This window comes from Paracoccus sp. SSJ, from assembly GCF_030234105.1.
In the GTDB taxonomy this organism is placed as follows: domain Bacteria; phylum Pseudomonadota; class Alphaproteobacteria; order Rhodobacterales; family Rhodobacteraceae; genus Paracoccus; species Paracoccus denitrificans.
In genome coordinates this window covers 111,436-152,582 of record NZ_JASSPE010000010.1, presented here as the reverse complement: position 1 = coordinate 152,582, position 41,147 = coordinate 111,436, and the positions used below count along the sequence as shown (strand labels likewise).

General features: G+C 67.9%; 44 protein-coding genes and 2 tRNA genes (1 of these 46 running past the window's edge). 23 read left to right on the top strand and 23 right to left on the bottom strand.

Annotated features, from left to right (window positions below; translation table 11 throughout):
- The first annotated feature begins 337 nt into the window (after positions 1-337).
- Positions 338-676 (top strand): hypothetical protein, encoded by a 339-nt coding sequence (locus tag QPR87_RS13155; protein WP_285049819.1) that lies wholly within the window; start codon positions 338-340, stop codon positions 674-676.
- Between the two features lie 27 nt (positions 677-703).
- Positions 704-1,753, top strand: a complete 1,050-nt coding sequence (locus QPR87_RS13150; protein WP_011747250.1) for a linear amide C-N hydrolase — start codon at positions 704-706, stop codon at positions 1,751-1,753.
- Between the two features lie 265 nt (positions 1,754-2,018).
- On the opposite strand, the gene QPR87_RS13145 is transcribed toward QPR87_RS13150, so the two are convergent.
- From QPR87_RS13145 to QPR87_RS13125, 5 genes are all read right to left on the bottom strand, one after another.
- Positions 2,019-2,095: transfer RNA gene (locus QPR87_RS13145), tRNA-Met, on the bottom strand.
- A gap of 208 nt (positions 2,096-2,303) precedes the next feature.
- Complete coding sequence (locus QPR87_RS13140; protein WP_285049818.1) at positions 2,304-3,146, bottom strand: ATP-binding protein; 843 nt, start codon at positions 3,144-3,146, stop codon at positions 2,304-2,306.
- Positions 3,139-3,984 (bottom strand): twin-arginine translocase subunit TatC, encoded by an 846-nt coding sequence (gene tatC, locus QPR87_RS13135; RefSeq protein ID WP_104491374.1) that lies wholly within the window; start codon positions 3,982-3,984, stop codon positions 3,139-3,141. The genes QPR87_RS13140 and tatC overlap by 8 nt, the downstream gene beginning before the upstream one ends.
- Entirely contained in the window at positions 3,985-4,488 is a 504-nt protein-coding gene (gene tatB, locus QPR87_RS13130; protein ID WP_285049817.1) for a Sec-independent protein translocase protein TatB, read from the bottom strand.
- 18 nt (positions 4,489-4,506) lie between these two features.
- On the bottom strand, positions 4,507-4,785 hold the full coding sequence (locus QPR87_RS13125) for a twin-arginine translocase TatA/TatE family subunit (RefSeq protein WP_011747246.1): 279 nt from the start codon (positions 4,783-4,785) through the stop codon (positions 4,507-4,509).
- Between the two features lie 166 nt (positions 4,786-4,951).
- Between QPR87_RS13125 and QPR87_RS13120 the strand changes: the two genes are divergently transcribed.
- Both QPR87_RS13120 and QPR87_RS13115 read left to right on the top strand, forming a co-directional pair.
- Positions 4,952-5,563, top strand: a complete 612-nt coding sequence (locus tag QPR87_RS13120; protein ID WP_011747245.1) for a MarC family protein — start codon at positions 4,952-4,954, stop codon at positions 5,561-5,563.
- A complete protein-coding gene (locus QPR87_RS13115; RefSeq protein ID WP_011747244.1) occupies positions 5,563-6,138 on the top strand; it encodes a retropepsin-like aspartic protease family protein in 576 nt (191 codons plus the stop codon). The genes QPR87_RS13120 and QPR87_RS13115 overlap by 1 nt, the downstream gene beginning before the upstream one ends.
- 53 nt (positions 6,139-6,191) lie before the next feature.
- Here QPR87_RS13115 and QPR87_RS13110 read toward each other — a convergent pair whose 3' ends face one another.
- Positions 6,192-6,641: a DNA polymerase III subunit chi gene (locus tag QPR87_RS13110; RefSeq protein WP_285049816.1), complete on the bottom strand. Its 450-nt coding sequence runs from the start codon at positions 6,639-6,641 to the stop codon at positions 6,192-6,194.
- Positions 6,641-8,242, bottom strand: a complete 1,602-nt coding sequence (locus tag QPR87_RS13105) for a leucyl aminopeptidase (RefSeq protein WP_285049815.1) — start codon at positions 8,240-8,242, stop codon at positions 6,641-6,643. Before QPR87_RS13105 ends, QPR87_RS13110 begins: the two co-directional genes overlap by 1 nt.
- A gap of 129 nt (positions 8,243-8,371) precedes the next feature.
- On the opposite strand from QPR87_RS13105, the gene lptF reads away from it, so the two are divergent.
- The 6 genes from lptF to rsmA all read left to right on the top strand — a co-directional run bounded on the left by lptF (position 8,372) and on the right by rsmA (position 16,236).
- Positions 8,372-9,520, top strand: a complete 1,149-nt coding sequence (lptF, locus tag QPR87_RS13100) for an LPS export ABC transporter permease LptF (RefSeq protein WP_285049814.1) — start codon at positions 8,372-8,374, stop codon at positions 9,518-9,520.
- Positions 9,517-10,638 carry an LPS export ABC transporter permease LptG gene (lptG, locus tag QPR87_RS13095; RefSeq protein WP_011747240.1) on the top strand — a complete coding sequence of 374 codons (1,122 nt, stop codon included), beginning with the start codon at positions 9,517-9,519 and terminating at the stop codon, positions 10,636-10,638. The genes lptF and lptG overlap by 4 nt, the downstream gene beginning before the upstream one ends.
- A complete protein-coding gene (locus QPR87_RS13090) occupies positions 10,638-13,052 on the top strand; it encodes an LPS-assembly protein LptD (protein ID WP_285049813.1) in 2,415 nt (804 codons plus the stop codon). The genes lptG and QPR87_RS13090 overlap by 1 nt, the downstream gene beginning before the upstream one ends.
- Positions 12,997-14,355: a peptidylprolyl isomerase gene (locus QPR87_RS13085; RefSeq protein WP_285049812.1), complete on the top strand. Its 1,359-nt coding sequence runs from the start codon at positions 12,997-12,999 to the stop codon at positions 14,353-14,355. Before QPR87_RS13090 ends, QPR87_RS13085 begins: the two co-directional genes overlap by 56 nt.
- Positions 14,356-14,422: 67 nt before the next feature.
- A complete protein-coding gene (pdxA, locus tag QPR87_RS13080) occupies positions 14,423-15,391 on the top strand; it encodes a 4-hydroxythreonine-4-phosphate dehydrogenase PdxA (protein ID WP_285049811.1) in 969 nt (322 codons plus the stop codon).
- Positions 15,388-16,236 (top strand): 16S rRNA (adenine(1518)-N(6)/adenine(1519)-N(6))-dimethyltransferase RsmA, encoded by an 849-nt coding sequence (gene rsmA / locus QPR87_RS13075; RefSeq protein WP_285049810.1) that lies wholly within the window; start codon positions 15,388-15,390, stop codon positions 16,234-16,236. Before pdxA ends, rsmA begins: the two co-directional genes overlap by 4 nt.
- Positions 16,237-16,239: 3 nt before the next feature.
- On the opposite strand, the gene QPR87_RS13070 is transcribed toward rsmA, so the two are convergent.
- The 3 genes from QPR87_RS13070 to prfA all read right to left on the bottom strand — a co-directional run bounded on the left by QPR87_RS13070 (position 16,240) and on the right by prfA (position 19,151).
- Entirely contained in the window at positions 16,240-17,016 is a 777-nt protein-coding gene (locus tag QPR87_RS13070) for a DUF4167 domain-containing protein (RefSeq protein ID WP_104491367.1), read from the bottom strand.
- Positions 17,017-17,263: 247 nt separating this feature from the next.
- On the bottom strand, positions 17,264-18,091 hold the full coding sequence (gene prmC / locus QPR87_RS13065) for a peptide chain release factor N(5)-glutamine methyltransferase (RefSeq protein WP_285049809.1): 828 nt from the start codon (positions 18,089-18,091) through the stop codon (positions 17,264-17,266).
- A 4-nt stretch (positions 18,092-18,095) separates the two neighbouring features.
- A complete protein-coding gene (gene prfA, locus QPR87_RS13060; RefSeq protein ID WP_285049822.1) occupies positions 18,096-19,151 on the bottom strand; it encodes a peptide chain release factor 1 in 1,056 nt (351 codons plus the stop codon).
- 192 nt (positions 19,152-19,343) lie between these two features.
- Between prfA and QPR87_RS13055 the strand changes: the two genes are divergently transcribed.
- On the top strand, positions 19,344-20,366 hold the full coding sequence (locus QPR87_RS13055; protein WP_011747232.1) for a cytochrome-c peroxidase: 1,023 nt from the start codon (positions 19,344-19,346) through the stop codon (positions 20,364-20,366).
- 72 nt (positions 20,367-20,438) lie between these two features.
- Here the strand turns inward: QPR87_RS13055 and QPR87_RS13050 are convergent, their stop codons facing one another.
- On the bottom strand, positions 20,439-21,020 hold the full coding sequence (locus tag QPR87_RS13050; RefSeq protein ID WP_011747231.1) for a YceI family protein: 582 nt from the start codon (positions 21,018-21,020) through the stop codon (positions 20,439-20,441).
- A 288-nt stretch (positions 21,021-21,308) separates the two neighbouring features.
- On the opposite strand from QPR87_RS13050, the gene rpsF reads away from it, so the two are divergent.
- From rpsF to QPR87_RS13030, 4 genes are all read left to right on the top strand, one after another.
- Positions 21,309-21,704, top strand: a complete 396-nt coding sequence (rpsF, locus tag QPR87_RS13045; RefSeq protein WP_011747230.1) for a 30S ribosomal protein S6 — start codon at positions 21,309-21,311, stop codon at positions 21,702-21,704.
- 18 nt (positions 21,705-21,722) lie between these two features.
- On the top strand, positions 21,723-21,950 hold the full coding sequence (rpsR, locus tag QPR87_RS13040; protein WP_011747229.1) for a 30S ribosomal protein S18: 228 nt from the start codon (positions 21,723-21,725) through the stop codon (positions 21,948-21,950).
- A 12-nt stretch (positions 21,951-21,962) separates the two neighbouring features.
- Positions 21,963-22,547, top strand: a complete 585-nt coding sequence (gene rplI, locus QPR87_RS13035) for a 50S ribosomal protein L9 (protein ID WP_011747228.1) — start codon at positions 21,963-21,965, stop codon at positions 22,545-22,547.
- 160 nt (positions 22,548-22,707) lie between these two features.
- Complete coding sequence (locus QPR87_RS13030) at positions 22,708-23,502, top strand: hypothetical protein (protein ID WP_285049808.1); 795 nt, start codon at positions 22,708-22,710, stop codon at positions 23,500-23,502.
- Between the two features lie 202 nt (positions 23,503-23,704).
- Here QPR87_RS13030 and tig read toward each other — a convergent pair whose 3' ends face one another.
- The gene (tig, locus tag QPR87_RS13025) at positions 23,705-25,039 is read right to left on the bottom strand and encodes a trigger factor (protein WP_041529783.1); all 1,335 of its coding nucleotides are present in this window, start codon (positions 25,037-25,039) and stop codon (positions 23,705-23,707) included.
- Between the two features lie 766 nt (positions 25,040-25,805).
- Positions 25,806-27,131: a glutamate--tRNA ligase gene (gene gltX, locus QPR87_RS13020; RefSeq protein WP_011747223.1), complete on the bottom strand. Its 1,326-nt coding sequence runs from the start codon at positions 27,129-27,131 to the stop codon at positions 25,806-25,808.
- Between the two features lie 78 nt (positions 27,132-27,209).
- Here gltX and QPR87_RS13015 point away from each other — a divergent pair, with 78 nt between their 5' ends.
- Both QPR87_RS13015 and QPR87_RS13010 read left to right on the top strand, forming a co-directional pair.
- The gene (locus QPR87_RS13015) at positions 27,210-27,617 is read left to right on the top strand and encodes a metallopeptidase family protein (RefSeq protein WP_104491365.1); all 408 of its coding nucleotides are present in this window, start codon (positions 27,210-27,212) and stop codon (positions 27,615-27,617) included.
- A complete protein-coding gene (locus QPR87_RS13010) occupies positions 27,617-28,576 on the top strand; it encodes a 1-phosphofructokinase family hexose kinase (protein ID WP_011747221.1) in 960 nt (319 codons plus the stop codon). The genes QPR87_RS13015 and QPR87_RS13010 overlap by 1 nt, the downstream gene beginning before the upstream one ends.
- On the opposite strand, the gene QPR87_RS13005 is transcribed toward QPR87_RS13010, so the two are convergent.
- The 10 genes from QPR87_RS13005 to rpmH form a co-directional block, all read right to left on the bottom strand.
- Positions 28,573-29,091, bottom strand: coding sequence for a SixA phosphatase family protein (locus QPR87_RS13005; RefSeq protein WP_011747220.1), 519 nt, complete (start codon positions 29,089-29,091; stop codon positions 28,573-28,575). The genes QPR87_RS13010 and QPR87_RS13005 overlap by 4 nt on opposite strands.
- 108 nt (positions 29,092-29,199) lie before the next feature.
- A complete protein-coding gene (gene argB / locus QPR87_RS13000; protein ID WP_041530094.1) occupies positions 29,200-30,099 on the bottom strand; it encodes an acetylglutamate kinase in 900 nt (299 codons plus the stop codon).
- A gap of 92 nt (positions 30,100-30,191) precedes the next feature.
- The gene (yihA, locus tag QPR87_RS12995; protein ID WP_285049807.1) at positions 30,192-30,842 is read right to left on the bottom strand and encodes a ribosome biogenesis GTP-binding protein YihA/YsxC; all 651 of its coding nucleotides are present in this window, start codon (positions 30,840-30,842) and stop codon (positions 30,192-30,194) included.
- Positions 30,839-31,597 (bottom strand): MOSC domain-containing protein, encoded by a 759-nt coding sequence (locus QPR87_RS12990; RefSeq protein ID WP_285049806.1) that lies wholly within the window; start codon positions 31,595-31,597, stop codon positions 30,839-30,841. Before QPR87_RS12990 ends, yihA begins: the two co-directional genes overlap by 4 nt.
- Positions 31,594-33,501 (bottom strand): membrane protein insertase YidC, encoded by a 1,908-nt coding sequence (yidC, locus tag QPR87_RS12985; protein ID WP_230998707.1) that lies wholly within the window; start codon positions 33,499-33,501, stop codon positions 31,594-31,596. The genes QPR87_RS12990 and yidC overlap by 4 nt, the downstream gene beginning before the upstream one ends.
- A gap of 222 nt (positions 33,502-33,723) precedes the next feature.
- The gene (locus tag QPR87_RS12980; RefSeq protein WP_285049805.1) at positions 33,724-34,995 is read right to left on the bottom strand and encodes an EAL domain-containing protein; all 1,272 of its coding nucleotides are present in this window, start codon (positions 34,993-34,995) and stop codon (positions 33,724-33,726) included.
- Between the two features lie 60 nt (positions 34,996-35,055).
- Positions 35,056-35,949, bottom strand: a complete 894-nt coding sequence (gene ttcA / locus QPR87_RS12975) for a tRNA 2-thiocytidine(32) synthetase TtcA (protein WP_104491360.1) — start codon at positions 35,947-35,949, stop codon at positions 35,056-35,058.
- A 51-nt stretch (positions 35,950-36,000) separates the two neighbouring features.
- Positions 36,001-36,243, bottom strand: coding sequence for a membrane protein insertion efficiency factor YidD (gene yidD / locus QPR87_RS12970; protein ID WP_011747213.1), 243 nt, complete (start codon positions 36,241-36,243; stop codon positions 36,001-36,003).
- The gene (gene rnpA / locus QPR87_RS12965) at positions 36,240-36,686 is read right to left on the bottom strand and encodes a ribonuclease P protein component (protein WP_041529782.1); all 447 of its coding nucleotides are present in this window, start codon (positions 36,684-36,686) and stop codon (positions 36,240-36,242) included. Before rnpA ends, yidD begins: the two co-directional genes overlap by 4 nt.
- Before the next feature lie 32 nt (positions 36,687-36,718).
- Complete coding sequence (gene rpmH, locus QPR87_RS12960; protein ID WP_011747211.1) at positions 36,719-36,856, bottom strand: 50S ribosomal protein L34; 138 nt, start codon at positions 36,854-36,856, stop codon at positions 36,719-36,721.
- Between the two features lie 238 nt (positions 36,857-37,094).
- Here rpmH and QPR87_RS12955 point away from each other — a divergent pair, with 238 nt between their 5' ends.
- From QPR87_RS12955 to QPR87_RS12930, 6 genes are all read left to right on the top strand, one after another.
- Positions 37,095-38,531, top strand: coding sequence for an ATP-binding protein (locus QPR87_RS12955; protein ID WP_011747210.1), 1,437 nt, complete (start codon positions 37,095-37,097; stop codon positions 38,529-38,531).
- Positions 38,532-38,615: 84 nt separating this feature from the next.
- Positions 38,616-38,692 (top strand) — tRNA-Arg (locus tag QPR87_RS12950).
- A gap of 555 nt (positions 38,693-39,247) precedes the next feature.
- Positions 39,248-39,763: a DUF2478 domain-containing protein gene (locus QPR87_RS12945; protein WP_230998704.1), complete on the top strand. Its 516-nt coding sequence runs from the start codon at positions 39,248-39,250 to the stop codon at positions 39,761-39,763.
- A gap of 24 nt (positions 39,764-39,787) precedes the next feature.
- Complete coding sequence (locus QPR87_RS12940; protein WP_285049800.1) at positions 39,788-39,922, top strand: hypothetical protein; 135 nt, start codon at positions 39,788-39,790, stop codon at positions 39,920-39,922.
- Positions 39,915-40,376, top strand: a complete 462-nt coding sequence (gene tsaA / locus QPR87_RS12935) for a tRNA (N6-threonylcarbamoyladenosine(37)-N6)-methyltransferase TrmO (protein ID WP_285049798.1) — start codon at positions 39,915-39,917, stop codon at positions 40,374-40,376. Before QPR87_RS12940 ends, tsaA begins: the two co-directional genes overlap by 8 nt.
- Positions 40,373-41,147 carry the 5' portion of an iron ABC transporter substrate-binding protein gene (locus QPR87_RS12930; RefSeq protein ID WP_285049796.1) on the top strand. 257 nt of this gene lie beyond the right edge of the window, so only the first 775 of its 1,032 coding nucleotides appear in the window; the start codon lies at positions 40,373-40,375; its stop codon lies beyond the right edge, outside the window. Before tsaA ends, QPR87_RS12930 begins: the two co-directional genes overlap by 4 nt.

Sequence of the window (41,147 nt, the reverse complement as noted above, 5' to 3'; positions counted from 1 at the left end):
GGCGTCAAGTGAGGCCCCAAGGTCGAAGGCCGAGGGCCGAGAGCCGAGAGCCGGGGATATTTGCACAAGAAAGAAGGAGGCCGGATGTGGCTCTATTGCGGTCCTGGCTCGAAAGCGCCAATCAGGCCAGCAGCATCCAGCCGCCCAGAGAGCATCGGACGCCGGGAGCACGGCACGGCCCACGAAACCAGGCCCGGCATTACCACCTGCCGGGTCGTCAACGGTGGAGCCCACGAACCTGAAGCCGATCTCGCCTGACTTGCCGGCAGCGATGATCCATAGTCACCCATGAAAGGCCGCCTGACCAGGAAGAACGACCCAGGTCGGGGGATATGGCATGAGACGAAATCCACTCGTCATCTCCACAGCGCTTGTCCCGGACCGACTGCGCTGCCTGCCTCTGCCGAAAACCGCTGGAACGGACGGACCGCCCCCATGTCTGGCCCGCCGGATCGGGCGAGGATATGGCCCCATTCAACGCGCGCCCACGGTTTCCTTCGACAAGTCCCTTTCCGATGTCCTCGACGACCTGGACAACCCGCTTTTCCTGTCGGGACATGCCCGCAAGGATCGCCTCGTCTTGCTGGGCGACATCGGCTATTCGTCAATGGACGTGGACTATGAAAGCGGCGGCACACGACTCGACGTGACCATGGCCGAACCGCTTTCGGCATGACCTGGCGTTTCTGAGCGGAGATGGACGATGTTTCGAAAACTGGCCGCAGCCTTTGCGCTGACCGCGACCCTGACGGCCCCCGTGGCCGAGGCCTGCACCCGCGTGACCTATCTCGGCCCGGAGGGGCGCGTCCTGACCGGCCGCTCCATGGACTGGAGCATGCCGATGGTGAGCAATCTCTGGCTGTTTCCCAAGGGCATGAAACGCGACGGTGCGGCCGGGCCGCGTTCGGTCGAGTGGGTCTCGAAATACGGCAGCGTCGTCGTGTCGGGCTATGACATCTCGACCGTGGACGGCATGAACGAGGAGGGGCTGGTGGCGAACATGCTGTGGCTGCTTCAGTCGCGATACCCCGAGGATGACGGGCAGACGCCGCGCATGTCGCTGGCCGTCTGGGCGCAGTTCTTCCTGGACAATTTCGCGACCGTGGACGAGGCGGTGCAATATCTGCGCGCGCATCCCTTCGACACGGTGACCAAGGACGTTCCCGCCCAGCCCGGCAAGCTGACCACGGTGCATCTGTCGCTGTCGGATGCGACGGGCGACAGCGCGATCCTGGAATGGATCGACGGCGAATTGCAGATCCATCACGGCCGCCAGTATCGCGTCATGACGAACGACCCGCCCTATGACCAGCAACTGGCGATCACCGATTACTGGAAGGGGATGAACCCGCGCGAGACCCTCCCCGGGACCACCCGCGCCGCCGACCGCTTCGTGCGCGCCAGCACCTATGTCGACATGGTCGCGCAAAGCGACGATCCGCGCATTGCCGCCTCCGCGGTGTTCAGCGTGGTGCGCAATGCCTCGGTCCCCTACGGCGTCAGCATTCCCGACGCGCCCAACCTGTCCACCACGCGCTGGCGGGTCGTGGCCGATCAGAAAAGCCGCCTCTATTACGTCGAATCGGCGATCTCGCCCAATACCTTCTGGGTCGACCTGAAGGAGCTGGATTTTTCCGAAGGCGCGCCCGTGCGCAAACTGGACCTGGGCGTGGACATGGCGACGATCCATGCGGGCGAGAGTTCGGACGCCTTCGCCGATGCGGAGCCCTTCCCCTTCGAGCCGGCGGATTAGGCCGCGCCAAGGCCCCCGACGAGGATCGCCGTTCCCGGCCGGCCGCAGAGCGCCGCCGCCGCATACCCGGTGCGTCACCGGCTTTTCAGCAAAGGCGGCGGCAGGCTGCGCCAAGATGGATTGGCAGGGGGCTGCACAGAAGGCCCCTCTGGACCTGTTCACCGGATCGGACGAGCCTGCGTGAAACCGAAAGGTGCTCGATTCCCACAGACATTCCTGCCACCCCCGAACGGGGCGCCAGGGATCCATCTGCAAGGGGGGGAAGTGGTAGCGGAGGAGGGATTTGAACCCCCGACACAAGGATTATGATTCCTCTGCTCTAACCAGCTGAGCTACTCCGCCACGGGTGCGTGCGATTTACGGTGCGCGGCGGGGAGCGTCAAGGGGCCGAAAGCAGCTTTGTCAAAGTTTTTGACCAACCTGCCGCGCAGTCGGCCCCGTTCGCCACGACAGCCGCCGGCCAGCTTCTTCGTTCCCCAAAATACTCAAAAAAAACACGCGCGGCGGCGCGGCCAAAACCGCCGCCACCCGCGTGGAAAAGCCCGTGCAATCAGACCGAAATCCCGCTGCGTCCCGCCAAGTCGGTAAAGAACTGCCAGGCCACCCGGCCCGAGCGCGAGCCGCGGGTCGCCTGCCATTCGATGGCCTCGGCACGCAGCCGATCCTCGGGGATCTGCAGGTCGTAGGCGTCGCAATAGCCGCGCACCATGGCGAGGTATTCGTCCTGCGAACAGGGATGGAAACCCAGCCACAGCCCGAAACGGTCCGAGAGCGAGACCTTTTCCTCCACCGCCTCGCCGGGATGGATCGCGGTCGAACGCTCGTTGTCGATCATGTCGCGCGGCATCAGATGGCGCCGGTTCGAGGTGGCGTAAAGGATCACGTTGGCCGGCCGGCCCGAGATGCCGCCGTCCAGCACCGCCTTGAGCGACTTGTATTGGGTGTCGTCATGGCTGAAGGACACGTCGTCCGAGAACAGCACGAAGCGGCGGTCGCTCGCCCGGCCCAGGATCGCCAGCAGCCGCCCGACCGAGCCCAGATCCTCGCGCGCGATCTCGACCAGAACCAGGGGCAGGCCCTGGCGCACCGCCTCGGCATGCACCGCCTTGACCAGCGAGCTTTTTCCCATCCCGCGCGAACCCCAGAGCAGCGCATTGTTCGCCGCATGGCCGCGGGCGAATTGCAACGTATTCGCCAGGAGCGTGTCGCGCGCCCGGTCGATGCCGATCAACTGCACCAGATCGACGCGGTTGACCTCGGCGACGGGCTCCAGCCGGTCGGGATCGGGTTGCCAGACATAGGCGGTCGCCTCGGTGAAACTCGGCTCGGCCGCGGGCGGCGGCGACATGCGTTCCAGCGCCGCGGCGATGCGCGACAGGGCTTCTTCAGACATCGGCTTCCCGTTCTTCCAGTTCGCGTTTCTTCTCGATCCGGCGCACGAGGAAGATCGACACCTCGTAAAGCCCGTAGATCACAGTAAACAGCACGATCTGGCTGATGACGTCGGGCGGGGTGACGATGGCGGCCAGTATCAGGATCACCACGATGGCATAGCGGCGCACGCTGCCCAGCCCCTCGGAAGACACCAGCCCCGCCTTGCCCATCAGCGTAAGCGCCACGGGCAACTGGAAGGACAGGCCGAAGGCCAGGATGAACTTGGTGGTCAGCGTCAGGTATTCGCTGACCGAGCCCTGGAAGACGATCCCGGCCAGATGCGGATTCTGCTCGGCCGCCGCCGCCGGATCGTCGGGCAAGGCCAGCGGGCCCTGCTGGAAGCCCAGGAAGAAATCATAGGCCATGGGCAGGATGATGTAATAGGCGAAGGCCGCGCCGATCATGAACATCACCGGCGAAGCGACCAGGAACGGCAGGAAAGCCGCCTTTTCGCTGCGATACAGGCCCGGCGCGACAAAGCGCCAAAGCTGGTAGGCGATGATCGGGAAAGCCAGCACGAAGCCGCCCAGGAAAGAAATCTGGATGGCGACGAAGAAGCCTTCCTGAAGCTTCAGCAGGATCAGTCCGCATTCCTGCCCACGCGTCTCGAGTGCGTGACAGATCGGCCGGGTCAGGAAGTTGTAGATCGGGTTCCAGACCGTATAGCACAAAACCATCGCCACGACGAAGGCCAGGACCGACCAGATCAGCCGGGTCCGCAACTCAGCCAGATGCTCGATCAGCGGGGCCGAGCTGTCGTCGATGCTGTCGGGGTTCTTGTCGGATTTCGCGGACACTCAGCGATCTTTCGTATCGGAGCGGCGCACCGCATGCAGGCGGCGCTGGCCGGGTATGTGATCGTCGGCCGCGATCGACGCCGCCGGCGCGGCCTCCGGCCCGGACCCGGATGCGGCAGGGCTGTCGGAGGGGCTGCCGGCCGGGCTCGGGCCGTCGCCGGGCTCGGGTCCGGTCGCGCCCGGATCCGGCACGACCTGCGTGCTGCGCGAGGGGGCCTTGGGTTCCCATTTCTCGAACCGATCGGCCGCGCGCTCCAAGGCATCCAGCCCCAGCGCCTTCTTCGACGTCAGCGACTTGACGTCGCGCAAGGCATTGCCGGCCTCGTCCAGGCCGGCACTCTTGGCGGCATCTTCCATAGCGCTGGAAAACTCTCGCGCCATCGAGCGGGCGCGGGCCGTGATCCGTCCCAGCGAATGGAACAGATGCGGCAGATCCTTCGGCCCGATCACGATCAGCGCGACGATGCCGATCAGCAGCAGCTCGCTCCAGCCGATATCCAGCATTGCGATGTCCCGCGCCGGTTACGAACGGTCGGTGCCGTGCGGCGTGACGTCGCGCATGGCCTCGTTGGTCTGGGCCTGGGCGCGGGTCGCGTCCTCGGCCGGGCTCTGGCCGATGGGCTTCTTGGCGTCCTCGGCGGCGCGGTCATATTCCTCGGCGCCGTCCTTGACGCCCTTCTTGAATGCGGTGATGCCCTTGCCCACCTCGCCCATCAGGGACGAGACCTTGCCGCGCCCGAAAAGCACCAGCACCACCACCGCGATGAGCAAAAGCCCCGGAAGGCCGATGTTGTTCAGCATGTCGTTTCCACTCCTTGCCGGCAGTGCCGGCGTTGACGGGCCATATGTAGTCCTCGACCATTGCAATGCAAAGCCCAAACGAGCCCTTGTCTTCCCAACCATGGCAGCCCGGCGGAAAATCCGCCATGCTTTCCATCGCATGAAATCCGGGGAATAAAGTAACGATATGGAGATAACCCAGATCATCAGCGCCTTCGTCACGCTGTTCGTCGTGATCGACCCGGTGGGGCTTGCGCCGCTGTTCATCGCGCTGACCCGTGGCATGACGCCTCAGCGGCGGCGGCGAATCGGCTGGCGGGCATTGGCCATCGCGGCGGGGCTGATGACGCTTTTCGGCCTTGCGGGCGAGGCGATCCTGACCGGCATCGGCATCTCGCTTTCCGCCTTTCGCATCGCCGGCGGGCTGCTTTTGTTCCTGACCGCGCTCGACATGCTTTTCGAACGCCGCACCGAGCGGCGCGAGGGCCAGGCCAGGGACGATGACGACGACCCTTCGGTCTTTCCGCTGGCGACGCCGCTGCTGGCCGGCCCGGGGGCCTTGGCCACGATGATCCTGCTGGTCGGCCATGATGCGAGCGCCGCCCACACGCTGATGATCCATGGGGTCATGCTGGCGGTGCTGGGAATCGCCGCGGCGCTGTTCGCCGTCGCCGGGCCGATCGCCCATGTGCTGGGCCGCACCGGCACCATGGTCGTCACCCGGCTTTTCGGCATGCTGCTGGCGGCACTGTCGATCCAGTTCGTGATCGACGGGCTCAAGGGCTCGGGGCTGGTCTGATGGGCGAGGAGTTCGGCCGCTTCGCCTATCTCGCGCTGCTGCTGGTCGCGGTCGGGGGCTTCCTGCTGGTCGAGCTGCGCAGCCGGCCGGGCCAGGCGCTGCGGCAGGCGGCGGCCTGGGCGCTGATCTTCCTGGGCGTCGTGGCGCTGGCCGGGCTGTGGGACGATATCCGCGGCACGGTCTCGCCCCAGGCGCGCATGCTGGAAGGCGGCCGGATCGAGGTGCCCATCGGCAATGACGGCCATTACCACCTGACGGCGGAGGTGAACGGCACGCCGGTGCGCTTTGTCATCGACACCGGCGCCAGCACCATTGCGCTTGGGCCCAGGGATGCGGCCCGGGTCGGCATCGACCCCGACGGCCTTGCCTATGCCGGGCAGGCGCGCACCGCGAACGGCATCGTCCAGACCGCGACCGTTCTGCTCGATTCGGTCGCCATCGGCGATATCCGCGACACCCGCGTCCCGGCCGTGGTGCTGCGCGCCGATCTCAGCCAGTCGCTGATGGGCATGTCCTACCTGTCGCGCTTTGCCCGCGTCAGCATCGAGGGCAACCGGCTCATCCTCGAACGCTGATCCGCCCCGTCCTGCCCGGATAGGGGCCGGGGCAGGCTCGCGAAGACCCGCGCCTACTGCTTGCGCTCCCAGCGCCCGCCGGCTTCGGACCAGTACTCCGCCGCCACGTCCTCGGCCTTCAGCGCCCGCCATTGCGCGCGGGCACGCTCCAGCGCCTCGGGGTCGTTGCCGTCGAAGATGAGGCAGGCCCGTTCCAGCGCCAGGCATTCCGCGCCGGAAACCTCGGCCCCGTCCAGCGCGATCAGGCAGCGCGCCGCATTCGCCGCCGCCTGGCCCTCGACGGTCAGCAGCACCGGCTGGCGCGCGTCGTGCGGCCCGCCGGCCAGGCCATGCGGCAGGAAACCCTCGCGCAGCCACAGCACCTCGTCCAGCGCCACCTGCCGCGCCCGGTCCCTGCCCCGCAGCTCGACCCGCCAGCCCGCCTGCAGGCTCTTGCCGATCAGCATCGGCAAGAGCTGCGCCGGACCCGAGCGGGTCAGGTGATAGAACAGGGCCGAACCCATCAGCCCTGCTTCTCGAAGCGGTCGCGCACCAGCCGGTCCAGCGTCATCACGCCCCAGCCCGAGGCGCCCTTGGGGGCCAGCGCGGTTTCGGCGGGCGGCAAGGCGACCCCGGCGATGTCCAGATGCACCCAGGGCACGTCCTCGCGCACGAAGCGCTGCAGGAACTGCGCGGCGGTGATCGAACCCGCCGGGCGGCCGCCGGTGTTCTTGATGTCGGCCAGGCGCGAATCGATCAGCTTGTCGTAGCCCGCTCCCAGCGGCAGGCGCCAGGCGCCCTCGCCCTCGGCCTTCGCGGCGTTCAGCACCGCCGCGGCGAAGGCATCGTCATTCGAGAACACCCCGGCATGCTCGTGCCCCAGCGCGATGATGACGGCTCCGGTCAGCGTCGCCAGATCGACCATGGCGGCAGGCTTGAAGCGTTCCTGCGCATACCAGAGCACATCGGCCAGCACGAGCCGGCCCTCGGCATCGGTATTGATGACCTCGATCGTGTCGCCCTTCATCGAGCGCACGATGTCGCCCGGGCGCTGCGCGCGGCCGTCGGGCATGTTCTCGACCAGGCCGACCAGGCCGACGACATTGGCTCGCGCCCGGCGCAGCGCCAGGGCGCGCATGACGCCGGCCACCACGCCCGCGCCGCCCATGTCCATGGTCATCTCTTCCATGCCGGCGGCGGGCTTGATCGAGATGCCGCCGGTGTCGAAGACCACGCCCTTGCCGACCAGCGCCAGCGGCGCAGCCTCGCCGCCGCCGTTCCAGCGCATGACCACGACCTTGGACGGGCTCTCGGACCCCTGCCCCACGGCCAGCAGCGCGCGCATTCCCTGCCTGGCCAGTTCGTCCTCTTCCAGCACCTCGACCTCCAGGCCCAGCTCGCGCATGGCCAGCAGGCGGTCGGCGAAGTCGCTGGTGGTCAGCACGTTCGCGGGCTCGTTCACCAGATCGCGGGTGAAGAACACGCCCTCGGCCAGCGCGGCACCGTCGGCCGCCGCGCGCGCCAGCGCCTCGGGGTCCTTGTGCATGAAGATCACCCGGCCGCGCGGCGTGGCGCCCGAGCCCGCGTCAGGGGCCGGCTCGGTCCCGCCGGCCGCGTCGGACAGGCGCGCATCCTCGGGTGCGCCGGTGCGGCTGGTGGTCGCGGCAGGCTCGGCCGGCGCCTCGCCCCCGGCAGCAGCACCGTTGTCGGATTTCTTCGTCTTGTAGGCCGAGAAGTCATAGGCCCGCAGCGCCAGCCCCAGCGCCACCTCGGCCGCACGGCCATGATTGCCGGCCAGGACCAGCGTCTCGGCCTTGCCCAGTTTCGCGCCGATGCTCGCACCCGCGGCGCGCGCCGTCGCCACATCGGCATCGGCGGGCAACAGGACGAGTTGCAGCGCCTCGGCCTTCAGCCCGGCGGGAAAGGCCAGCTCCAGCGCCTTGCCGGGCTTGACCGCCTTCCACGCCTCCGACTCGACGGCCCGCGCCAGCGCCTCGCGCGTCGCGCGCGGCAGACCGGCGGGAAGCCGCCCGGCCTTCGGCACCAGGATGGCGATGCGGCCGGCCCGCCCGGCCAGCCCCGCGACATCCGTCGCCGTAAAGGAAATTTCGACCGGATGAGTCATGTTCCTGCCCTTCGCGTTGCTCCATCTTGGCGGAAACTAGTCACGCCCGCGCGGCTTGACCAGAGCCGGGGCTTTCCCAACGGTCGCGCAGCGGCTAATCAGTCGGGGTCCGAGCCCGCGAAAGCCCCCATGCCCCGCATCGACCGCTACATCCTGTCGCAATTCATGACCCTGTTCGGGTTCTTTGCGCTGGTGCTGGTCTCGGTCTACTGGATCAACCGCGCCGTCTCGCTGTTCGAGCAGCTGATCTCGGACGGGCAGACGGCACTGGTGGTGCTGGAATTCACCGCATTGACGTTGCCGCTGGTGATTTCGGTCGTGCTGCCCATCGCGGCCTTCGCGGCCAGCGCCTATGGCACCAACCGGCTGTCCTCGGAATCCGAGCTGGTGGCGATGCAGGCGACCGGCATGTCGCCCTGGCGGATGGCACGGCCGGTGCTGGTCTTCGGCGTGCTGGTCGCGCTGATGGTGGCGCTGCTGGTCCATGCCGTCGTGCCCATGGCGCGCGGACGGCTGGCCGACCGCCAGGCCGAGATCGCGCAGAACGTCACCGCGCAATTCCTGCGCGCCGGCGCGTTCCAGTATCCGGTCCGGGGGGTGACGCTTTACATCCGCGACATCGCGGCGGACGGGCGGCTGGTGGATTTCTTCCTGGAGGACGCCCGCAACCCCGACAGCCAGACCACCTATACCTCGACCGAGGCGCTGCTGGTCAGGACCGACGAGGGGCCGCGGCTGGTGATGATGCAGGGCATGGTGCAGAACCTGCGCCATGCGGGCAACCGCCAAAGCCTGTCGGTGACGCGGTTTTCCGAACTGGCCTACGACCTCGGAACGCTGATCGACACCGGAGAGAGCCGCAAGCGCGACCTGCGCGCCTATTCGACCCTGCGGCTGCTGAACCCCGATCCCGAATTGCTGGCCGCGACCGGCGCCACCCGCGACCGCGCCCTGGCCGAGGCGCATGAGCGGCTGGCCAAGCCCTTCCAGGCGCCGGTGGCGGCGCTGCTGGGCTTTGGCATGCTGCTTCTGGGCGGCTTCAGCCGCTTCGGGGTCTGGCGGCAGGTGGTCTGGGCGGTGGTCGCGCTGATCGTGGTGCAGTTCCTGAGCACGGCGGCCGAGAACCAGGTCGCCGGCAACGCCTCGCGCTGGCCGCTGATCTATGTCTCGCCGCTGGTCGGGGCGGCGATCTGCTGCGCCGTGCTGTGGCTTGCCGCACGACCGCGGCGACTGCGCAACCCGTCAAGCACGCCGGCGGCGAAAGGAGGGGCGGCATGATCCTTTCGACCTATGTCGCGCGGCGCTTCCTGCGCATGCTGGTGATGATCGCGGCGATCTTCGGCGCCATCCTGTTCCTGATCGACATCGTCGAGCAGATCCGCCGCTTCTCGGACGAGAATATCGGGCTTTCGGGCGCGGCGGGGCTGTCGCTCCTGAACATCACCGCCAGTTTCTATTCCATCCTGCCGCTGATCACCGTGCTGGCGGGGATCGCGCTGTTTCTGAACCTGTCGCGCAGTTCGGAACTGGTGGCGATCCGCGCCTCGGGGCGCTCGGGCATCCGGGTGCTGGCGGCACCGGCCGTGACCGCGGCGCTGGCCGGGATGCTGGCGGTGGCGGTGCTGAACCCGGTGGTGGCGGCGACCACGAAACGCTATGACGACGCGGTCGCGCAGATGCGCAGCGGCGGCGGCCAGACCGTCAGCGTCGGCGACAATGCGGTCTGGCTGCGCCAGGCGCTGCCGACGCGCAACGGGAACGGGGACGAGACCTCGGGCCAGGTCGTGATCCGGGCAAGCCGCGCAAGCCCCGACGCCACCACGCTTTACGATGCGACCTTCATGGTATTCGCGCCCGATACCGGCCCGACCCGGCGCATCGACGCGGCCACGGCCCGGCTGACGCAGGGTGCGTGGGAACTGACCGACATCAAGGAATGGCCGCTGACCCAACCCAATCCCGAGACCATGGCCCGCACCGCGCCGCGGCTGGAACTGCCCACCGACCTGACCGCCGCCCGCATCCGCGACAGTTTCGGCCGGCCCGAGGCGATCCCGGTCTGGCAACTGCCTGCCTTCATCAAGGGGCTGGAGCGGGCGGGCTTCTCGGCCCAGCGCCACAAGGTCTGGTTCCAGATGGAGCTGGCCCGGCCGCTGCTGCTGGCGGCCATGATCGCCATTGCGGCCGTGTTCACCATGCGCCACATGCGCGGGCGCAGGATGGGGTTGCTGGTCCTGGGCGCCTTTGGTTGCGGCATCGGGCTGTTCTTCCTGCGCAACCTGGCGCAGGTGCTGGGCGACAATGGCGGCATCCCGCCGGCCCTGGCCGGCTGGGCGCCGCCCATCGTGGCGCTGCTTTTCGCCCTTGGGGCGCTCTTGCGGCTGGAGGACGGCTGATGGCACGCAGGCACAAGGGACGACACGGACGCCAGGCGGCCGGAACGGCGGCACGCGCCGCGCTGCTGGCGGCATTCCTGCCGGGCCTGGCGCTGGGGCAAAGCCTGACGCCCGAGGGCCAGACCCTGCCGATCTATGGCCAGTCCGAAGAGGCGACGCAGGCCCCGGCCGGCCCGGCCCTGGCCCCGACCGAGGATCTGGACAGCAATGCCCGCTATGCCGACGGCACCGAGGCGTCGCATACGCCGCGCATCGCCGCACGGCCCGGCGCGGTACGTATCACTGGCAGCGAAGACGAGGGCGAAGGCAGCCCGGCCACGCTGCTGGCCGATCAGGTCACGCTGGGCGCGGACAACAGGCTGACCGCCTCGGGCGGGGTGGTGATCTGGTATCGCGGTGCGCGGCTGATCGCCTCGCGCGTGATCTACGACAACGAAACCGGCGCGGCGGTGATCGAGGGGCCGATCCACCTGACCGAACCCGCACGGGCGGGCACGCCCCAGGAAACCATCCTGGTCGCCGACAGCGCCCAGCTGGACCCGAACATGCAGGACGGAATCCTGCGCGGCGCCCGGCTGGTGCTGGCGCGCGAGATGCAGATGGCCGCGCGCGAGATGCGCCGCAGCGAAAACGGCGCCGTCACCCGGCTGGACAACGTCGTCGCCTCCAGCTGCCAGATCTGCGCCGAGGACCCGATCCCGCTATGGGAGATCCGCGCCCGCGCCATCACCCATGACGCGCGCACGAACACGCTGCATTTCGACCGCCCGCAGTTCCGCGCGCTCGGCATGCCCATCGCGAGCCTGCCCCGGCTGACGGCGCCCGATCCCACCGTCGAGCGGATGACCGGCTTTCTGCGGCCGCAGTTCCGCACCACCTCGGGGCTGGGTTTCGGCATCAAGCTGCCCTATTTCATCACGCTGGGCGAACATGCCGACATCACGCTGACGCCCTATGTGGCCACCTCGCGCACCCGCACGCTGGAGCTGCGCTATCGCCAGGCCTTCAGCAACGGCGCGATGGAATGGAACGGCGCCATCTCGCGCGACGACATCGAGGAGGGCGAGACCCGCGGCTATCTGTTCGGTGGCGCGCGCTTCGAACTGCCGCGCGGCTACATGCTGGGCCTGCAGATCCAGATGGCCAGCAACCGCGCCTATCTGCTGGATTACGACATCTCCAGCGCCGACCGGCTGTGGAGCGGGCTGACGCTGGACCGGGTGCGCCGCGACCGCATGGTCATGGCGCGGATCGGCAATTACGAATCGCTGCGCGACGACGAAGCCGAGGAATTCGCCCCCTCGGTGGTCGCCGACGCACTGTGGAAGCGGCGCTGGACCCCTGGCCGGATCGGCGGCATCGCCAGCCTGGAATGGTCGCTGCACGCCCATCGCCGTTCGTCCAGCCAGGATCGCGACGGGCGCGACATGGCGCGCGGCTCGGTCATGCTGGGCTGGCAACGCAGCGAGATCCTGCCGGGCGGCCTGGTCGGCGCCGCCCAGGCTCAGGTGAATGCCGATTTCTACCGCATCACCCAGGACAGCGAGTACGACGACTGGGTGATGCGGGCCGATCCGACGCTGGCGGTCGAGCTGCGCTGGCCGCTGGCGCGCCATTCAGGCAGCGTGACCCATATCATCGAGCCGGTGGCGCAGCTCGTCTGGTCGCCCGAACGCGAAGCCGAGGACGACGTCCCGAACGAGGACAGCCGGCTGATCGAGTTCGACGAGGGCAACCTTTTCTCGCTCAACCGCTTTCCCGGCTGGGACGCGCGCGAATCCGGCCTCCGCGCCAATCTGGGCGTCGGCTGGACGCGGATCGATCCGGCAGGCTGGTCCATCGGCCTGACCGCGGGCCGCGTCTTTCGCACCGAACCCGACCCCGCCTTTGCCTTCACCGGCCCGGACGGCCCGGACTTCACCGGCCCGCAGGGCAAGAAACGCTCGGACTGGCTGCTGGCGGCGCATTATTCCGGCGCGAACGGGCTGGCGATCGCGAACCGGGCGCTGTTCGACGACAGCTTCTCGATCAGCCGCAACGAATTGCGTCTGGGCTGGTTCCAGCCGGGACTGCAGGTCTCGGCCGGGTATCTCTGGCTCGATTCGGATGAAAGCGAAAATCGCGAAAGCGACGTTTCCGAACTGACCATGGCCGGGGGCTGGCAGCTGGCGCAGGGCTGGTGGGCCACGACCGAGACACGCTACGACTTTACCGCCGACCGCGCGCAGAAGGCGCAGCTGGGGCTGGAATATCGCAACGAATGCATAACCGTGGAAATGTCGGTCGAGCGGCGCTTTACCTCGCTGGGCGAGGTGCGGCCGGACACCCGCTTCGATCTGGGCATCCGGCTGGGCGGCTTTGGCCAGCAAAAGCCCGGTCCGGGAACGGTGGCGCGCCGCGCCTGCCTGCGCTAATGTCCGGCGAAACCATGCGGCGAGGGAGCTGATGCGGCGAATTCTTCTGGGGGCGGCCATGGCCGCGATGCTGGCAGCAGGCGGGGTTGCCCCGGCCTTTGCACAGGGCAATCCGTTCCAGCCGCTGGTCTATGTCAACGATTCGGTCGTCACCCGATACGAGCTGGACCAGCGCATGCGCTTCCTGCAGATCCTGCGCGCGCCCGATGGCGACCGCGCCTCGGCCGAGCAGGCGCTGATCGACGACCGCTTGCGCCTCTTTGCCGCGCGCCAGATGGGCATTGCCGCCAGCGACGCCCAGATCGATGCCGGCCTGGCCGAATTCGCCGGCCGCGCCAACATGGATGTCGAGGAATTTACCCGTGCGCTGGCCCAGGCCGGGGTCGAGCAGCAGACCTTCCGCGACTTCATCGCCGCCGGCGTGGTCTGGCGCGAACTGGTGCGCCAGCGCCTCGTGCCGCAGGTCCAGGTCAGCGACGCCGAACTGGACCAGGAGATGCAGCGGGTGATCGAGACGCCGCGCATCACCCATGTCGCCCTGTCCGAACTGATCATTCCCGCCCCGCCCGGCCAGGAGGCGCAGGCCATGCGCCTTGCGGAATCGCTGGTGCAGAGCGTACGTTCCGAGGCGGATTTCGCGGCAGCGGCGCGGCAGCATTCGGCGACTCCCTCGGCCGAGAACGGCGGCCGCCTGCCCTGGGCGCCGCTTGAGAACCTGCCGCCCTCGCTGCGGCCGATCATCCTGTCGATGCAGAACGGCCAGATCAGCCAGCCCCTGACGGTCGAGGGCGCAGTGGTGCTGTTTTACCTGCGCGACAGCCGCGGCACGCTGCGGCCGGGCGCCAAGGAGCAGGTGCTCGACTATGTGCGCTTTCGCCTGGCCAGCACCGCCGAGGCGAACCAGATCGCCGCACTTTCTGACACATGCGCCGATCTTTTCGTGCATGCCCGCAACCTGCCGCCCGAGCAGATCCAGCGCCAGACCCTGTCGCAGGGCCAGATCCCGACCGCCGAGGCGATCCGGCTGGCGGTGCTGGACGACAACGAATCGACCATCGTCAGCCAGGGCGGCTCGGCCGAGATCCTGATGCTGTGCAAGCGCCAGTCCGCACTGCTGGCAGGCAATGCGCAAGAGGCGCCGGTGCCGGTGACCGCCGAAGGCGAAGAGGGTGCTGCGCCCGATCCCGATGCGCTGCCCGACCGCGAGCAGATGCGCGGCCAGATCTTCAGCGGCAAGGTCGGGCAGGCGGCCGACAACTACCTGGCCGAGTTGCGCGCCAATGCGATCATCCGCCGGCCGTAAGCCCGGTTGAGACGCCGGGGGCGCTTCGCCCCCCGGACCCCCAGAGAGTATTTTGGAAACGGAGAAGATGACTGAAGCCCGGCCCATCATTCTGACCTGCGGCGAGCCGGCGGGCGTCGGGCCGGAGCTTGCGCCCAAGGCGCTGGCCTCGGGCGTGCCCTTCGTGTTTCTGGGCGATCCCCGCCACCTGCCCGAAGGGACCGCCTGGGCCGAAGTGACGGCACCCGGCGAGCCGGTGGCCGATGGCGTGCTGGCGGTGCTGCGGCACGACTTTCCGGCCCCCGCCCGACCCGGCCAGCCCGATCCCGCCAACGCCCCCGCCGTGGTCGAGATCATCGCCCGCGCGGTCGATCTGGCCATGTCGGGCGCAGCCGGCGGCATCTGCACCCTGCCGATCAACAAGGAAGCGCTGAAGCGCGGCGCCGGTTTCGGCTTTCCCGGCCATACCGAATATCTGGCGCATCTGGCCGGCGACGTGCCGGTGGTGATGATGCTGGCCTCGACCACCGTCCAGCCGCCCTGCCGGGTGGTGCCGGTGACGATCCACATCCCGCTCTCCGAGGTGCCCCTGGCGCTGACGCCCTTGCGGCTGGAGCAGGCGATCCGCATCACCGATGCCGCGATGCGGCGCGACTTCGGCCTCGCGCAGCCGCGGCTGGCGATCGCCGGGCTCAACCCGCATGCCGGCGAGAACGGCGTCATGGGCGACGAGGAGGCGCGCTGGATGGCGCCGCTGATCGAGCGGCTGCGCCGAGAAGGGTTCGACCTGCGCGGGCCGCTGCCGGCCGATACCATGTTCCACCCGGCGGCACGGGCGCGTTACGACGCGGCGCTTTGCGCCTATCACGACCAGGCGCTGATCCCGATCAAGACGCTGGATTTCGCCGGTGGGGTGAACATCACGCTGGGCCTGCCCTTCGTGCGCACTTCGCCCGATCACGGCACCGCCTTCGACATCGCCGGCCAGGGCATCGCCGACGCGGAGAGCGTCATCGCGGCGCTGCGCATGGCACATGAGATGGCGGCGCGGCGATGAGCGCCATCGACGGGCTGCCGCCGCTGCGCGAGGTGATCGCGCGCCACGACCTGCGCGCCAAGAAGCAATTGGGGCAGAACTTTCTGCTGGACCTGAACCTGACCGCCAAGATCGCCCGTGCCGCCGGCGACCTGACGGGCTGCGACGTGATCGAGGTCGGGCCGGGTCCGGGCGGCTTGACCCGCGGGTTGCTGGCCGAGGGCGCGCGCCATGTGCTGGCCATCGAAAAGGATGCCCGCGCCCTGCCCGCCTTGGCCGAGATCGCCACGGCCTATCCCGGCCGGCTGGAGGTGATCCATGGCGACGCGCTGGAGATCGACCCGCTGGCGCATCTGACGCCGCCGATCCGCATCGTGGCGAACCTGCCCTACAATGTCGGCACCGAGTTGCTGATCCGTTGGCTGACCCCTGCCGCCTGGCCGCCCTTTTGGCAATCGCTGACGCTGATGTTCCAGAAGGAAGTGGCCGAGCGCATCGTGGCCCAGCCGGGCGGCAAGGCCTATGGCCGGCTCGCCGTGCTGGCGCAGTGGCGCACCGAGGCGCGGATCGTCATGACCCTGCCGCCCGAAGCCTTCGTGCCGGCGCCCAAGGTGCATTCGGCGGTGGTGCATCTGACCGCCCTGCCCGGGCCGCGCTATCCGGCCGATCCGGCGGTCTTGAATCGCGTCGTGGCAGCGGGGTTCAACCAGCGCCGCAAGATGCTGCGCGCCTCGCTGAAGGGCCTGCACCCGGAGATCGAGGCGCTGCTGGTCCAGGCCGGCATCGCCCCCACCGCCCGGGCCGAGGAAATCGGGCTGGAGCAGTTCTGCGCGCTGGCGCGGGGCCTAGCCGCCGCGCCGCGCTGACATTCACTCGCCCGAGGCGTTTTCCTGCTGGGCCTTTGCGGCCTTGGCACCCTGCCCGCGCGCGGATTTTACCGCAGGCTTTGCGCCGTCCTCGGCCGGTTTCTTGCGGCTGCGCGGTGCGGCCGCGGTCGTGGTGCGGCTGCGACGGCGCGGTGCCGGCTCGGCAGCGGCGGGTTCTTCCGCAGGGGCAGCGGCCGGCTCGGCGGGTCCTTCGACGGCGCTTTCCGGGGTTTCGACCGGGCCGGCGGCATCCTCGTCCGAGGAGATCACCGGCGGCAACCCGGCATCGGCGGGCGCAGCAGCCGGCTCGGCACGCTCTTCCGTGCGAGGGGCGGGCTGGCGTTCTTCCCGGCGATCCTCGCGACGTTCCTCTCGGCGGTCATCGCGACGCTCGTCGCGGCGATCGTCGCGCCGGTCCTGACGCTCCTGCCGGTGGCCGTGATGGCCATTGCCGTTCTCGGATGCGGCCTGGCCGTTGCCGTCGTGCAGATCGTCGTCGCGATTCTGATGCTGCTGGCTCTGACGCTCGGCCTGTTCGCGCTGCGCCTCACCCAGAAGCCGGGTGTAATGTTCCGCGTGTTGCAGAAAGCTCTGCTCGGCCACCCGGTCGTTGGAAAGCTGGGCGTCGCGGGCAAGCGTCAGGTATTTCTCGATGATCTGCTGGGGCGTGCCGCGCACCTTGCCCTCGGGACCCGAGGAATCAAAGACGCGGTTGACGATATTGCCCAGCGAACGCTGTCGGTTCGACTTGTTACGCGAACGGGATTTGGATGATCTCATCAGCTGTTTGTCAGTTTATGACCGGCAAGGGCCGGCTAAGGTTGGGGTCATTCCTAGGGCGGGTGTCAGCGCAGGTGCGGAACTTGGTCCGGCTCCCGCGTCACCAGTGAAAAGCTGGGTTATCTGAGTATGACTGACCCGTGCGTGGGCAGCGCGCCCCCGTCACAACTGCGAATAAACATGCTGGCGCGTCGCTTACAAGCGAAAATTTCGCCAAAACCGGCGAAAGATGCGGATCCTTGCCGGATCAAAGCGGGTTGCGGGCGCTGACGACGCGGTCGCGGCCGTCCAGATCGGGCAGGATCCGCGGCTCGGCCAGGCCGGCGGCGCGCATCAGCGCTGCCACGGCAGCGCCTTGCGTGGGACCGATCTCGACCATCAGCCGACCGCCGGGCAGCAGATGCGCGGGCGCCCCGGCCGCGATGGCGCGATAGGCGGAAAGCCCGTCCGCCTCGTCGGTCAGGGCCGCGCGCGGCTCCCATTCCCGCACCTCTGGCGAAAGCCCGGCCATCTCCTCCAGCGCGATATAGGGCGGGTTCGAGACGATCAGATCGAACTGTCCCGCAACCGAGGCAAACCAGTTCGATTCAAGGAAATCCGCGCAAACCCCGATCCGCGTGGCATTTTCCCGCGCCACCTCCAACGCTGCGGGCGAAATGTCGGTACCCAGCCCGCGCGCGGCCGGCCGCTCGGCCAGGAGCGAGATCAGGATCGCCCCCGTGCCGGTGCCCAGGTCCAGCACCGAGGCGAAGGGCTCGGTCAGCGCCGCCTCGACCAGCGTTTCGGTCTCGGGACGTGGGTCGAGCGTGTCGCGGGTCACGCGGAACTCGTGCTTCCAGAAGGCGCGCCGGCCGAGGATCTGGCTGACCGGCTGGCGCGCGGCCCGGGCGGCAAGGGATGCGTCGAAACGTCGCAGCGCCTCGGGCGGCAGGGGCACGGCCAGCGCGGCGGTCAGGTGATGGCGCGGCAGGTCCAGGGCATGGGCCAGCAACTGCCGGGCGTCCTCGGCCGCGCCGGGCACCCCGGCCTCGGCAAGCAGGGCCGCGCCGCGGCGCAGCGCCTCGGCGCCGGTCATGGAATCACTCACCCTGCGCGGCCAGTCGCGCGGCTTGGTCATGCGCGGCCAGCGCCTCGACGATCTCGCCGATCTCGCCCTGCATGATGCGGTCCAGCGCATAGAGCGTCAGGCCGATGCGGTGATCGGTCATGCGGCCCTGCGGGAAATTATAGGTGCGGATGCGCTCGGAACGGTCGCCCGAGCCGACCTGGCTCTTGCGGTCGGCGGCACGTTCGGCATCGGCGCGCGACCGCTCCATGTCGTAGAGCCGGGCGCGCAGCACGGCCATGGCGTTGGCGCGGTTCTGATGCTGCGACTTTTCCGAACTGGTCACGACGATGCCGGTCGGCAGGTGGGTGATGCGCACCGCCGAATCGGTGGTGTTGACGTGCTGGCCGCCGGCCCCGCTGGCGCGCATGGTATCGATGCGGATATCGGGGGCGGGGATGTCGACATCGACCTCCTCGGCCTCGGGCAGCACGGCGACGGTGGCGGCGCTGGTGTGGATGCGGCCGCCCGATTCCGTCTCGGGGACACGCTGCACCCGGTGCACGCCCGATTCGTATTTCAGCCGTGCGAAGACCCCCTCGCCCTCGATCCGCGCCATCGCCTCGCGCACGCCGCCGAGGTCGGACCGGACCAGCTCCAGCATCTGGAACTGCCAGCCCTGCGATTCGGCAAAGCGGCGATACATGTCGAGCAGGTCGCCCGCGAACAGCGCCGCCTCTTCGCCGCCGGTGCCGGGGCGGATCTCCAGGATCGCCGGCCGGGCGTCGGCGGCGTCGCGCGGCAACAGCGCGACGCGCAGCGCATGTTCCAGGGCGGGCAGGCCGGCGCGCAGGCGCGACAATTCGTCCTGCGCCAGTTCGCGCATCTCGTGATCGGCCAGCATGGCCTGGGCCTGGCGGATGTCCTCCTGCACCGAGCGCCATTGGGCGATCTGCGCGACGACGGGCTTCAACTCGGCGTATTCCCGGCTGATCGCGGCGATTTCCTCGGCCGCAGGCCCGGCATTCAGCCGCGCCTCGAGATATTCGAAGCGCTCGACGATCTGGATAAGGCGGTCTTCCGGCAGCATTCGTTGCAATTAGCCGCTGCTTCAACGGCCGGCAAGGCAGAACCTCGAAAACATCTGACCCAGATCAAAGCGCGACGGACCGTCATGGTGCAGGTTTCCGCGAGACGCGCCCACCAAGCCAAAGGAGGCACCCAAGTGAAACTCGTCCCCTTTCTGACAGCGACGAGTCTTGCCCTGTCCGCTCTGCCGGTCATGGCACAGACCGAAGCCATCGACGACAGCGCCCTGCGCGAGGAAGCCAAGGGGGTGTTCGAGGCGCTTCCCGAGAAGATGACGGCGATCAAGCAGACCGAGGAAAACCCCGAGGGCATCGCGCTGACCGCCGAAAAGATCGAGCTGGGCAAGATGCTGTTCTTCGACCCGCGCATGTCCAGTTCCGGCCTGATTTCATGCCAGACCTGCCACAACGTCGGCCTGGGCGGCGTGGACGGCCTGCCGACTTCGATCGGGCACGGCTGGCAGCGGGGGCCGCGCAACGCCCCCACCATGCTGAACGCGATCTTCAACGCCGCGCAGTTCTGGGACGGGCGCGCGGGCGATCTGGCGGAACAGGCGAAAGGTCCGGTCCAGGCCGGCGTCGAGATGAGCAACACCCCCGATCAGGTGGTCCAGACCATCAATTCGATGCCGGAATATGTCGACGCCTTCAAGGCCGCCTTCCCGGATGAGGCAGAGCCGGTCAGCTTCGACAACTTCGCCGTCGCGATCGAGCAGTTCGAGGCCACGCTGATCACGCCGAACAGCGCCTTCGACCGCTTCCTGGCCGGCGACGATGCGGCGATGTCCGACCAGCAGAAGCGCGGCCTGCAAGCCTTTATCGAGACCGGCTGCACCGCCTGCCACTACGGCATCAACCTGGGCGGGCAGGACTATCACCCCTTCGGCCTGATCGCCAGGCCCGGCGCCGAGGTGCTGCCCGCAGGCGACAAGGGCCGCTACGAGATCAGCCAGACCGCGGATGACGAATACGTCTTCCGGGCCGCGCCGCTGCGCAACGTGGCGCTGACCGCACCCTATTTCCATTCGGGCGTGGTCTGGGATCTGGCGGAAGCGGTGCAGATCATGTCCTCGGCCCAGATCGGCACCGAACTGACCGATCAGCAGGCCAACGACATCACCGCCTTCCTGGGCGCATTGACGGGCGAGCAGCCGGTGATCGACCACCCGATCCTGCCGGTGCGCACCGACACGACGCCGCTGCCCACGCCGATGTAAGGCACGCACAGGCGGAAATGACAAAGGGGCCCTCTCGGGGGCCCCTTTTTCGCTTGCGATCCGTGCGGCGGATCAGTCGGCCTTGACGGCTTCGACGGTGATCTTGATCTCGACCTCGTCCTCGACGGCCGGGGCGAACTTGCCCAGGTTGAACTCCGAACGCTTGATCTCGGCCTCGGCATCGAAGCCGGCGGCCTCCTTGCCGGTCATCGGGTGGGCGGCGATCTGGTTCAGGTCGACATCCAGCACGACCTGCTTGGTCACCCCGTTCAGCGTCAGATCGCCCGTCACCTTCGCTTCCTTGTCGTCCTCGGGCTCGACCTTGGTCGACTTGAAGGTCGCGACCGCGCCGCTGGCATCGGTGTTGAAGAAATCCGGCCCGAACAGGTGCTTGTCCAGTTCCTCGGACACGGTGCGAAGCCCCGACAGCGGGATGGTCGCCTCGACGCTGGAATTGGCGGGGTTCTCGGCATCCAGCGTCAGCTTGCCGGTGACACCGTTGATGATGCCCGTGCTGGTCGAAAAGCCCATGTGGTTGTATTCGAAGACGACTTGGCTGTGCGAGGGATCGAAGTCGTAGACGACCGGCTCGGCCATGGCGGCGGTGGCGCCGAACAGGGTGATCGCGGCGACGGGGGCAAGGATGGGTTTCATTCTGGACTCCGGATTGAAAATGTCATGCACGGTTCTGCCAGAAAATGCCCAAGCATCAACAAGGGTTTCCGACAAAGCCCCTGACATTTTCGTGTTTCGCCGCAGCGCGGAAACTGTTTCGCCGCAGCGGCGATCTTGCGGCACTTTCCAGGGTTTTGCCTTGCATTCCCCAGCGTGATCGCTATAAGGCCGCATCCTTCCGCAAATGCGAAACCGGCGCAGCCTCTCGTGGCGGGGCGCGGAAGGGTTGTCCCGCCGTTGAAGTGCGCCCCGATGAAAGGTGCAGACATGCCGCTTTACGAGCATGTGCTGATCGCTCGCCAGGACCTGTCGAACGCGCAGGCCGAAGGGCTGATCGAACATTTCTCGACCGTGATCGCCGACAACGGCGGCAAGGTCGTGGACAACGAATACTGGGGCGTGCGCACGCTCGCCTACAAGATCAACAAGAACCGCAAGGGCCACTACGCCTACCTGCGTTCGGACGCCCCCTCGGCCGCCGTGCAGGAGATGGAGCGCCTTGCCCGCCTGCATGACGACGTCATGCGCGTGCTGACCGTCCGCGTGGACGAGCACAAGGACGGCCCCTCGGTCCAGATGCAGAAGCGCGACGAGCGCGAGCGCGGTGATCGTGGCGACCGCGGCGAACGCCGCGAGCGTCGTGACCGCGACGACCGGAACTAAGGGAAAGGAACCAGGATCATGGCCAACAAACCCTTCTTCCGCCGCCGGAAAGTCTGCCCCTTCTCGGGCGACAACGCCCCCGCCATCGACTACAAGGACACGCGCCTGCTTCAGCGTTACATCAGTGAACGCGGCAAGATCGTGCCCTCGCGCATCACCGCCGTCTCGGCCAAGAAGCAGCGCGAACTGGCGCGCGCCATCAAGCGCGCCCGCTTCCTCGCCCTGCTGCCCTATGCCGTGAAGTAAGGAGAGACGATCATGCAAGTCATCCTGCTGGAACGCGTGGCCAAGCTGGGCCAGATGGGCGAAGTGGTCAAAGTCAAGGACGGCTTTGCCCGCAACTTCCTTCTGCCGCAGGGCAAGGCGCTGCGCGCCTCGGACGCCAATATCCAGGCCTTCGAAGCCCGCAAGGCCGAACTCGCCTCGCGCAACGACGAGACCCGCGCCGAAGCCGAGAAGATCGCCGAGAAGCTCGACGGCCAGACCTTCGTCATCATCCGCTCCGCCTCGGATGCCGGCGCGCTCTACGGCTCGGTCACCCCGCGTGACGCCGCCGATGTCGCCATTGCCGAAGGCTTTGCGGTCGAGCGTCGTCAGGTCGTCCTGACCGCCCCGATCAAGGAGCTGGGCCTGCACGAGGTCCGCGTGCACCTGCACCCGGAAGTCGATGTGACGATCAAGCTGAACGTCGCCCGCTCGGCCGAAGAGGCCGAACTCCAGGCGTCGGGCAAGTCGATCCAGGAACTGGCCGCCGAAGAGGAAGCCGCCGCGGAATTCGAGATCGCGGAACTGTTCGACGACATCGGCTCGGCCGGCCGCGACGAGGACGAAGCCGCGAACTGATCGCGCCTTCATCGGAAAACGGAAGAACGCGCCGCAACCTCGGCGCGTTTTTTCATGCCCGGACGGCAGCGCCCCTTGCCCACGACGCGCGGGCGGCGGAACATTCACCGGATTTCGGGGTTGAGGCACAAAGCGCCCCTTCGCCAGAGGATTTGCCGGAATGCGCCACCAGGACGACCTGCCGCCGATCACCCGCACCGAGGCCGACGAAACCAGCCAGACCCGCTTCGGCCCCCGCCCGGTGCCCAAGGGCCATCGCCACCCGCCGGGGCCGGTGGAATCGCGCCGCATCCCCCCGCATGGCAATGTCTCGCCCGATGGCAGCCGGCCTTGGCCCCGCCCCTCTCGCGGGGCGAAATGGCTGGTGCTGGGCGGCACCGGGGTGGCTGCGGCGGCGCTGACCGCCGGCGGCGTCATCGCCGCGCGGCACCTGCTGGGCCTCGCCTCCCCAAACACGCCCCCGCAACGCCGCCACGACAGCTTCGCGCCGCAGCATGTCGCGCCCGATCCGGCCGCTCGCAAGCCTGCAGCGCCGCCCCCGCCTCGGCAGCACGAGGCCCGCCGCACGGCAAGGCCCGAAGCGGAACCCAAGCACCCCCGCCCCGGCCGCCGCCCACCGCGGCAGGGCCTGCTGCAAGAGGTCGAGGCCAACACCGCCAGCCTGACCAACGGCGTCGAGAACGTGATGCGGGCGCTGACGGCTGCCGTGGCCGGCTTCCGCACCGTCGCCGGACAAGCCAGCACCATCGTGCAGGAATTCGGCGATGCCGCGGCAATGGTGCGCGACATCATCGACCGCAAGCCCAGCCCGCCGCAGCCCCGCGCTTCGTCGCAAGACAAACGCCACGGCGCGCATATGCCGGACCTGCGCGACGACCCGTTGCTGCACGACCCGATGGAGGGGCCCGACCCCGGCGGGCCCGCCGACCACAATCCTCGCGTGCACCGACTCTGACGCCAAACGGTCCGTTCCCCAATACCTAGTCAGCCTTTCCGTGCCGCCAGCGCGGCATCGCCCCGCGGTCCGGCCAAGACTTCTTCGTTCCAAAAATACTCACCTGCGCAGCCGTGCCACGATCCCGCCCGCGCCACCTTGATACGACAACGAAAAAGGCCGCCCCAACGGGCGGCCTCTCTCATTGCGATCAAAACGCGGATCAGACCTGATCCAGCGCCTCGATGGCCTTTTCCAGCTCGTCCTTGGTCACGGGCTTTTCCGAAACCTTGGCGCCCTCGACGATATGGTCCACGACCTTGTCCTCGAAGATCGGCGCGCGCAACTGCTGCTGCGCCTGCGGGTTCTGCTGGATGAACTCGAAGAAGGCGCGCTCCTGGCCCGGGAACTGACGGGCCTGGCGCAGCACGGCCTGGGTCATCTCCTGATCCGAGACGGTGATCTCGGCCTTCTGGCCGATCTCGGCCAGCAGCAGGCCCAGGCGGACGCGGCGCTCGGCCAGCTTCTTGTGCTCGTCCGTCGGCTCGATCTCGCCATGGTTATGGCCGTGCTCCTCCGGATGCTCCTCGTGCCAGAGCTGATGCGCGATCTGGTGCGCCTCGGCCTCGACCAGCGATTCGGGCAGGTCGAACTTGACCATCTCGTCCAGCCGATCCAGCAGCGTGCGCTTGAGTACCTGGCGCGAGGCGCCCTTGTATTCGGCCTCCAGCCGCTCGCGGATCTGGCCCTTCAGCGCGTCCAGGCTCTCGGCGCCGAACTTCTTGGCCAGTTCGTCGTCGATCTCGGCCGCCTTCGGCGCCTTCACCGCCTTGACGGTGGTCTCGAAGACCGCGTCCTTGCCGGCCAAAGCCGGGTGGCCGTAATCCTCGGGGAATTTCACCTCGACCTTGACTTCGTCGCCGGCCTTGGCGCCGACCAGCTGTTCCTCGAAGCCGGGAATGAAGCTCTTGGAGCCCAGCACCAGGGGATAGTCCTCGGCCGAACCGCCCTCGAAGGCTTCGCCATCGACCATGCCCTTGAAGTCGATCACGATCTGATCGCCGTCCTTGGCCTTGGTGCCCTTCTTGCGATCCTCGAAGCTCTGGGCGTTCTTGGCCAGGTTCTCCAGCGCCTCGGTCACCTGCTCCTCGCTGGCCTCGACCACCAGCCGCTCCAGCTCGACGCCCGAGAGGTCGGCTTCCGGAATGGCCGGCAGAGCCTCATAGGCGACGGTGACGACGACGTCGTCGCCCTCTTTCCAGGTCTCGCCGTTGACCATCTCGATCTTGGGCTGAAGGGCGGGACGGTCGCCCGATTTCTCCAGATGGTCGCGCAGCGCCTTGTCGATGGCCTCTTGCATGGCATCGCCCATGATACGCTGGCCGAACTGCTTCTTCAGCAGCGCCATCGGCACCTTGCCCTTGCGGAAGCCCTTCATCTCGACCTCGGGCTGGGCCTCTTTCAGCTTCGCATCCACCTGCGCCGCCAGGTCGGCCGCCGGCAGGGTGAATTCATAGCCCCGCTTCAGCCCTTCGTTCTGGGTTTCCTTGACCTGCATTTGTCTTCCTTCATCCACGAACCATCGCGCGGGTCCCAGAGGCATTACGACCTCACCGGCGCCAGGACCTGCCGTCCCGCGCCCCCGCCTGTTTCAGCGCGCTAGCTATGGGATTTTGCCCCGCATAGCAAGGACGAAGGCGGGATTCGCGGTGCCTGCGCCGGGTTTCGGACTGCACGCCCCAAGAGGCAATGCAGGAAAATACCCGACCCCGATGCGACCCAGGGGCGAAAGGACGGATCACCCGGCAGTCCTTGGTTGAATTGGGCATTATGGCTTCATCGCGGATCGACTGCCCGTCGGGATTCGATTGACGCGAGGTCAGTTAGGGCAAGCGATCTTTCGCTTGCCGACGCGATCTACAGCCAGAAGTTGCAGCCCCCGGGAAATCAACGAGCTGCCGTTATTAGGTCAGCAAACGTAACCTAACTTATGGATATATTCCCTTCTTCCTGCCGGCAGTGCATACAGGCATCGTTCCGTAAGCGGTTGTTTGTTAACCTTGGTAAGCGGTTCTTTTGTTGTTTGTTCAAACCTGACCGGGCGGGTGCATGTCTGCCCCCGCCCGGTTGTGAAACGGCAGGGAACTGCCGGATTCCCCCAGTCACGATTGCATGTTTATCAGGCAGGATCTGCCCCGACTCGCTCATGGCGATTGTGTGCCATGGCAAACAAAACGATCAAATCAGAGACTTGAGACAACAGTTCTCGAAATGGCAAAGGCCGCCTTCCCAGGCGGCCTTTTCGCATTGCACCGGGGCTGAAATCAGCCGCGCGCGCGCACGACCTGCAACAGCGGCATGACCTCGGACATGTCCGGCCCATGCGCCTGGCCGGTCAGCGCCTTGCGCAGCGGCATGAACAGGCCCTTGCCCTTGCGGCCGGTCGCCTGTTTCACCGCATTGGTGAACTCGCCCCAGGTCGCATCGGTATAGGGCGGCGGCGGCAGCAGCTTCATCGCCTCGGCGATGAAATCGGCATCCTCGGGATCGATCTGCGGCTCGGCCCCCGTCGAGAAGATCTGCCACCAGCCGGCCAGATCGTCCAGCTTGGTGATGTTCTGCGAGGCGACGCGCCAGAACCGCTCGACCAGTTCGTCGGGCACGCCAAGCGCGGCAATGCGGTCCCGGACCTCGGCGAGGGGGCGCGACTGGTTCGCCTCGCGGGTCAGCGGCCACAGATCCTCGGCATCGAACTTGGTGGGCGAGGCGCCGAACTGGCCCAGATCGAACCCTTCGGCCAGTTCGTCCAGCGACATCTTCAGCTCGACCGGCTGCGACGAGCCCAGCCGCGCCATCAGCGACAAGAGCGCCTCGGGCGCCACGCCGCTTTCGCGCAGGTCGCGGATCGACAGCGTGCCCAGCCGCTTGGACAGCTCCTCGCCCTGCGCGCCGGTCAGCAGGCTGTGATGGGCAAAGGCCGGCGGCTCGGACCCCAGGGCGCGGATGATCTGGATCTGCGTCGCGGTATTGGTGACATGGTCGGCGCCGCGCACGATATGGGTCACGCCCATCTCGGCATCGTCGACCGAGCTGGCAAAGGTATAAAGCACCTGCCCGTCGGCGCGGATCAGCACCGGGTCCGAGACGCTGGCCGCATCGATGGAAATATCGCCCAGGATGCCGTCGGCCCACTCGATCCGCTCCTGATCCAGCAGAAAGCGCCAATAGCCGGCACGGCCCTCGGCGCGCAGCCTGTCCTTGTCCTCGGCCGAAAGCTTCAGGCCGGCGCGATCATAGACCGGCGGCTTGCCCATGTTGAGCTGCTTCTTGCGCTTCAGGTCCAGTTCGGTCGGGGTCTCGAACACCTCGTAGAGCCGCCCGGCGGCGCGCAGCCCCTCGGCGGCCTCGGCATAGCGGTCCAGCCGGTCCGACTGCCGCTCGATCCGGTCCCAGGTCAGGCCCAGCCATTCCAGGTCGCGCTGGATGCCGTCGGCATATTCCTGCTTGGACCGCTCGCGGTCGGTATCGTCCAGCCGCAGGATGAAGGTGCCGCCCGCCTTGCGCGCGATCAGATAGTTCATCAGCGCCGTGCGCAGGTTGCCGACATGGATATGGCCGGTGGGCGAAGGGGCGAAACGGGTGGTGGTCATGGGAGGTCTCCTGTCCGCTTCGCTCTTTCACAAACGGCGGTTTTTGTCCATATCGGGACCAAAGACAGAGGTTAGCCGATGCTTGACTGGAAGAATGCCGAGGCCCCCGACGCGGCCATGATCGAGGAACTGGCGCGCGAGGCGATCGCCGGGCTGCCGCCGGAATTCGCCGGTCCCGCGGCGCAGGTCGTGCTGCGCATCGAGGATTTCGCCAGCGAAGAGTTCCTGGACGAGCTGGAGATCGACGATCCGCTGGAGCTGACCGGGCTTTACGACGGCGTGCCGATGACCGAGAAATCGGCGACCGATCCCCAGCATTTCCCCGATACGGTCTGGCTGTTCCGCCGCGCCATCCTGGACGAATGGGCCTCGCGCGGGGACGTGACGCTGGGCCAGTTGGTCGCGCATGTCGTGGTCCATGAATTCGCCCATCATTTCGGCTGGTCCGACGACGACATCGCCACCATCGACCGCTGGTGGGAATGATGGATCAGGCACCGATCCTGACCATCACGCTGAACCCGGCGCTGGACGTCACCACCGCCGCGCGGCAGGTGGTGCCCGACATCAAGCTGCGCTGCGAGGCGCCGCGCTTCGACCCGGGCGGCGGCGGCATCAATGTCAGCCGGGCGATCCGCGCCATGGGTGGCGACAGCACCGCGCTGGTGGCGCTTGGCGGCGCGACCGGGCAACGCATCGCCGGGCTGCTGGAGGAAACCGGCATCCCGCTCATGACCCTGCCCGCGCCGGGCGAGACGCGGCAGTCCCTGACCGTGGACGACCGCACCATCCGCCAGCAATACCGTTTCGTCATGCCCGGCCCGGAATGGTCCGCGGCCGATGTCGAGGCCGCGCTGGACACCGCCGCCGGGGCAGCCGCGCCCGGTGCGCTGGTGGTGCTGTCGGGCTCGAACCCGCCGGGGGTGCCGGTGCGCTTTGCCGCCATGCTGGCCGAGCGGCTGCGCGGCACCGGCGCGCGGCTGATCGTCGACACCTCGGGCAAGGCGCTGGCCGAGGTCGCATCCGCCACCGACCGCCGGGTCGAGATCCTGCGCATGGACGACGAAGAGGCCCAGGGGCTGGCCGGCCGGCCCCTGCCCTATCGCGCCGACACGGCCGCCTTCGCGGCGGGGCTCGTCGCCTCGGGTGCGGCGCATGGGGTGATCGTGGCACGCGGTCGCGACGGCAATATCATCGCCACCGACCAGGGCATCTGGCATGCCGAGGCCGCGCGGGTGCAGGTGGTCAGCAAGGTCGGCGCCGGCGACAGTTTCCTGGCCGGCTTCACGCTGGGCCATGCCCGCGGCTGGCCGGTCTGCGATGCGCTGGGGCTGGCGGCGGCCGCCGCCTCGGCGACAGTGCAGACCCCCGCGACCGAGCTGTGCCGGGGCGAGGATGTCGAGCGGCTGTTCGCCGCCCGCATGGTCACGCGGATGGGCGCCTAGCCGCGCCCGTCCATGCGCACGAAATCCAGCACGCTGCCCTGCGCCGGGCGCAGTTCGGACCAGGCGCCGATCTGGAAGTCGACCACCAGGGTCGCCGCCGTCGGATAGCGACGGAAATCCGGGTCCAGCGGCGCCCGCGCCGGCAACATGGCGGCGAATTCCGCGATGCCGGGATTGTGGCCGATCATCATCACCGTGGGCGCCGAGGCGCTGCGCAGGATCTCCAGCATCTTCTCGGGCGTGGCGTGGTAAAGGCCCGGCTCGTAACGGATATGCGGCCGCACCTCCAGCGGCGCCATGGCGATGCCGGCCCAGGTCTCGCGCGTGCGCTCGGCGGTCGAGCACAGCACTTCCTCGGGCTCATAGCCGCGGCTGGCCAGCCAATCGCCCAATTCACGGGCCGAGCGGCGGCCGCGCGCGTTCAGCGGCCGGTCGTGATCCGGTTGCGCCGGATCGTCCCAGGACGATTTGGCATGACGGGTCAGGATCAGGCGGCAGTGTCCGAGTGGAGTCATCGAATTGCCTTTTCGGTCATGCGGTTAAGGTTGGGCAGCGGGACCGAGCCTGCCATAGCTTCCGCCGCGCGGGCAAGCCCTGTCTTCACCCCTCGCGCGCGCCCGGGCTCACAGCCCGCTGTCGCCCTGACGCAAGCCGCGCGGCTTGACCCGCGGCTCGGTCGAGCGGATCAGCGAACCCGCGCCATGCTCGGTGAACAATTCCAGCAGGCAAGCGTTCGGCACCCGCCCGTCCAGGATCACCACCGCGCGCACGCCCTCGTCCAGCGCCTTCAGCGCCGTCTCGGTCTTGGGGATCATGCCGCCGGCGATGGTGCCGTCGGCGATCATCGCCCGCACCTGGTCGGGATGCATCGCGGTCAACACCTCGCCCGAGGCATCCTTGACGCCCGCGACATCCGTCAGAAGCAGCAGCCGGTCGGCCCTGAGCGCGCCGGCTATCGCCCCCGCCGCCGTGTCGCCGTTGACGTTGAAGGTCTCGTTATCCTCCATCCCCGTCGCCACCGGGGCGATGACCGGGATCAGCCCGGCATTGTAGAGGTCGCGGATGATCTGCACGTTCATCTCGACCGGGCGGCCGACAAAGCCCAGCTCCGGGTCGTCCGGCTCGCAGACCATCAGGTCGTCGTCCTTGCCGGAAATGCCGACCGCGCGGCCGCCGGCATCGTTGATCGCCTGCACGATGCGCTTGTTCACAAGGCCCGACAGCACCATCTCGACCACCTCGACCGTCTCGCGGGTGGTGACGCGCTTGCCGCGCACGAAGCGGCTTTCGATGCCCAGCTTGCCCAGCAGGTCGTTGATCATCGGGCCGCCGCCGTGGCAGACGACCGGATGGATGCCGACCTGCTTCATCAGCACGATGTCGCGGGCGAATTCGGCCATGGCCTCGTCGTCGCCCATGGCATTGCCGCCGAACTTCACCACCACCACGGCGCCCGAATAGCGCTGCATATACGGCAGGGCCTCGGACAGAGTGCGGGCGGTGGCGATCCAGTCACGGTTCATCTTCTGCTTTCTCATCGAAGGCCCCTGTTCGTCGCAACCGACCCTAGGACGCGGGCGCCGATCAGTCCAGAGCGCCGCGGCCAGGATTCGGCTCAGTCAAGACTGGCGATGATGGCGCGCAGCGTGGCGATGCCCTGCCCCTTCTCCGAGCTTGTGATCACAAGTTCAGGATAGGCGGCGGGATGCTTTTGCAACGCCTCCTGCACCTGCGCGACGGTGGCCTCCATGGCCTGCGCGCCGATCTTGTCGGCCTTGGTCAGCACGACCTGGAAGGGCACGGCCGAACGGTCCAGCAGCTTCATGATCTCGTGATCGACATCCTTCACGCCATGGCGCGAATCGATCAGCGTGAAGGCCCGGCGCAGGGTCGGCCGGCCGGCCAGGTAATTCTTCAGCAGCGCCTGCCATTTCGCCACCACCGCGACCGGGGCCTTGGCGAAGCCATAGCCCGGCAGGTCCACCAGATAGGCCCGCTCGCCCAGGGTGAAATAGTTGATCTCCTGCGTGCGGCCCGGCGTGTTCGAGGCGCGCGCCAGCGACTTGCGCCCCGTCAGCGCGTTGATGAGGCTGGACTTTCCGGCATTCGAGCGGCCGGCAAAGCAGACCTCGGGACGGTCCGCGGGCGGCAGCCCGTCCATGGCGACCACGCCCTTCAGGAAATCCACCGGGCCGGCAAAGAGCAGGCGCGCGGCCTCGGCCGACTCGGCGTCGGGCTCGGGGGCGATGGGGAAGGCGACCTTCATGCTTGCACCTCGTTACCCAGGGCGATGTCGCCGCCGGTCACCACCTCGGCATAGATGCCGAAATCGCGATGGCCGAATTGCGCCTCCAGCGCCGCGGGCATGTCGATGTCGATGCGGCCCGTGGCAGGATCGGCACTGGTCGCCGGACAGCGGCCGATGGTTTCGGTCACGCGCAGCTCGACCGTGCCCACGGTCAGCACATGGCCGATCAGGTCACGCTCGGCATAAGGCGCCCAGCCCTCAAGCCAGAGGTTGCCGCGCCAGCGTTCGACGCCCAGAGGCTTGCCCAGCCGCGCTTCCAGGTCGGCCAGGCTCGACAGCGACAGAATCGAGATCCAGGGCTGGTTCGCGTCGGTCCAGCCGGTCGGACCGCGCACGAGCCGCGTCGGCGCCGGCTTTTCCGCCGACCAGAGCGGGCGCACCCATTCCACGAGACGCGGCCCCTCGGTCGCGGGGTCGAAATCCAGGTCGGGTAGGTCGGGATGGGTCAGGCGGATGCGCCCCCCCTCCGCCCCCTCTCCCCAGCCGCCTTGGACGGCCTGCAGCCCGGTCGAGGCCGCACCGCGCAGGAAACAGGATTTCGGCAGCCAGCGCCCCGGCACATCGCCGGCATGGTGCTCTCCCCCCTCGGTCAGCAGGGCCCAGAGCCGGTCCCCCGGCAGGCGTCGCGCCGCATCCAGACGGGTGCGGCGCAGGTCCTCGCCGCCGATCGCCTTGATCGGATGCCGGCGTATCCGGGCGATACGGGCGGTCATTTGCCGCCCTTGTCCCCGCCCTTGTCCCCTGCCTTGGCCCGCGAGGGCAGGCTGGAGCGGATATTGCCGAAGAAGTCCGGCCGGTGGCCGTGCATCGACATGATCGTATACTGCTGGATGATGGTGATGGTGTTGTTGGTGATCCAGTAAAGCACCAGCCCCGAGGCAAAGCCGCCCAGCATGAACATGAACACCCAGGGCATCCAGGCGAAGATCATCTTCTGCGCCGGATCGGTGGGGGCCGGGTTCAGCTTTTGCTGCATCCACATCGAAACGCCCAGCAGGATCGCCAGCACCGGCAGGGTAAAGCTGTGCAGGAAGCTGCCCTGGCCCGGCGCCGCCCAGGGCAGCAGGCCGAACAGGTTCCACAGGCTCGACGGATCGGGCGCCGCAAGGTCGCGAATCCAGCCGATCCAGGGCGCGTGGCGCAACTCGATGGTGACGAAGATCACCTTGTAGAGCGCAAAGAAGATCGGGATCTGCAGCAGCACCGGCAGGCAGCCCGCGGCGGGGTTCACCTTTTCGCGCTTGTAAAGCTCCATCACCTCTTTCTGGAACTTCATCCGGTCGTCGCCGGTGCGTTCCTTGATCGCCTCCATCTGCGGTTGCAGCTCCTTCATCTTCGCCATCGAGATGTAGGATTTGCGCGCCAGCGGGAAGACCAGCAGCTTCAGCACGAAGGTCAGCGCGATGATCGCCCAGCCCATGTTGCCGATCATGCCATGCAGCCAGTGCAGCAGGCGGAAGATCGGCTTGGTCAGGAAGTAGAACCAGCCCCAGTCGATGGAATCGACGAAACGGTCGATGCCGGGATTGGTCTGATAGCCGTTGATGACCTCCCAGACCTTGGCGCCGGCGAAAAGATAGCTGGAGCTGGTGCCGGTCGCGCCGGGGGCGACGGTCTGCACCGGCATCCGCGCCTCGGTCTGGTAGATGTCGGCGCCGGGGGCGTATTTCGCCACCGCGGTAAAGGACTGGCCGGGCGCCGGCGCCAGGGTGGTCATCCAGTACTTGTCGGTAAAGCCGATCCAGCCGTTCTCCTGCACCTCGACCAGCTCGGCAGGCCCCTCGCCCGGCAGCGGGTCGAGCTTGGTCATGTCCTTGTATTTCTTTTCCAGGAGCTTGCCGTCGGTCATGCCGACTGCGCCCTCGTGCAGGACGAAGAAGTTCTGGGTGTCGGGCTTGCCGTGACGCGCCAGGATGCCGTAGGGCGCCGCCGAGAAGGGCGCGGTCCCGGTATTCTCCAGCGTCTGGGTCACGGTGAACAGGAACTTGTCGTCCAGCTCATAGGTGCGGCGGAAGATCTGCCCGGCACCGTTGTCCCAGCGCAGCGTGACCGGCTGGCCGGGGCCGAGCTTCGCGCCGGATTCGACCTCCCACACCGTAGCCGGACCGGGAACCAGCGCCGGATCGGTGCCGGCCGCCGGCATCCAGCCATAGACCGCGTAATAGGGTTTCTGCACCGCAAGTTCCGCACCGCCGCCCGGCGCCACCGGGCTGCCCTCGGCCTGCACGGTGGTTTGCGCGGTCGGCGACAGCAGGCGCACGAAGGGCGACCTGGTATCCAACGTCTCGCGGTAGCCGGTCAGTTCAAGATCGTCGATGCGACCGCCCGCAAGCGAGATCGTGCCCGCAAGCGAGGGGGATTCGATCGCCACCCGCCCGGCATTGGCCGAGGGATCGCTGCTGGCCGCCGCTGCCTCCAGCTCCGGCGCCGCACCTTGCGGCACCGCACCCGGCGTCGCAGGACCGCCGGCCTCGGGCTGGGCCGTGCCCTGGGTGCTGGCCGCTGGCGTATCCTGCGCGGGCGGCACCGGCTCGGGGGCGAAGAAGATCGACCAGACGAGCATGACGAGGGCGGAAAGCACCATCGCCAGGATGAGGTTGCGGTTGTTGTCTTGCATTCCGGACCAGCCCTTCGTCGTCACCCAGTCTGAGGGTTCGGGCCGCTTCAACAGAAGCGACCGGCAAAGGTCAAGGGAATTTGCCGGAAAACCGGGTCAGTTTCCACCCGACCCGAGGCTCTGCCCGCCTTGCCCCGGCGCCGTTCCGCATCGAACCGGCATGTCACGCGCCCGCGCCTATTTCGGCCAGCACCGCGTCCCATGCCGGATCTTTCCCGGCCTTCACGCCTTGCGACGCAGGTCGAAGGGCGCGGGCAGCGACTGGTCGCGATCCAGCAGGAAGCCGTCGAGCGCCGCAGCCTCCAGCGGCGGCACCACGGCCGGCCCCTGCACCGCGTTGAAGCCGATCTGGGCCAGGAAGGCATTCTCTTCTTGCGTCGCCACCCCATCGGCCAGGGTGGCAAGGCCCAGGTGGTCCGCCAGCGCGAGAATGGCCAGGATCATGCGTTGCTGGTCCGCATGCCGGTCGCAGCCGGAAACGAACCCGCGCCCGATCCGCACCCGGCCGATGCCGAAGCGGCGCAGATCGTCCAGCCCGGCGCTGCCGGTGCCGAAGTCGCCCAGGGCGATGGCGCAGCCTGCAGCCCTCAGCCGCCGTAAGCTGGCGGTCACCGGCATGCGGCCGCCGCTGCGGCCGATCGGCTCGCTCACCTCGATTTCCAACCGCTGCGGGGCGAGGTCGTTCCGGTCCAGCTCCCACAGGATCATATCTGCGATGGAGGCGTCCCCCAGCACCCTGTCGGACAACGGCAGGGACAGCAGCGGCACCGGCCTGCCCAGGCGGTCCCAGCCCCTGAGGCCGGCAAAAGCTTGGCGCAGCACATCGGCGACGACCTGTCCCAACGTCCCGTCATCGAGCCGCGGCTCAAGTTCGGCCAACCCGCAACTGTCGCCGCCGTCCAGCCATATCCGGGGCAGAACGCGCAGCGCCGCCACCTGGCCCGTATCGCAGCAAAGCTGGGGCTGGAACAGCAGTCCGACGCGGTCGAGCGCCAAGGCTGGCGGCTCGGCCTGCCGCCCCGTTTCGACATAGCGGACTTGCCCCACGGGCGAAAGCGGGCCGGACCCCTGCAAGGCCAGCCGGCCATGGGCGTAAAGCGCCGCCGCCCCCTGCCCGCCGGTTTCGTCGCCGACAATCGCCGCATTCACCAGTGGGCGGATGCGCAGCCCAGGCAGGTCGATCCCGTCCGCGCAGATGGCCTGCAAACGCGCCAGAAGCCCAGGCACCGCCTGACGGCCCCCGAAGGCAAGAAGGCCCAGGATTTCACCACAGCCGCGGCTGCATCCTTGGGGCAACAGCCGCAACTCCGCCACCAGTCGCAACAGGAGACGGTCCAGCATCTGCTCCAGCAGCGCCGGGCCGATACTGTCGCGCAGCACCTCGACATTCTCGACCCGCAGGACCAGCGCAAGCCGGACCTTGCCCCGTGTCGCCCCCTCGCCCCTGACAAGCCTTGCCAGCCGTGACGCGGCCGCCGCGATTCCGTAAGCCATTGCCTGATCCGAATCTTGTTCCACGGATCGCAGGCTAGACCGGCGAAGCTTTTCGTTCCGTTAATGTTCGCGCAGGATCGGGACGTCTTTTTCCCTAAAATCCGACATATCCGGCATGAGCGCGGTGAAGTCGAACAGCTTGGGGTCCGGCAGATGCGAGGGGCGCACGTTCATCAGCGCCCGGAACATCACCTGACGCCGGCCGGGGCTGCGCGATTCCCATTCGTCCAGCAGCCTCTTGACCTGCATGCGCTGCAACCCTTCCTGACTGCCGCACAGGTCGCAGGGAATCACCGGATAGTTCATCGCGCGGGCGAAACGGTCGCAATCGGCCTCGGCCACGAAGGCCAGCGGGCGCAGCACGTTCAGGTCGCCCTCTTCGTTCAACAGCTTCGGCGGCATCGAGGCCAGCCTGCCGCCATGGAACAGGTTCATGAAGAAGGTTTCCAGGATGTCGTCGCGGTGATGGCCCAGCACCACGGCCTGGCACCCCTCTTCGCGGGCGATGCGGTAGAGATTGCCCCGGCGCAGGCGCGAGCACAGGCTGCAATAGGTCCGGCCCTCGGGCACCTTTTCCTTCACGATGGAATAGGTGTCCTGGTATTCGATGCGGTGCGGCACCTGCCGCTGGGTCAGGAACTCCGGCAGGACGGTCGCCGGAAAGCCCGGCTGGCCCTGGTCGAGATTGCAGGCCAGCAATTCGACCGGCAGGAGCCCGCGCCATTTCAGCTCGTGCAACACGGCAAGCAGCGTATAGCTGTCCTTGCCGCCCGACAGGCAGACCAGCCAGCGGTCGCCGGGGCGGATCATGTCATAGGTTTCGATCGCGGCGCGGGTCTCGCGCACCAGGCGCTTGCGCAGCTTGCGAAACTCGGTCGAGCCGGGGGCGCCGTGAAACAGCGGATGGATCTCCTCCGCTTCAAGATCCTGGGTCTCGCCGGTCTCGTCCCGCATCTGTCGATCCTTATCGCGCCTTGGCGCCCTGATTAGCATGAAAGCGCCGCGTCAGTCCTGCCGCGGCGCCTCGCTCCCCGGCACGGGGTCGAAGCCATGCCCGCCCCAGGGATGGCAACGGCAGACCCGCCGCGCCGCCAGCCAGCCGCCCTTGGCCGCACCATGCCGTTCCAGCGCCTCGAGCGCATAGGCCGAACAGGTCGGCTGGAAACGGCAGCCATGCCCGACCCAAGGGCTGGCCACCAGCCGATAGGCCCGCACCGGCAGCGCCAAAAGATGCGCGAAGGGGCTCATTTCCCGGCCTCGCGCGATGATCCGTGCACCCGCGCCAGTGCGGCGGCAAGATCGGCCCGCAACTCGGCGAAGCCGCGCTCGACCGTGGCGCCGGGGCGCCCGACCAGCACATAATCCCAGCCCGGCCGCGCCACGCCCGGCATGACTTCGCGCGCCAAGGCACGCAGCCGGCGCTTGGCGCGGTTGCGCGTCACGGCATTGCCCAGCTTCTTCGAACAGGTGAAGCCGACGCGGATCGCCTGCCCCGCCTCGCCCTCGGGCCGGCGACGGGCCTGGAGCAGAAAGCCCGGCATGCCCTGCCGGCGGGCCGAGGCCGCGCGCAGGAAATCCGCCCGCTTGCGCAGGGTTTCCAGTCGCATCCCCGAAACGTCAGAAGCCGCCCTGTCCGGAATCGCATCTGCGACGGTCCGGTCAGCGGCGGCGGTTCTGGTGGCGCTGTCCATCACGGCAAGCCCACGCCCTGCGGCGCGAGGGCTTACGCGCTGAGGGTCTTGCGGCCCTTGGCGCGGCGGGCGTTGATCACCCGGCGGCCGCCCTTGGTCGCCATGCGTGCGCGAAAGCCGTGGCGGCGGGCGCGAACCAGGTTCGACGGCTGGTAGGTGCGTTTCGACATCTTTCAACTCCGGGTCAGGGCGTGCCAGGGTATGGGCCATCGGCCCACGCAAGACGCGCCGGTCATTCGAGGCCCGCTGGATAGTCGCCCCCGCAGACCAAGTCAACCACATAGAACGGATTTCGCCACAGTTGCGGGTTCCGGGGAACCGGGACCATGTCACGCAGGTTTGAACTGCGTAATGTCAGCCACTATGTGAAGCAACGGCGCCGAGACGAAGGGAATAGCAAAGCTCACCATGCCCCTGAATAGCTTATCGGGCCGATTCGCGGTGATCACGGGCATTTTCGTGCTCCTGGCCGAATTGCTGATCCTGCTGCCCTCGATCGCGAACTATCGGTTGGATTTCCTGGAATCGCGGCTGGAGCGGGCGCAGATCGCCAGCCTTGCGCTGCTGGCGACGGACGAATCACTGGCCGCGGACCTGGAATCGGAACTGCTGGAGAATGCCGGCGTCTTCAACGTCGTCCTGCGGCGCAACGACGTGCGCCAGCTTGTGCTGTCCTCGCCCATTCCCGGGCCGATCGCGGCCACCTACGACCTGCGCGACCAGCCGTTCTGGACCTCGATCCGCGACGGCATGGCGCAGTTGGCCGATCCGCAGAACCGGGTGATCCGGGTGATCGGCGCGCCGGTGAACCAGGCCGGCCAACTGATCGAGATCACCACCGACACCGAGCGGCTGCGCACCGAGATGATCGATTACGGCCTGCGGCTGTTGCTGATCTCGGCCGCCTTCTCGGTCCTGACCGCGCTGCTTCTGAACCTGGCGGCGCAGCGGCTGCTGCTGGTGCCGATCCGGCGCGTCATCAGCCACATGACCGCCTATGCCAATGCGCCCGAGGACGCGCGCTCGATCATCACCCCCAACGCGCGGCTGACCGAACTGAACGAGGCCGAGACGGCGCTGGCCGCCATGCAGCGCACCGTCACCTCGGCGCTGAAGCAAAAGGACCGGCTGGCGCAGCTGGGCCAGGCGGTGGCCCGCATCAGCCACGACCTGCGCAACATCCTGACCACGGCGCAGATCTTTGCCGACCGGCTGGAGACCAGCGCCGACCCCGCCGTGCGCCGCGCCGCGCCCAAGCTGGTGAATTCGATCAGCCGCGCGGTGAACCTGTGCGAGACGACGCTGGCCTTCGGCAAGGCCGAAGAGCCGGCGCCGGCCCTGTCGCGCTTCAACCTCTCGGCCTTGGTGACCGAGGTGACCGAGGGCGAGGCGCTGGCCTCCGACCGGCCGGACGGGGCCGAGCCCATCGAGTTCCTGACCGACATCCCGCCCAGCCTGATGATCCGCGCCGACCGCGACCAGCTGTTCCGGGTGCTGTCGAACCTGGTACGCAATGCGCGGCAGGCCATCGAGGCCACGCGCCGGCCCGGCACCATCGAGATCGGCGCCGGCGAGGACGAGCAGGAATGGTGGATCCGCATCGGCGATACCGGCCCCGGCCTGCCCCAAAAGGCGCGGGATTTCCTGTTCCAGCCCTTCTCGGGCGGCTCGCGCAAGGGCGGCACCGGGCTTGGCCTTGCCATCGCGGCGGACCTGGTGCGCAATCACGGCGGCCGGCTGGAGCTTTTGCGCAGCGACGAGGAAGGCACGCAGTTCATCCTGCACCTGCCGCGCGAACTGGCCGGGCTTGCCGCGCAGGTAGAGGCTGCGGCAGGCCAGCGCTGACGCCGATGTCAGAAAAAGTTTCCGCCGAAGCTCATTTTGGCCTTGCGCCCCCCCGGCGCTCACTCTAAATCACCGCCTCACAGCGGACCCGTAGCTCAGCTGGATAGAGCACCAGACTACGAATCTGGGGGTCGGGCGTTCGAATCGCTCCGGGTCCGCCATTTAACATCCAGACACTATTATCGTTTCTACGCCGCCCCATGCGGGCGCCGGCATGTGCAGGCATGCTCCGAAAAGGCCGAATTGCGGCTTGGAGTATGTGGTTGCGACGTATCGCAACCCGTCCCGGGCACGCCGCCGACCGCCAGCCGGATGGGACCAAACCTGTCGCATGAATTGTGAGGTTGAGGCCAAGGCATATCCTCACGGCGAAGACCACACCGAGCAGGATTGAAAAACATGGCGCCGTCCACCCAAGCATAAGCGTTCTACGACGAATCGTCGGGCAGGATCGCATTGTCATTGTCCGATGTGCACAAGGAGGCAGCGTCCCAGGACGAAACGGTCAGGTCGCCCGTCGGTCCAGCCGCGGGAATACCCCGTGATACGAGGTGCTGGCGTGCCAGGATCGGGGCACAGCGGATCGGGAATGCTCGCCCGGGCGCAGAGGCTTTCGGCAACCCCGCGACAATTCCGCCCCCTTGTCATCGGGACACGATATGCTTCATCATGCACATCGTCAGGCAGGCCAACCGCAGGGCCAGGGAGGAATAGGCATGGATATCCGATATGTCTGCTCGGACGACGAGCGCAGGACCGACGCGGTGCTGACCGGCGTGGCCGAGCGGGCGGCGCGCGCGGGGATCGGGCTTGCGGGGACGGTGCAGCCGGTCGACCCGGATCTCGCACAGGAAAAATGCCATATCGTCCTTGCCCTGCTGCCCGACGGGGCGCGGCACGACATCAGCTTTCCGCTGCAACCGGGCGTCACCGGCTGCCGTCTGGATGCCGGCGCGCTGGAGCAGGCGGTGCTGGTCGTCCACGAACGGCTGCCCGGGGCGCAGGGACTGGTCGTCAACAAGTTCGGCAAGCAGGAGGCCGCCGGGCGCGGTCTCGTCACCGCCATCGGCGACGCCTGCGCGCGGGGGATCCCGGTGCTGGTCGGCGTCTCGCCGGCATGGCTCGATGCCTTCCTTGCCTTCTCGGATGGACAGGCCCAGCCGCTGCCTGCCGATGAAGAACGGGTCTTCGCATGGCTGCGGGACGCCTGCTCACACCCCGCGACCGCCTGAACACCAGATCCCGAGGTCATCGCCATGAAGCTCAGCGCCAGAAAGATCCTGCCCGGCACCGTGATCGAGATCGCCGGGGCCGAACCTGGACGGACGGCCGGCACCCGCGCCTCGGCGGTGATCGAGGCGTCCGACGTGATGGTCGGGACGGATGGCTGAGACCTGCGCCGATCCCATCCGGCCGCATGAGCTGGCCGTGCCGATGCCGGAGCGCTTCGACGCGCAGCTCTGGTTCATCGGCCGCATCCATACGCCATGGACCAGGCGCGGCGAATGCCCGCGCCGGGGCGACCCGGACAACGGCCCCGCCTGCCGGATCGAGGTCTTCGAACCCTGGACCCCGGGCCTTTCGGGCATCGCGAAACACGGCCACCTGCAGATCCTCTATTGGATGGATCAGGCGCGGCGCGACCTGGTGTTGCAAAACCCCAATTACGGCGACCGCGCGACGGGGACTTTCGCCCTGCGCTCGCCCGTGCGGCCCAATCCGGTCGCCTCGTCCATCGTGCGGCTTCTGGCCGTCGAAGGGCCGGTGCTGACCGTGCGCGGGCTCGACTGCCTGGACGGCACGCCACTGATCGACATCAAGGCCGAATTCGGAGCCGTGCCATGATGCCGCTTTCCCGCCGCCTTCTTGTCGGCGCCTTGCTGGCGGCGGCCTTCGCCCTGCCCGCACCGGCCTTCGAAGGACGGACCGTCACCGATGCCACGGGTCGCACGATGCAGATCCCCACCGATCCGGCGCGGGTCTTTGCCGCCGGCCCCCCGGCTGCGGTGCTGCTCTATGCCCTGAAGCCCGAGGCGATGGTCGGCTGGGTCAGCGCCCCCAAGCCCGAGGCGCTGCCCTTCCTGCGCCCCGACGCGGCCGGCCTGCCCGAGCTGGGCCGGTTGACCGGCAGGGGCGATACGCTGAACCTCGAGGTCCTGCTGTCCTCCGGCCCCGACCTGATCGTCGATTACGGAACCGTCAACGACACCTATATCGACCTTGCCGCCCGCATCCAGGACCAGTTGGGCCTGCCCTATGCCCTGATCGACGGCAGCTTCGCGCATATGCCGCAGGGGATCCGAGAGATGGCCGGCATCCTCGGCGTGCCCGGGCGCGGCGAGGAACTGGCGGCCTATGCCGAAGGAACCCTTGCCGATCTCGACGCCCTTCTGGCCGGGATACCGCAGCAGGACCGCCCGACTGTCTATCTGGCGCGCGGCCCCGAAGGGCTGGAGACCCCTGCCAGGGGCTCGATCAATGCCGAGATCATCGAGCGGGTCGGCGCCCGCAACCTGGCCGAGGCCGAAACCCGCGGCCTTGCCACCGTGTCGCCCGAACAGGTCCAGGCCTGGGCACCCGAGGTCATCATCACCATCCACCGGGATTTCGCCGCCA

What these genes read in the sequence shown, in the direction of transcription:
- QPR87_RS13155 (WP_285049819.1), top strand. Translation starts at nt 338, where the DNA reads ATGAGACGAAATCCACTCGTCATCTCCACAGCGCTTGTCCCGGACCGA.
- QPR87_RS13150 (WP_011747250.1), top strand. Translation starts at nt 704, where the DNA reads ATGTTTCGAAAACTGGCCGCAGCCTTTGCGCTGACCGCGACCCTGACG.
- QPR87_RS13140 (WP_285049818.1), bottom strand. Translation starts at nt 3,146, where the DNA reads ATGTCTGAAGAAGCCCTGTCGCGCATCGCCGCGGCGCTGGAACGCATG.
- tatB (WP_285049817.1), bottom strand. Translation starts at nt 4,488, where the DNA reads ATGCTGGATATCGGCTGGAGCGAGCTGCTGCTGATCGGCATCGTCGCG.
- QPR87_RS13125 (WP_011747246.1), bottom strand. Translation starts at nt 4,785, where the DNA reads ATGCTGAACAACATCGGCCTTCCGGGGCTTTTGCTCATCGCGGTGGTG.
- QPR87_RS13120 (WP_011747245.1), top strand. Translation starts at nt 4,952, where the DNA reads ATGGAGATAACCCAGATCATCAGCGCCTTCGTCACGCTGTTCGTCGTG.
- QPR87_RS13115 (WP_011747244.1), top strand. Translation starts at nt 5,563, where the DNA reads ATGGGCGAGGAGTTCGGCCGCTTCGCCTATCTCGCGCTGCTGCTGGTC.
- QPR87_RS13110 (WP_285049816.1), bottom strand. Translation starts at nt 6,641, where the DNA reads ATGGGTTCGGCCCTGTTCTATCACCTGACCCGCTCGGGTCCGGCGCAG.
- QPR87_RS13105 (WP_285049815.1), bottom strand. Translation starts at nt 8,242, where the DNA reads ATGACTCATCCGGTCGAAATTTCCTTTACGGCGACGGATGTCGCGGGG.
- lptF (WP_285049814.1), top strand. Translation starts at nt 8,372, where the DNA reads ATGCCCCGCATCGACCGCTACATCCTGTCGCAATTCATGACCCTGTTC.
- lptG (WP_011747240.1), top strand. Translation starts at nt 9,517, where the DNA reads ATGATCCTTTCGACCTATGTCGCGCGGCGCTTCCTGCGCATGCTGGTG.
- QPR87_RS13090 (WP_285049813.1), top strand. Translation starts at nt 10,638, where the DNA reads ATGGCACGCAGGCACAAGGGACGACACGGACGCCAGGCGGCCGGAACG.
- pdxA (WP_285049811.1), top strand. Translation starts at nt 14,423, where the DNA reads ATGACTGAAGCCCGGCCCATCATTCTGACCTGCGGCGAGCCGGCGGGC.
- rsmA (WP_285049810.1), top strand. Translation starts at nt 15,388, where the DNA reads ATGAGCGCCATCGACGGGCTGCCGCCGCTGCGCGAGGTGATCGCGCGC.
- QPR87_RS13070 (WP_104491367.1), bottom strand. Translation starts at nt 17,016, where the DNA reads ATGAGATCATCCAAATCCCGTTCGCGTAACAAGTCGAACCGACAGCGT.
- prmC (WP_285049809.1), bottom strand. Translation starts at nt 18,091, where the DNA reads ATGACCGGCGCCGAGGCGCTGCGCCGCGGCGCGGCCCTGCTTGCCGAG.
- prfA (WP_285049822.1), bottom strand. Translation starts at nt 19,151, where the DNA reads ATGCTGCCGGAAGACCGCCTTATCCAGATCGTCGAGCGCTTCGAATAT.
- QPR87_RS13055 (WP_011747232.1), top strand. Translation starts at nt 19,344, where the DNA reads ATGGCACAGACCGAAGCCATCGACGACAGCGCCCTGCGCGAGGAAGCC.
- QPR87_RS13050 (WP_011747231.1), bottom strand. Translation starts at nt 21,020, where the DNA reads ATGAAACCCATCCTTGCCCCCGTCGCCGCGATCACCCTGTTCGGCGCC.
- rpsF (WP_011747230.1), top strand. Translation starts at nt 21,309, where the DNA reads ATGCCGCTTTACGAGCATGTGCTGATCGCTCGCCAGGACCTGTCGAAC.
- rpsR (WP_011747229.1), top strand. Translation starts at nt 21,723, where the DNA reads ATGGCCAACAAACCCTTCTTCCGCCGCCGGAAAGTCTGCCCCTTCTCG.
- rplI (WP_011747228.1), top strand. Translation starts at nt 21,963, where the DNA reads ATGCAAGTCATCCTGCTGGAACGCGTGGCCAAGCTGGGCCAGATGGGC.
- QPR87_RS13030 (WP_285049808.1), top strand. Translation starts at nt 22,708, where the DNA reads ATGCGCCACCAGGACGACCTGCCGCCGATCACCCGCACCGAGGCCGAC.
- tig (WP_041529783.1), bottom strand. Translation starts at nt 25,039, where the DNA reads ATGCAGGTCAAGGAAACCCAGAACGAAGGGCTGAAGCGGGGCTATGAA.
- gltX (WP_011747223.1), bottom strand. Translation starts at nt 27,131, where the DNA reads ATGACCACCACCCGTTTCGCCCCTTCGCCCACCGGCCATATCCATGTC.
- QPR87_RS13015 (WP_104491365.1), top strand. Translation starts at nt 27,210, where the DNA reads ATGCTTGACTGGAAGAATGCCGAGGCCCCCGACGCGGCCATGATCGAG.
- QPR87_RS13010 (WP_011747221.1), top strand. Translation starts at nt 27,617, where the DNA reads ATGGATCAGGCACCGATCCTGACCATCACGCTGAACCCGGCGCTGGAC.
- QPR87_RS13005 (WP_011747220.1), bottom strand. Translation starts at nt 29,091, where the DNA reads ATGACTCCACTCGGACACTGCCGCCTGATCCTGACCCGTCATGCCAAA.
- argB (WP_041530094.1), bottom strand. Translation starts at nt 30,099, where the DNA reads ATGAACCGTGACTGGATCGCCACCGCCCGCACTCTGTCCGAGGCCCTG.
- yihA (WP_285049807.1), bottom strand. Translation starts at nt 30,842, where the DNA reads ATGAAGGTCGCCTTCCCCATCGCCCCCGAGCCCGACGCCGAGTCGGCC.
- QPR87_RS12990 (WP_285049806.1), bottom strand. Translation starts at nt 31,597, where the DNA reads ATGACCGCCCGTATCGCCCGGATACGCCGGCATCCGATCAAGGCGATC.
- yidC (WP_230998707.1), bottom strand. Translation starts at nt 33,501, where the DNA reads ATGCAAGACAACAACCGCAACCTCATCCTGGCGATGGTGCTTTCCGCC.
- QPR87_RS12980 (WP_285049805.1), bottom strand. Translation starts at nt 34,995, where the DNA reads ATGGCTTACGGAATCGCGGCGGCCGCGTCACGGCTGGCAAGGCTTGTC.
- ttcA (WP_104491360.1), bottom strand. Translation starts at nt 35,949, where the DNA reads ATGCGGGACGAGACCGGCGAGACCCAGGATCTTGAAGCGGAGGAGATC.
- yidD (WP_011747213.1), bottom strand. Translation starts at nt 36,243, where the DNA reads ATGAGCCCCTTCGCGCATCTTTTGGCGCTGCCGGTGCGGGCCTATCGG.
- rnpA (WP_041529782.1), bottom strand. Translation starts at nt 36,686, where the DNA reads ATGGACAGCGCCACCAGAACCGCCGCCGCTGACCGGACCGTCGCAGAT.
- rpmH (WP_011747211.1), bottom strand. Translation starts at nt 36,856, where the DNA reads ATGTCGAAACGCACCTACCAGCCGTCGAACCTGGTTCGCGCCCGCCGC.
- QPR87_RS12955 (WP_011747210.1), top strand. Translation starts at nt 37,095, where the DNA reads ATGCCCCTGAATAGCTTATCGGGCCGATTCGCGGTGATCACGGGCATT.
- QPR87_RS12945 (WP_230998704.1), top strand. Translation starts at nt 39,248, where the DNA reads ATGGATATCCGATATGTCTGCTCGGACGACGAGCGCAGGACCGACGCG.
- QPR87_RS12940 (WP_285049800.1), top strand. Translation starts at nt 39,788, where the DNA reads ATGAAGCTCAGCGCCAGAAAGATCCTGCCCGGCACCGTGATCGAGATC.
- tsaA (WP_285049798.1), top strand. Translation starts at nt 39,915, where the DNA reads ATGGCTGAGACCTGCGCCGATCCCATCCGGCCGCATGAGCTGGCCGTG.